General features: G+C 71.2%; 54 protein-coding genes and 1 pseudogene (2 of these 55 cut by a window edge). 32 read left to right on the forward strand and 23 right to left on the reverse strand.

The genetic code is table 11. The annotated features are described in order from the left end of the window. Both KBX08_RS06690 and KBX08_RS06695 read left to right on the forward strand, forming a co-directional pair. Positions 1-636, forward strand: the 3' portion of a protein-coding gene (locus KBX08_RS06690) for a tRNA (adenine-N1)-methyltransferase (protein WP_372494722.1). It extends 366 nt beyond the left edge of the window; only the last 636 of its 1,002 coding nucleotides appear in the window; the start codon falls outside the window, past its left edge; the stop codon is at positions 634-636. A gap of 46 nt (positions 637-682) precedes the next feature. Continuing rightward, positions 683-1,255, forward strand: a complete 573-nt coding sequence (locus KBX08_RS06695; protein WP_091408625.1) for a hypothetical protein — start codon at positions 683-685, stop codon at positions 1,253-1,255. Positions 1,256-1,304: 49 nt separating this feature from the next. Here the strand turns inward: KBX08_RS06695 and KBX08_RS06700 are convergent, their stop codons facing one another. After that, a complete protein-coding gene (locus KBX08_RS06700; protein WP_210781763.1) occupies positions 1,305-1,598 on the reverse strand; it encodes a ferredoxin in 294 nt (97 codons plus the stop codon). 178 nt (positions 1,599-1,776) lie between these two features. On the opposite strand from KBX08_RS06700, the gene arc reads away from it, so the two are divergent. After that, complete coding sequence (gene arc / locus KBX08_RS06705; RefSeq protein ID WP_210781710.1) at positions 1,777-3,561, forward strand: proteasome ATPase; 1,785 nt, start codon at positions 1,777-1,779, stop codon at positions 3,559-3,561. Between the two features lie 65 nt (positions 3,562-3,626). Here the strand turns inward: arc and KBX08_RS34625 are convergent, their stop codons facing one another. Further along, positions 3,627-4,301 carry a GtrA family protein gene (locus KBX08_RS34625; protein WP_307850461.1) on the reverse strand — a complete coding sequence of 225 codons (675 nt, stop codon included), beginning with the start codon at positions 4,299-4,301 and terminating at the stop codon, positions 3,627-3,629. Between KBX08_RS34625 and KBX08_RS06715 the strand changes: the two genes are divergently transcribed. The 7 genes from KBX08_RS06715 to prcA all read left to right on the forward strand — a co-directional run bounded on the left by KBX08_RS06715 (position 4,191) and on the right by prcA (position 10,419). Continuing rightward, entirely contained in the window at positions 4,191-5,759 is a 1,569-nt protein-coding gene (locus KBX08_RS06715) for a DUF2142 domain-containing protein (protein WP_210781712.1), read from the forward strand. The genes KBX08_RS34625 and KBX08_RS06715 overlap by 111 nt on opposite strands. Positions 5,760-5,796: 37 nt before the next feature. After that, a complete protein-coding gene (dop, locus tag KBX08_RS06720) occupies positions 5,797-7,314 on the forward strand; it encodes a depupylase/deamidase Dop (RefSeq protein WP_357518515.1) in 1,518 nt (505 codons plus the stop codon). 226 nt (positions 7,315-7,540) lie between these two features. Beyond that, on the forward strand, positions 7,541-7,708 hold the full coding sequence (locus KBX08_RS06725; protein ID WP_210781713.1) for a hypothetical protein: 168 nt from the start codon (positions 7,541-7,543) through the stop codon (positions 7,706-7,708). 130 nt (positions 7,709-7,838) lie between these two features. Then, positions 7,839-8,054, forward strand: coding sequence for a ubiquitin-like protein Pup (locus KBX08_RS06730; RefSeq protein ID WP_088948111.1), 216 nt, complete (start codon positions 7,839-7,841; stop codon positions 8,052-8,054). A 7-nt stretch (positions 8,055-8,061) separates the two neighbouring features. Further along, entirely contained in the window at positions 8,062-8,763 is a 702-nt protein-coding gene (locus KBX08_RS06735) for an endonuclease VII domain-containing protein (RefSeq protein ID WP_247668978.1), read from the forward strand. Beyond that, positions 8,682-9,521, forward strand: a complete 840-nt coding sequence (prcB, locus tag KBX08_RS06740) for a proteasome subunit beta (RefSeq protein WP_210781714.1) — start codon at positions 8,682-8,684, stop codon at positions 9,519-9,521. Before KBX08_RS06735 ends, prcB begins: the two co-directional genes overlap by 82 nt. A gap of 58 nt (positions 9,522-9,579) precedes the next feature. Then, positions 9,580-10,419 carry a proteasome subunit alpha gene (gene prcA, locus KBX08_RS06745; protein ID WP_210781715.1) on the forward strand — a complete coding sequence of 280 codons (840 nt, stop codon included), beginning with the start codon at positions 9,580-9,582 and terminating at the stop codon, positions 10,417-10,419. A 48-nt stretch (positions 10,420-10,467) separates the two neighbouring features. Here the strand turns inward: prcA and KBX08_RS06750 are convergent, their stop codons facing one another. From KBX08_RS06750 to rfbB, 6 genes are read right to left on the reverse strand one after another with little or no spacing between them, the layout of a single operon-like run. Next, entirely contained in the window at positions 10,468-11,496 is a 1,029-nt protein-coding gene (locus tag KBX08_RS06750; protein ID WP_210781716.1) for a glycosyltransferase family 2 protein, read from the reverse strand. Beyond that, positions 11,493-12,803: a lipopolysaccharide biosynthesis protein gene (locus tag KBX08_RS06755; protein ID WP_210781717.1), complete on the reverse strand. Its 1,311-nt coding sequence runs from the start codon at positions 12,801-12,803 to the stop codon at positions 11,493-11,495. Before KBX08_RS06755 ends, KBX08_RS06750 begins: the two co-directional genes overlap by 4 nt. Continuing rightward, positions 12,800-13,501 carry a glycosyltransferase family 2 protein gene (locus tag KBX08_RS06760; protein WP_210781718.1) on the reverse strand — a complete coding sequence of 234 codons (702 nt, stop codon included), beginning with the start codon at positions 13,499-13,501 and terminating at the stop codon, positions 12,800-12,802. Before KBX08_RS06760 ends, KBX08_RS06755 begins: the two co-directional genes overlap by 4 nt. Further along, the gene (locus tag KBX08_RS06765) at positions 13,494-13,865 is read right to left on the reverse strand and encodes a DUF2304 domain-containing protein (protein ID WP_112587313.1); all 372 of its coding nucleotides are present in this window, start codon (positions 13,863-13,865) and stop codon (positions 13,494-13,496) included. The genes KBX08_RS06760 and KBX08_RS06765 overlap by 8 nt, the downstream gene beginning before the upstream one ends. Continuing rightward, complete coding sequence (gene rfbD, locus KBX08_RS06770) at positions 13,862-14,749, reverse strand: dTDP-4-dehydrorhamnose reductase (RefSeq protein WP_210781719.1); 888 nt, start codon at positions 14,747-14,749, stop codon at positions 13,862-13,864. Before rfbD ends, KBX08_RS06765 begins: the two co-directional genes overlap by 4 nt. Next, the gene (gene rfbB, locus KBX08_RS06775) at positions 14,746-15,747 is read right to left on the reverse strand and encodes a dTDP-glucose 4,6-dehydratase (protein ID WP_210781720.1); all 1,002 of its coding nucleotides are present in this window, start codon (positions 15,745-15,747) and stop codon (positions 14,746-14,748) included. Before rfbB ends, rfbD begins: the two co-directional genes overlap by 4 nt. Before the next feature lie 85 nt (positions 15,748-15,832). On the opposite strand from rfbB, the gene rfbA reads away from it, so the two are divergent. From rfbA to KBX08_RS06795, 4 genes are all read left to right on the forward strand, one after another. Then, the gene (gene rfbA / locus KBX08_RS06780; protein ID WP_210781721.1) at positions 15,833-16,723 is read left to right on the forward strand and encodes a glucose-1-phosphate thymidylyltransferase RfbA; all 891 of its coding nucleotides are present in this window, start codon (positions 15,833-15,835) and stop codon (positions 16,721-16,723) included. Continuing rightward, positions 16,720-17,343 carry a dTDP-4-dehydrorhamnose 3,5-epimerase gene (gene rfbC / locus KBX08_RS06785; RefSeq protein ID WP_210781722.1) on the forward strand — a complete coding sequence of 208 codons (624 nt, stop codon included), beginning with the start codon at positions 16,720-16,722 and terminating at the stop codon, positions 17,341-17,343. Before rfbA ends, rfbC begins: the two co-directional genes overlap by 4 nt. A 68-nt stretch (positions 17,344-17,411) precedes the next feature. Further along, a complete protein-coding gene (pafA, locus tag KBX08_RS06790; RefSeq protein WP_210781723.1) occupies positions 17,412-18,770 on the forward strand; it encodes a Pup--protein ligase in 1,359 nt (452 codons plus the stop codon). A gap of 78 nt (positions 18,771-18,848) precedes the next feature. Further along, positions 18,849-19,052, forward strand: coding sequence for a hypothetical protein (locus KBX08_RS06795; RefSeq protein ID WP_210781724.1), 204 nt, complete (start codon positions 18,849-18,851; stop codon positions 19,050-19,052). 130 nt (positions 19,053-19,182) lie between these two features. Here the strand turns inward: KBX08_RS06795 and KBX08_RS06800 are convergent, their stop codons facing one another. Together KBX08_RS06800 and KBX08_RS06805 are read right to left on the reverse strand one after the other, a co-directional pair. After that, positions 19,183-20,268 carry a DUF3866 family protein gene (locus tag KBX08_RS06800; RefSeq protein ID WP_210781725.1) on the reverse strand — a complete coding sequence of 362 codons (1,086 nt, stop codon included), beginning with the start codon at positions 20,266-20,268 and terminating at the stop codon, positions 19,183-19,185. A gap of 48 nt (positions 20,269-20,316) precedes the next feature. Further along, a complete protein-coding gene (locus KBX08_RS06805; protein WP_210781726.1) occupies positions 20,317-21,321 on the reverse strand; it encodes a cation diffusion facilitator family transporter in 1,005 nt (334 codons plus the stop codon). 117 nt (positions 21,322-21,438) lie between these two features. On the opposite strand from KBX08_RS06805, the gene KBX08_RS06810 reads away from it, so the two are divergent. The 6 genes from KBX08_RS06810 to KBX08_RS06835 all read left to right on the forward strand — a co-directional run bounded on the left by KBX08_RS06810 (position 21,439) and on the right by KBX08_RS06835 (position 26,252). Then, a complete protein-coding gene (locus KBX08_RS06810) occupies positions 21,439-22,437 on the forward strand; it encodes a YafY family protein (protein ID WP_210781727.1) in 999 nt (332 codons plus the stop codon). Beyond that, the gene (locus KBX08_RS06815) at positions 22,434-23,489 is read left to right on the forward strand and encodes a YafY family protein (RefSeq protein WP_210781728.1); all 1,056 of its coding nucleotides are present in this window, start codon (positions 22,434-22,436) and stop codon (positions 23,487-23,489) included. Before KBX08_RS06810 ends, KBX08_RS06815 begins: the two co-directional genes overlap by 4 nt. A gap of 10 nt (positions 23,490-23,499) precedes the next feature. Beyond that, the gene (locus KBX08_RS06820; protein ID WP_210781729.1) at positions 23,500-23,745 is read left to right on the forward strand and encodes a hypothetical protein; all 246 of its coding nucleotides are present in this window, start codon (positions 23,500-23,502) and stop codon (positions 23,743-23,745) included. Positions 23,746-23,904: 159 nt separating this feature from the next. After that, positions 23,905-24,219 carry a Sec-independent protein translocase subunit TatA gene (gene tatA / locus KBX08_RS06825; RefSeq protein ID WP_210781730.1) on the forward strand — a complete coding sequence of 105 codons (315 nt, stop codon included), beginning with the start codon at positions 23,905-23,907 and terminating at the stop codon, positions 24,217-24,219. 18 nt (positions 24,220-24,237) lie between these two features. Beyond that, positions 24,238-25,191, forward strand: coding sequence for a twin-arginine translocase subunit TatC (gene tatC / locus KBX08_RS06830; protein WP_210781731.1), 954 nt, complete (start codon positions 24,238-24,240; stop codon positions 25,189-25,191). Between the two features lie 137 nt (positions 25,192-25,328). Continuing rightward, complete coding sequence (locus tag KBX08_RS06835; RefSeq protein WP_210781732.1) at positions 25,329-26,252, forward strand: diacylglycerol kinase; 924 nt, start codon at positions 25,329-25,331, stop codon at positions 26,250-26,252. Here the strand turns inward: KBX08_RS06835 and KBX08_RS06840 are convergent. Together KBX08_RS06840 and KBX08_RS06845 are read right to left on the reverse strand one after the other, a co-directional pair. Then, complete coding sequence (locus KBX08_RS06840; protein ID WP_238688848.1) at positions 26,215-27,132, reverse strand: DMT family transporter; 918 nt, start codon at positions 27,130-27,132, stop codon at positions 26,215-26,217. The two genes, KBX08_RS06835 and KBX08_RS06840, sit on opposite strands and share 38 nt — an antisense overlap. Before the next feature lie 67 nt (positions 27,133-27,199). Beyond that, positions 27,200-27,970, reverse strand: coding sequence for an HAD family hydrolase (locus KBX08_RS06845; protein ID WP_210781733.1), 771 nt, complete (start codon positions 27,968-27,970; stop codon positions 27,200-27,202). An 86-nt stretch (positions 27,971-28,056) separates the two neighbouring features. Between KBX08_RS06845 and KBX08_RS06850 the strand changes: the two genes are divergently transcribed. Further along, entirely contained in the window at positions 28,057-30,858 is a 2,802-nt protein-coding gene (locus tag KBX08_RS06850; protein WP_210781734.1) for an RNA helicase, read from the forward strand. 166 nt (positions 30,859-31,024) lie between these two features. Beyond that, complete coding sequence (locus tag KBX08_RS06855) at positions 31,025-31,909, forward strand: MHYT domain-containing protein (protein WP_210781735.1); 885 nt, start codon at positions 31,025-31,027, stop codon at positions 31,907-31,909. Between the two features lie 77 nt (positions 31,910-31,986). Here KBX08_RS06855 and KBX08_RS06860 read toward each other — a convergent pair whose 3' ends face one another. The 3 genes from KBX08_RS06860 to KBX08_RS06870 all read right to left on the reverse strand — a co-directional run bounded on the left by KBX08_RS06860 (position 31,987) and on the right by KBX08_RS06870 (position 36,422). Continuing rightward, positions 31,987-32,856, reverse strand: a complete 870-nt coding sequence (locus KBX08_RS06860; protein ID WP_307850463.1) for an endonuclease/exonuclease/phosphatase family protein — start codon at positions 32,854-32,856, stop codon at positions 31,987-31,989. Positions 32,857-32,990: 134 nt separating this feature from the next. Next, on the reverse strand, positions 32,991-33,929 hold the full coding sequence (locus KBX08_RS06865; protein WP_210781737.1) for a superoxide dismutase: 939 nt from the start codon (positions 33,927-33,929) through the stop codon (positions 32,991-32,993). Between the two features lie 159 nt (positions 33,930-34,088). After that, positions 34,089-36,422: a beta-L-arabinofuranosidase domain-containing protein gene (locus KBX08_RS06870; protein WP_210781738.1), complete on the reverse strand. Its 2,334-nt coding sequence runs from the start codon at positions 36,420-36,422 to the stop codon at positions 34,089-34,091. A 691-nt stretch (positions 36,423-37,113) separates the two neighbouring features. Here KBX08_RS06870 and KBX08_RS06875 point away from each other — a divergent pair. After that, positions 37,114-38,889 (forward strand): family 43 glycosylhydrolase, encoded by a 1,776-nt coding sequence (locus KBX08_RS06875; RefSeq protein WP_210781739.1) that lies wholly within the window; start codon positions 37,114-37,116, stop codon positions 38,887-38,889. Positions 38,890-39,228: 339 nt separating this feature from the next. Continuing rightward, a complete protein-coding gene (locus KBX08_RS06880) occupies positions 39,229-40,596 on the forward strand; it encodes an endo-1,4-beta-xylanase (protein WP_210781740.1) in 1,368 nt (455 codons plus the stop codon). 44 nt (positions 40,597-40,640) lie between these two features. Here KBX08_RS06880 and KBX08_RS06885 read toward each other — a convergent pair whose 3' ends face one another. The 3 genes from KBX08_RS06885 to KBX08_RS06895 form a co-directional block, all read right to left on the reverse strand. Further along, on the reverse strand, positions 40,641-43,508 hold the full coding sequence (locus KBX08_RS06885) for a glycosyl hydrolase (RefSeq protein ID WP_210781741.1): 2,868 nt from the start codon (positions 43,506-43,508) through the stop codon (positions 40,641-40,643). A 157-nt stretch (positions 43,509-43,665) separates the two neighbouring features. Beyond that, a complete protein-coding gene (locus tag KBX08_RS06890) occupies positions 43,666-44,082 on the reverse strand; it encodes an MmcQ/YjbR family DNA-binding protein (protein WP_210781742.1) in 417 nt (138 codons plus the stop codon). A 41-nt stretch (positions 44,083-44,123) separates the two neighbouring features. Then, the gene (locus tag KBX08_RS06895; protein WP_210781743.1) at positions 44,124-44,819 is read right to left on the reverse strand and encodes a thioredoxin family protein; all 696 of its coding nucleotides are present in this window, start codon (positions 44,817-44,819) and stop codon (positions 44,124-44,126) included. Positions 44,820-44,977: 158 nt separating this feature from the next. Here KBX08_RS06895 and KBX08_RS06900 point away from each other — a divergent pair, with 158 nt between their 5' ends. Next, complete coding sequence (locus tag KBX08_RS06900) at positions 44,978-45,280, forward strand: GNAT family N-acetyltransferase (RefSeq protein ID WP_210781744.1); 303 nt, start codon at positions 44,978-44,980, stop codon at positions 45,278-45,280. 26 nt (positions 45,281-45,306) lie between these two features. Here the strand turns inward: KBX08_RS06900 and KBX08_RS06905 are convergent, their stop codons facing one another. Beyond that, positions 45,307-45,897, reverse strand: coding sequence for a TetR/AcrR family transcriptional regulator (locus tag KBX08_RS06905; protein ID WP_210781745.1), 591 nt, complete (start codon positions 45,895-45,897; stop codon positions 45,307-45,309). A 183-nt stretch (positions 45,898-46,080) separates the two neighbouring features. On the opposite strand from KBX08_RS06905, the gene KBX08_RS06910 reads away from it, so the two are divergent. After that, positions 46,081-46,797 (forward strand): isocitrate lyase/phosphoenolpyruvate mutase family protein, encoded by a 717-nt coding sequence (locus tag KBX08_RS06910; protein WP_210781746.1) that lies wholly within the window; start codon positions 46,081-46,083, stop codon positions 46,795-46,797. 154 nt (positions 46,798-46,951) lie between these two features. Here the strand turns inward: KBX08_RS06910 and KBX08_RS06915 are convergent, their stop codons facing one another. The 4 genes and pseudogenes from KBX08_RS06915 to KBX08_RS06930 form a co-directional block, all read right to left on the reverse strand. Next, entirely contained in the window at positions 46,952-47,953 is a 1,002-nt protein-coding gene (locus KBX08_RS06915) for a hypothetical protein (RefSeq protein ID WP_210781747.1), read from the reverse strand. Between the two features lie 294 nt (positions 47,954-48,247). Continuing rightward, complete coding sequence (locus KBX08_RS06920) at positions 48,248-49,597, reverse strand: NAD(P)/FAD-dependent oxidoreductase (RefSeq protein WP_210781748.1); 1,350 nt, start codon at positions 49,595-49,597, stop codon at positions 48,248-48,250. A 94-nt stretch (positions 49,598-49,691) separates the two neighbouring features. Then, a pseudogene (locus KBX08_RS06925) lies at positions 49,692-50,039 on the reverse strand (TcmI family type II polyketide cyclase); the annotation flags it as partial. A gap of 129 nt (positions 50,040-50,168) precedes the next feature. After that, entirely contained in the window at positions 50,169-50,966 is a 798-nt protein-coding gene (locus tag KBX08_RS06930; RefSeq protein WP_210781749.1) for a BTAD domain-containing putative transcriptional regulator, read from the reverse strand. Positions 50,967-51,390: 424 nt separating this feature from the next. Between KBX08_RS06930 and KBX08_RS06935 the strand changes: the two genes are divergently transcribed. The 6 genes in view from KBX08_RS06935 to KBX08_RS06960 are tightly spaced (at most 19 nt apart) and all read left to right on the forward strand, a layout consistent with a single transcriptional unit that may run on beyond the window. Further along, positions 51,391-51,729, forward strand: a complete 339-nt coding sequence (locus tag KBX08_RS06935; RefSeq protein ID WP_091408771.1) for a TcmI family type II polyketide cyclase — start codon at positions 51,391-51,393, stop codon at positions 51,727-51,729. Then, complete coding sequence (locus tag KBX08_RS06940; protein ID WP_210781750.1) at positions 51,726-53,474, forward strand: acetyl-CoA carboxylase carboxyltransferase subunit alpha; 1,749 nt, start codon at positions 51,726-51,728, stop codon at positions 53,472-53,474. The genes KBX08_RS06935 and KBX08_RS06940 overlap by 4 nt, the downstream gene beginning before the upstream one ends. Continuing rightward, positions 53,471-53,989, forward strand: a complete 519-nt coding sequence (locus KBX08_RS06945; protein WP_210781751.1) for a biotin/lipoyl-containing protein — start codon at positions 53,471-53,473, stop codon at positions 53,987-53,989. Before KBX08_RS06940 ends, KBX08_RS06945 begins: the two co-directional genes overlap by 4 nt. A gap of 19 nt (positions 53,990-54,008) precedes the next feature. After that, the gene (locus KBX08_RS06950; protein ID WP_210781752.1) at positions 54,009-55,445 is read left to right on the forward strand and encodes an acetyl/propionyl/methylcrotonyl-CoA carboxylase subunit alpha; all 1,437 of its coding nucleotides are present in this window, start codon (positions 54,009-54,011) and stop codon (positions 55,443-55,445) included. Further along, a complete protein-coding gene (locus KBX08_RS06955) occupies positions 55,442-56,197 on the forward strand; it encodes an SRPBCC family protein (RefSeq protein WP_210781753.1) in 756 nt (251 codons plus the stop codon). Before KBX08_RS06950 ends, KBX08_RS06955 begins: the two co-directional genes overlap by 4 nt. Further along, on the forward strand, positions 56,190-56,439 hold the 5' portion of the coding sequence (locus KBX08_RS06960) for a cupin domain-containing protein (protein WP_112587250.1). It continues 155 nt past the right edge of the window; the window shows 250 of its 405 coding nt (coding positions 1-250); the start codon lies at positions 56,190-56,192; its stop codon lies off the right edge, out of view. Before KBX08_RS06955 ends, KBX08_RS06960 begins: the two co-directional genes overlap by 8 nt.

The following is a 56,439-nucleotide window of genomic DNA, read 5'->3' on the forward strand; positions in this document are numbered from 1 at the left end:
CTCGAGGCCGGCGCCGGCTCCGGCGCGTTGAGCTGCTCCCTGCTGCGCGCCGTCGGCACCGAGGGCGAGCTGCACTCGTTCGAACTGCGCGACGACTTCGCCCAGATCGCCAAGCGCAACGTCGAGGCGTTCTTCAACGGGCCGCACCCCTCGTGGAACCTGCACGTCGGCGACGTCGCGCAGTGCCGGGAGACCGGCTTCGACCGGATCATCCTGGACATGCTGACCCCCTGGGAGACCCTCGACATGGTCGAGCGGGCGCTGGTGCCCGGTGGAGTGTTCATCGGCTACGTCGCCACCACACCGCAGCTCTCCGAGCTGGTGGAGGCGCTGCGCGAGCGCGGCGGCTGGACCGAGCCACGGGCCTGGGAGTCCCTGGTGCGCGACTGGCACGCCGAGGGCCTCGCCGTCCGTCCGGACCACCGGATGATCGCGCACACCGCCTTCCTGGTGTCCGCGCGCAAGCTGGCCCCGGGGGTTACCGCGCCGCCGCGCCGGCGCAAGCCCAGCAAGGGCACCGAGGCGTACGCCCAGCGCCGCCAGGACCTGCGCGAGGCGGAGGCGGCCCGACAGGCCGCCGCCGCGCAGGCCGCGGGCGCGCAACCCAACGGTGCGGGGGAGATGGACAGGCCGTGACCATCGAGCTGGGTGTCGGCAGCGCCGAGCAGGGGGAGACGCTGGCATGAGCCGACCGGGCTACGGCGGTGGGGACCTCCCCGCGGTCTTTCCCGACTGGTCGCCCTACCAGGATCTGGAGTCGGCGGCGCGGGCCTACCTGCGCGACCCGGACGTCGCCCTGGAGGCGCTCGGCGGCGTGCTGCGCGGCGCGTCGGTGCTCGGCTTCACCCTGGAACGCTTCGTCAACGAGGTCAACGGGGTGTGGCAGGAGGTAGTGGTCTGCGACGGCAGCCGGCTCATCCTCTGGCACGGCGAGGACGTACCGCCGGAGGAGGGCCCGCCGGGCTCGATGACCTCGTCGCTGCGGGTGGTGCCGGTCTCCACCGTCACCGAGGTGGGCTGCCGGCGGCGGCTCAACCGTGCCGAGAGCGGCGAGATCCGGGTCGACAGCATCGACGTCTACCTGCTGCTCACCTCGTTGGACGAGGCGCCGCCGAGCGAGGAGATGGCCGGCACCCCTCGGCACGACGCGTTGCGCTTCGGCAAGACCCTCGACGACGGCGGGGCCGGGCAGATCGCCCGGTTGGAGGAGTTCGCACGGTTGGTCGCCTCGGTGGTCGGCCGTCCGATGCTCTGAGGCGTACCCCGAACTGGCCCGGCCGGGCCGTCGCGGCCCGGGCCGTGGGTCAGTCTTCCTCGGCGTCCGGGCCGGCGACCTCGATGCCGTCGCCGCGCACCACGTGGATGCAGTCGCCCGGGCACTCCTTCGCGGAGTCGATCACCTCGAGTCGCAGGTGCGCGGGGACGTCGACCCGGCTGCCCGGTGCCATCCGCAGCTCACCGTCGACGCCCTTGACGTAGGCCAGACCGTCGATGTCGAACTCGAACACCTCCGGCGCGTACTGCACGCAGAGCCCGTCGCCCGTGCAGAGGTCCTGGTCGACCCAGACCTGCAGTTCGTCGGTCGCGACCTCGGCCACCTGTGCACCCCCCATGTTCTCCCGTGCCACGCTCCGACGGTACCCGAACGCCGGTAACGGCCCGTCAGGCCACCCTTGGCGATCAAGGTTCGGTGACGAGGGTGTTGCGTGGGACCGAATCGGCCTCATAGCGGCTAGTGTTAGGGCAGAACGTTCAAGCCCCCCGGGGAGGTGGGACGTGGCAGCACGTAGCGACGACGCGGACTCGCGCGCCGCACGGTGGGAGAAGGAAGCCCACGATCTCTCCACGCAGGTCGCGTTCCTGCAAGAGGAACTCGCCCTGGTGCGGCGCAAGTTGACCGAAAGCCCCCGACACGTCCGGCAGCTCGAAGAGCGGCTGGCGGCCACCCAGGCACAGTTGGCGCGGCTGACCGAGAACAACGACCGGCTGGTGAGCACCCTCAAGGAAGCTCGCACGCAGATCGTGACGCTCAAGGAGGAGATCGACCGGCTCGCGCAACCGCCGAGCGGTTACGGAGTCTTCCTGGCCAAGCACGAGGACGGCACGGTGGACGTCTTCACCGGTGGCCGCAAACTGCGGGTCGCGGTCTCGCCCTCGCTCGACGTGGGTGACCTGCGGCGCGGCCAGGAGGTCCTGCTCAACGACGCGCTCAACATCGTCGACGCGTTCGGTTACGAGCGGGTTGGCGAAGTGGTGATGCTCAAGGAGATCCTGGAGGGGCCGAACGGCGGGCCGGGCGACCGGGCGCTGGTGGTCTCCCACTCCGACGAGGAGCGCATCGTGCATCTCGCCGAGACGCTCATCGGCTCGGCGATCCGGGCCGGCGACTCGCTCATGATCGAGCCCCGCTCGGCGTACGCGTACGAGCGGATCCCGAAGAGCGAGGTCGAGGAGCTGGTCCTGGAGGAGGTGCCCGACGTCGACTACGGCGACATCGGTGGCCTCCAGTCGCAGATCGAGCAGATCCGCGACGCGGTGGAGTTGCCGTTCCTGCACGCGGACCTGTTCCGTGAGCACCAGCTCCGCCCGCCCAAGGGCATCCTGCTCTACGGCCCGCCCGGCTGTGGCAAGACGCTCATCGCCAAGGCGGTGGCCAACTCGCTGGCCAAGAAGATCGCCGAGCGGCAGGGCAAGGAGAAGCACACCAGCTTCTTCCTCAACATCAAGGGCCCGGAGCTGCTCAACAAGTACGTCGGTGAGACCGAGCGGCACATCCGGCTGATCTTCCAGCGCGCCCGGGAGAAGGCCGGCGAGGGCACGCCGGTGATCGTGTTCTTCGACGAGATGGACTCGATCTTCCGGACCCGCGGCTCCGGTGTCTCCTCCGACGTGGAGAACACCATCGTCCCGCAGCTGCTCAGCGAGATCGACGGCGTGGAGGGGCTGGAGAACGTCATCGTCATCGGCGCCTCCAACCGGGAAGACATGATCGACCCGGCGATCCTGCGCCCCGGTCGCCTCGACGTGAAGATCAAGATCGAGCGACCGGACGCCGAGGCGGCCAAGGACATCTTCTCCAAGTACATCCTCTCCGGGCTGCCCCTGCACCCGGACGACCTGGCCGAACACGGCAGCGACCCCCAGGCCACCGTCGCGGCGATGATCGACGCCGTGGTGCTGCGGATGTACTCGGAAACCGAGGAGAACCGATTCCTCGAGGTCACCTACGCCAACGGTGACAAGGAAGTGCTCTACTTCAAGGACTTCAACTCCGGCGCGATGATCCAGAACATCGTCGACCGGAGCAAGAAGATGGCCATCAAGGAGTTCCTCACCTCGGGTCGCAAGGGGCTGCGCCTGCAGCACCTGCTCGACGCCTGCGTCGACGAGTTCCGCGAGAACGAAGATCTCCCCAACACCACCAACCCCGACGACTGGGCGCGCATCTCCGGCAAGAAGGGTGAGCGGATCGTCTACATCCGCACGCTCGTCTCCGGCGGCAAGGGCGCCGAGGCCGGCCGGTCCATCGAGACCGCCAGCAACACCGGCCAGTACCTCTGACCCCAACAGCGAGGGTGCCCACCATTCCGGTGGGCACCCTCGCTGCGGGTATGTCAGGGCGTCGGTCAGGCAGCGAAGATCCACCGCTTCGACACCACGTAGTTCGCCGCCGACAGCGACGCCGTCACCAGCAGCTTCGCCAGCAGGTACGGCGTGCCCGCCCAGGTCAACGCGGACACCAGCACCACGTTGGCGGTCAGGTTCGCGAGGACCAGCGCGAAGTAGCGCCCCACCTGCGGCACCATCTGCGCGGACGAGCCGAACGACCACGCCCGGTTCAGTCCGAAGTTGACCCAGAACGAGGTCAGGAACGACATGCCGGCCGCAACCGGCAGGACAATCCGGAGAACTCCGTGGTACACGAAGAGTGACCCCGTGTCCACGGCAACGCTCAGACCCCCGACGACCAAGAACCGCACAGCACTGTGTCGGGACAGGTGGCGGACGGAATCGGCAACAGGTGACAGCAAAGAGTTCTCCAAGGGGGGACCCGGAGCGGTGAGGACGACGAGGGAGTCTATCGTCTGTCCATCCACCCAGCGGGGCCTGCCCGCGCGAGCCGCGAGGTTGACGTGCCTGATCCCGGAAGAGTGACGCCGCCGGCCACCGGCGGAAGCCCGGCGGCCACCATGAGCACAGGCCGACGGCACTGGGCCCTCGCCTTCGCCGCATTCTTCCTGATCATCTTCGCCTGGTCGATGGCCGCCCCCTACGACGGCACCCCGGACGAGCGGGAGCACATCGTCCGAGCGGCCGGCGTCGCCGCCGGGCAGATCGCGCCCCCGCCCGCCGAGGCGAAGAAGGGCACCGGCGCCTTCCAGACCGTCCCCGGCGGGCTCGTCCGCGAGCAGTGCTGGCAGTTCAAGAAGGAAGTCTCGGCGGCCTGCGCCCAGCCCCCCGGCAGCGACGACACACCGACCCGCGCCGGCACCGGGGCCGGTCGTTACTTCCCCGCCTACTACGCCCTCGTCGGCGCACCCACAGTGCTCTGGCCCGGCTGGTCCGGCGTCCTGCTCGCCCGCATGATCAGCGCCCTGTGCTGCGCCGCGCTGCTCGCCTGCGCGTACGTCGTGATCCGCAACCGATCCCGCCGCGGCCTCATGATGGGTGCCCTGCTCGTCGTCACCACCCCGATGGCCGTGCACATGGCCAGCGCGGTCAACCCGAACGGCCTGGAAATCGCCGCCGGCATCGCCTTCTTCAGCGCCGTCATCCCCCTGCTACTCGGCCCACCCGGCCCACGGCGCGGCCTCATCGTCCTCGTCGGGATCAGCGCGTTGCTCCTCGCGGTCCTGCGCCAGACCGGCCCGCTCTGGCTGGCGACCGCCTTCCTCGCGTTCGCCTTCCCGCTGCGCCGCAGCAACCTCCTCGGCCTGCTGCGCGACCGGGCCGCCCAGCTCTGGGCAGGTGGCATCGTCCTGTCCACCCTCGCCGTGCTCGCCTGGTCCGTCCGCCAACAGACCTCCGACCTCGGCAACTACTCCGCCGACCGGCTCACCTACGGGCAGGCGGCCCTACGCGAGGCCGACCGGTGGCGGGGATACCTCGACCAGATCGTCGGGGTCACCTCCTGGCTGGACACCCGGATGCCCGCCCCGCCGTACCTGATCTGGCAGCTTGTCGCCGGAGCGCTGCTGCTCATCGGGGTCGTCTGGGGCAGCACGCTCGACCGGTGGCGCCTGCTCGTGCTGCTCGGCGGCGGCGTCGCCGTCCCCTCCGTCATGCAGATCGCCCTGGTCAACGAGAGCGGCTTCGTCACCCAGGGCCGCTACATGCTGCCCATGCTGGTCGGCGTCCTGCTCTACGCCGCGTGGATCGCCGAACAACGCGGCTTCGAGGTCGCCCGGGCCCGCTCGTTCACCCGACTCGCCGTGCTGCTCCTCCTGCCGATCCAGCTCTTCTGCCTGGCGTACACGATGGTCCGCTGGCAGAACGGCCTGCCCGCCAACATCGGGCTGAGCAGCCTCAACCCCCTCGCCGGCGACTGGCACCCGGTGGTCGGCTCGGTGATCCCGCTGCTGAGCGCCAGCGTCGGCCTGGTGCTGTTCGGGTGGCTCGTCTGGACCACCCGCTCCGCCGCGACCGACGACCCGACGCCGCCCGCCGAGTATTCCGACACCGAATCCAGCGAACTGTTCCGGCCCGCCGGCACTCACCTACAGAGTGCAGGTGCTCAGGGCGGACTACGCTCGACCTGACGGGGGACCGGGTCGGGCGAGCGAAGCGGGTAGGTCGATGAGCGTAAGACGGATCATGGGCACCGAGGTCGAATACGGCATCTCCGTGCCCGGGCAGGCCGGAGCCAACCCGATGGTCACCTCATCGCAGGTGGTCAATGCCTACGGGGCACGTCCGGAACTCAACCGGGGCGGCCGGGCCCGGTGGGACTACGAGGAAGAGTCGCCGCTGCGCGACGCCCGGGGCTTCACCTACTCCGGTGCCGCGTACGATCCCGCCGAGGCCCTCGCGGACGAAGACCTCGGCCTGGCCAACGTGATACTCACCAACGGCGCACGGCTCTACGTGGACCACGCTCACCCCGAATACTCCACCCCCGAGGTCACCACCCCCAGGGACATCGTGCGCTGGGACAAGGCCGGGGAGAGGGTGATGGCCGAGGCGTCCCGCCGGGCCGCCACCATCCCGGGCACTCAGCCGATCCACCTCTACAAGAACAACACCGACAACAAGGGCGCCAGCTACGGCGCCCACGAGAACTACCTGATGCGCCGGCAGACGCCGTTCGCCGACATCGTGGCGTACCTGACGCCGTTCTTCGTCACCCGGCAGATCGTCTGCGGCGCCGGCCGGGTCGGCATCGGCCAGGACGGCGGCCAGAGCGGCTTCCAGATCTCCCAGCGCGCCGACTTCTTCGAGGTCGAGGTTGGCCTCGAGACCACCCTCAAGCGGCCGATCATCAACACCCGGGACGAGCCGCACGCCGACGCCGACAAGTACCGCCGGCTGCACGTCATCATCGGCGACGCCAACCTCTCCGAGATCTCCACCTACCTCAAGGTCGGCACCACCGCGCTGATCCTCACCATGATCGAGGAGAAGGCCCTTGGCGCCGACCTCGGCATCGCCGACCCGGTCAGCGAGCTGCGCGCCGTCAGCCACGACCCCGCCCTGACGCACCGCATGCGACTGCGCGACGGCCGTCGGCTCACCGCCCTCGACCTGCAGTGGGCGTACCTGGAGCGGGTCCGGTCCTTTGTCGACGACCGGTACGGCACCGACGCCGACGAGCAGACCATCGACGTGCTCGACCGGTGGGAGAGCGTCCTGGACCGGCTCGGCCGGGATCCGATGCTCTGCGCCGACGAGCTGGACTGGGTGGCCAAGCTGCGGCTGCTGGAAGGCTACCGGGAGCGGGAGAAGCTCGGCTGGGGCTCGCACAAGCTCCAACTCGTCGACCTGCAATATTCCGACGTCCGGCCGGAGAAGGGCCTCTACCACCGGCTGGTCAGCCGGGGGGCGATGAAGACGCTGCTCACCGACGACGAGACGCGCACCGCGATGACCGAGCCGCCGGAGGACACCCGGGCCTACTTCCGCGGTCGCTGCCTCGCCCAGTACGCCTCCGAGGTGGTCGCCGCGAGCTGGGACTCGGTGATCTTCGATGTGGGTCGGGAGTCGTTGGTCCGGGTGCCGATGATGGAACCGGAGCGGGGCACCCGTGCACACGTCGGTGCGCTGTTCGACCGCTGCGCCAGCGCCAAGGACCTGTTGGAGACACTGACCGGGGGCTGAGGTCCGGTGCCTCCACCGGGAATCACTCTGGCATGCCAGGCCGTCCCCGAGCCGTGATCTGGTTCCTGCGGTTCCGCTTCATGTTCGTGGTGGGCGCTGTGGCGGACCTCTACGGTGACAAGCTGCCCATCAGCGACGTCCTCGGCGTGCTCGCTCGTCGTGACCTGCCGCAGACCCTGGAGGGTCCCTGTTCGGCCCGGGGGTGCTCGCCCACTTCGCTGTGGTCATGGTCTTCACCGTCGTCCTGGCGTTCCTGTCCCGGCAGCTGGTGGAGAAGCAGGTGTTGCGGTTCAGGGACTGGACGCCCCGCCTGCGGCGCGGGGCACCACTGGCGGAGACGTGGGAAAAGGGGGCAGCCCGAGCCCGAGCCGGTCCCGGCCCCGGCCCCGGCTGACGCGTCGGCTCCTCGGGGCTGACCGCTTCGGCGCAAACGAACGCCCCCGACCCGAACACGGCGGACGTGAGGGCTTTCTGTCGTCTGCGCGGGGTAGATTTCATCCCAGACGATCGTGGAGGAGACAGCCATGGCCACTCATGACAGCGGCGGCCAGTCGCAGTCCGGCAAGTCCCGTCAGGGCGAGGAAATCGAGGACGTCACCACCGAGGCCAACCCCGAGGTGGCCGAGCGGCACGCCGAGATCACCGAGGACGTCGACGACCTCCTGGACGAGATCGACTCCGTCCTGGAAGAAAACGCAGAGGAATTCGTGAGAGGCTATGTGCAAAAAGGGGGCGAGTAGGGTGTAAATGCCTAAAACGGACATGCCTCGTCCTCTGGATGATCGGGATGGCCACCGCCGCTGCCGCGACTGCGGCGAGTGGCTGCCCCTTGATCAATTTTGCGCCAACAGCAGACGACCGGACGGTCGCGGCAGCTACTGCAAGCCCTGCTTCAACATTCGGTCGAAGGCGAGCTACGCCAAGCGCCTGAAGGAGCAGCAGGGTAGGGACGTGCGTCAACTGCCGCTGGTGCCAGCGGGCCACCGGCGATGCCCCGACTGCGGTGCCACCAAGCCCCTCGATGACTTTCCGCGGAACCGCTCCGGCCGTGGAGGTTACGGCCGATACTGCAAGCCTTGCCACAACGCGAAGGGCAAGGAGAGCAAGCTTCGCCTGCATGGCGGAACTCGCGAGTACCACCTGCGGCGGCGGTACGGCGTGGGTGAGAAGGAGTTTCAGGAGCTCCTGGCCGAGCAGGGCGGGGTCTGCGCGATCTGTGGCGGCGCCGACCCGCAACATCTGGACCACGATCATCGCACCGGATGGGTGCGCGGGATACTCTGCTTCAACTGCAACGGTGGTCTTGGCCAGTTCCGTGACAGTCCCATGAGGCTGGCCAGGGCGATCACGTACCTGAGAGGAACCACGTGGCAGCGGGCTTTGATCCATCCGGGCGTCTTCCAGATGTGTTCACCAACGCGGGGACGTCCTCCTTCACGACGTTTCTGAGTCGGGTGGCCCCCGAGATGTTGCCCGGTCGGCGACCGCTGCCGCCGGGCATGGCCGCCGACCTGGCGCCGCACGCGACCACCATCGTGGCCATCGCGGCCGCCGAGGGTGTGGTGATGGCGGGCGACCGACGGGCCACCATGGGCAACCTGATCGCTCAGCGCGACATCGAGAAGGTGCACCCCGCCGACGCGTACTCGCTGGTCGGTATCGCGGGCACCGCCGGTATCGGCATCGAGTTGATGCGACTGTTCCAGGTGGAGCTGGAGCACTACGAGAAGATCGAGGGCGCGATGCTCTCGTTGGACGGTAAGGCCAACCGGTTGGCCTCGATGATCCGGGGCAATCTGGGGGCGGCCATGCAGGGGTTGGCAGTGGTGCCGCTCTTCGCCGGGTTCGACCTGGCCGCCGCCGATCCGGCGCGCGCCGGTCGGATCTTCAGCTTCGACGTGACCGGTGGCCCGTACGAGGAGACCGGCTACGACGCGATCGGGTCCGGGTCGCTGTTCGCGAAGTCCGCGTTGAAGAAGCGGTTCCGGGCCGGGTTGTCGGTGGACGACGCCACGCGGCTGGCGGTCGAGGCGCTCTACGACGCCGCCGACGACGACACCGCGACCGGTGGGCCGGATCTGACCCGCCGGATCTACCCCGTGGTGATGACCGCGACCGCCGAGGGCACCCGCCGGTTGACCGACACCGAGACGGCGGCGATCGCCGAGGGTGTGGTTGCCGGCCGGATGGAGAACCCGGGCGGTTGAGACCCGCACCTCATCAGTCAGCAGTCGTCAGCACAGCGCCGTAAGGAGAACCGCCGACGTGGCCATGCAGTTCTACGCCTCTCCCGAACAGATCATGCGCGACCGCTCCGAGTTGGCCCGCAAGGGCATCGCTCGGGGTCGCAGCGCGGTGGTCCTCAGCTACTCCGGCGGGGTCCTCTTCGTCGCGGAGAACCTTTCCAGCGCCCTGCACAAGGTCAGCGAGATCTACGACCGGATCGGATTCGCCGCGGTCGGCCGGTACAACGAGTTCGAGAACCTACGCCGCGCCGGTGTCCGGATGGCCGACCTGAACGGGCTCAGCTACGACCGGCGTGACGTCACTGGTCGCGCCCTGGCCAACGCGTTCGCGCAGACCCTGGGTGCCATCTTCACCGAGCAGTCGAAGCCGTTCGAGGTGGAGATCTGCGTGGCGGAGGTCGGTGCCACCCCGGAGGCGGACGAGCTGTACCGGCTGACCTATGACGGTTCGGTGAACGACGAGCCGGGACGGATGGCCATGGGTGGTCAGGCCGAGGCGATCACCGGCGTGTTGAAGTCGCAGCATCGGGCGGACATGTCCCTGGCCGAGGCGGTCAGGGTGGCGGTGCAGGCGTTGAGCACCGTCGGTGGTGAGGGCGGTGCCGCCCGGACGATCGCCGCGAACCAGCTCGAGGTGGCGGTCCTGGACCGTCAGCGGATCGGACGGACGTTCCGGCGGATCACCGGTGCCGCGCTGACGGCTCTGTTGGACGGGGATGCGGCGGCCGAGGGGCAGGCGGCGGATGCGGCGGGCGGTCCCGCCGAGCCGGTCGTGCCGACCACGGAGGGGCACAAGCCGACGAGCTCGGCCGGTTCCGCGGACCTGGAGGACCGGCCCGCGGAGGGCGGCGAGCGCTAGGGTTTCGCCCGCTGGTGCCGGGCCCGTGTTCGGGGCCGGCACCAGCGGTCATCCTCGGCGCAGCAGGGGCCGGGCCAGGGCCCAGTAGCCGCCGGCGACGGCGTTGAACGCGCCCAGGCCGGGGGTGGTCGGCACACCGGAGGGCGTGACCCGACCGGTCATCAGCTCCGCGATGACCCCGTCCGGCACCCGCCGTTCGGCCTGTAGCTGCCGTCGACGGCCGCGAACCCAGTCGCGGTTGCGCCACAACCAGCCCCAACCCCGCAGCTTCTGCCGGGACCAGCCGCCGACGACCGCGGCGGTGAGCATGGCGGCCTCGGTGAGTAGCAGCGCCGGGGCGAGCACCACGAGTGTCCGCGCCTCGTAGGCGGTGAGCAGGGTGACCAGTCGGTTCCGCTCGACCAGGTAGAGCTTCAGGGCGTTGCGGGAGAACTCGTAGTGGTGACGCACGACGGCGTCCGGCACGTACTCCAGTCGTAGCCCGCGCTGCCACAGTCGCAGGCTGAGTTCGGTGTCCTCGTGGTACGCGAAGTATTCGGCGGCGAAGCCGTCGAGTTCGCGCCAGAGCTGCCGGCTGATCACGAAGCAGCAGCCGCTGAGGGAGGGTACGGCCCGCCGCTCGGCGTGGTTGCTGGCCGGTTCGCCGTTGCCGCCGGCCCAGGAGAGGCCGGTGAAGTGCAGCGGGTTACCGCTGGTGTTGATCAGCTCGGGGGTGTCGGCCAGCCGGATGGAGGCCATGGCCGCGCCTACGCCCGCTTCGGCGGCTACGGCTGTGGTCTTGGCCAGGGCGTCGGGTGCGACGACGGCGTCGGAGTTGACGAACGCGAGCCAGTCACCGGTGGCCTCGGCCGCGCCGACGCGGCAGCCGCCGGAGTAGCCGGTGTTCTCCTCCGGTCGGATCACCCGTACCCCGGGGAGGCCCTTGACGATGTCGATGCCGTCCCCGGTGCAGCCGTTGTCGACGACGATGAGGTCGATCTCCACGTCGGTGCTGGCCAGCACCGCCTGGGCGGCGTCGACGAGGTAGGGCTCCGGGCCGTAGGCGAGCATGACGGCGCTCACCCGGGGTCGGGTCATCGGATGCCTCCGGATGCGGCAGGGGCGACGGCCTCGGCGAGCGGCCGGGCGGGGGTGGTGGGTCGGCGGAAGCCGCCGCGCAGCAGCATCGCCATGGTGGCGGCCACGATGACGGAGCCGATGGTGTAGGCCAGTTCGACTCGCAGGGTGACCGGAGCCGGGATCAGCGTCACGGCGATCAGGGCGGCGACGCCGGCGGTCCAGGCGAGGGCCTGGGCGCGGTGCCGGTCGAGGGCGAGGAGGGCCTGACCGAGCACCATCGCCCACAGGTAGGCGAGCGTGGCGGCCGCCAACCAGGCGAAGTCGCCGTGGCCGAGAACGCCGGGTGCGTCGAAGAGGGTGCCGACCAACCATGGGCCGAGCAGCACGGCGCCGAGGGCGCCGGTGAGGCCGAGCGCGGTGACGATGCCGAGCGCCCGGCGCAGCAGGCCGTGGAAGCCGGCCTGGTCGCCGGTGGTGGCGGTGGTGGCCAGGCCAGGCAGCAGTGACGCCTGGAGGGAACCGAAGACGAACAGGGGAATGCGGACCAGCACGAGGGCGGAGAGCAGTGCGCCGGCGGCTGCCGCGTCGGAGGGGGCGAGTAGCTGCACGTTGATCACGCCGATGTTCACCACGACCTGGGAGAGCAGGCTGGAGGCGGTGAGCAGGCCGAGGCCGCGTAGCAGGGTGGCCCAGGCCACCGGCGGGCCTCCGCCGATGGCGCGCAGCACCGGCGGCAGGGTGAGCAGGACGCTGACCAGTGGGGCGGCGACGAGCACGAGCCCGTACCAGACGGGCGACGTCACTCCGGCCAGCCCGAGCAGGGCGACCATGATGATCCGCAGGCCGCCGTCGATCCCGAGTTGAGCGCCGTACCAGGGGAACAGTTGCAGGCCGGAGAGGACGCCGCGGGTGGCGTAGGCGACGGCCATCGCGGTGAGTGCGCCGATCAGCACGGTGACCAGGTTGCCGTCGCCGGCGAAGAGCTTGTCGGCGAGCGGCTGACGGCCGATGGTGACGGCCAGCACCAGCACCGCGAGCATCACGGCGGCGACGGTGACGCCGCGGGCCAGTACCGGCCCGGGCGGCAGCCCCTGGCTGTGTCGGGCGGCGACGACCCGGGCGACCTCCTGCTCGATCGGCATGAACACGCCGATGCCGAGGGTGAACACGATCGACCAGAGCACCGACAGGGACGAGTAGTCGGCCTGGTCGAGGCTGTGGCCGGCGACGGCGAGGTGAACGTAGGAGGCGAGCCCGAGAAGGGCCAGCCCGGCACCGACAGCGACGGTGCCGGGCGGGACCAGGCTCAGTAGCCGTCGGATCACCGGCGGATGAGCGCCAGCGTGAGAACGGCGAACGCGCGGCCGAGGTAGACCATCGCCTTGGCGGGGGAGTGGCTGGGTGTGCCCGCCATCCGCTTGCGCATGGCGACCGGCACCTGGCGGATGCGGTAGCCGCGGCGGGCGGTGTGCACCAGGGTCTCCACCGTGTCGCCGAGGTACTCGGCCGGGTACCAGCCGGCGAACATCTCGATGACCCGCCGGTTGGCGGCCCGGAAGCCGGAGGTGGTGTCGGTGAGCTTGGTGCGGGCGACCCGGGACAGCACGGCGGAGAGCATCACCATCGCCCAGCGGCGGGGGCCGCGGACGTTGTAGTCGCCCTCACCGGCGAAACGGGCGCCGATGACGAGGTCGTTGTCCTCGAGCAGGTCGACGAGCTTCGGCACGTACCGGGGGTCGTGCTGGCCGTCGGCGTCGATCTGGATGGCGACCTCGTAGTCGTGGTCACGGGCGTAGCGGTAACCGAGGCGCATGGCCCCACCGACACCGAGGTTGTACGGCAGTTTGGCGACCAGGGCGCCGGCGGCCGCGGCGACGGCGGCGGTGCGATCGGTGGAGCCGTCGTCGACGACGAGCACGTCGACGCCGGGCAGTTCGCCACGGACCTCACCGACGACGTCGGCGATCGAGCCCGACTCGTTGAGAGCCGGAATGATGATCAATGTGCGCTTGCCGTTAACCATCGGTCGACACCAGTTCGTCTCGGGCTGCCCGGTCCGCGTCGATCTCAGCGCGGAGCAGGGCGAAGTCTTCGGCCAGGGTGCGGGTCTCTTCTTCCAGGGCGCTGACCTCCCAGCTGAGGTGTACGCACACCAGCAGCAGGAAGACGATGCCGAGGAAGAGCACCAGGCTGACACCGGAGGCGACGCCGAGGAGTTCGGCGACGTTGTCGAGCAGCCGGGGGAAAAGGGACAGCGGAATCACGATGATCAGTACGGCGAGCCAGAGCATGCCGTACTTCTCGCGCAGCTGACGGCGGCGCAACAGCTCGACGATGGTGCCGAGGAGCAGCAGGCCGGTCAGGCCGGTGACGAGGGTGAGCTTCATGCGACCTTCCACGGGGCGGGTGGAGCGGGGGAGTGGAACGCGTCAACCAGGGCGCTGTGCCAGTCTGGAAGCGGGGGTAGACCCACGGCTGCCCAGCGGCTGTGCCCTAGCACACTGTACGCAGGCCGGGGGGCGGGACGCGGATACCGGTCGCTGGTGGTGGGTCGGATCCGGTCCGGGTCCAGTCCGGCCAGGGTGAACGCGGCGCGGGCGAGCCCGTACCAGGTCGTCTGCCCGGCGCAGGTGCCGTGGTAGACGCCGGGTGTCGCGTGACCGGCCAGCGCCGCGTCGGCGAGCGCGACGAGCCGCTCGGCGAGCGCGTACGACCAGGTGGGTTGGCCGTGTTGGTCGTCGACCACGTCGAGGTGTTCGCGCTGGGTGGCGAGTCGGAGCATGGTGGCCACGAAGTTCGGGCCGTGTGCGCCGTAGAGCCAGGCGGTGCGCACGACGTACCCGGTGTCGGGCAGCAGCCGCGCGACGGCCTGTTCGCCGACCAGCTTGCCGCGGCCGTAGGCGTTGACCGGCGCGGTGGGCGCGTCCTCCGGGTACGGGGTGCCCGCGTTGCCGGCGAGGACGTAGTCGGTGGAGACCTGGATGAGCCGGGTTCCGCCGCTGGCGCACGCCGCGGCCAGGTTGGCCACGGCGTGGCCGTTGACGGCGGTCGCCGCGGCCTCGTCGGCCTCGGCGGCGTCGACGTTGGTCCACGCGGCCGCGTTGATCACCAGGTCGTGTCCGGCGACGGCGGCGTGGACCGCCGCCCGGTCGGTGACGTCCAGGTCGGCGCGGGTGGCGGCGGTCACCTTGAGGTCGGGCCGGGCGCCCAGCACGGTGACCAGGTCCCGGCCGAGCATCCCGCCCGCGCCGGTGACGAGGAGTCGGGTCATGCGGTCGGCGCGGACTTGAGGGGTTCCCACCAGTTGCGGTTGTCCCGGTACCAGCGGACGGTGTCAGCGAGGCCCTGGTCCAGGGCGATGCTGGGGTGGTAGCCGAGCTCTTCGCTGATCTTGGTGATGTCGAGGGAGTACCGGCGGTCGTGGCCCTTGCGGTCGGTGACCGGGACGACCCGGTCCCACCCGGCGCCGCAGGCGTCCAGGAGCAGGCCGGTGAGTTCCTTGTTGGTCAACTCGGTGCCGCCGCCGATGTTGTAGACCTCACCGGCGCGGCCCTTCTGCTGGACGAGGGCGATGCCCCGGCAGTGGTCGTGCACGTGCAGCCAGTCACGGATGTTGCCGCCGTCGCCGTAGAGGGGGACGGTGCCACCGTCGAGCAGGTTGCTGACGAACAGCGGGATGACCTTCTCGGGGAACTGGTACGGGCCGTAGTTGTTGGAGCAGCGGGTGACGACCACGTCCATGCCGTGCGTGCGGTGGTACGACAGCGCGAGCAGGTCGGAGCCGGCCTTGGATGCCGAGTACGGCGAGTTGGGGGCGAGCGGCCAGGCCTCGGTCCAGGAACCCTCGTCGATCGAGCCGTAGACCTCGTCGGTGGAGACGTGCACGAACCGGCCGGTGCCGTGGCGCAGCGCCGCGTCGAGCAGCGTCTGGGTGCCCAGCACGTTGGTGGTGACGAACGGCGCGGCGCCGGCGATCGAGCGGTCGACGTGTGACTCGGCGGCGAAGTGCACGATCACGTCGTGCTCGGCCACCACCTCGTCGACCACCACCGGGTCGCAGATGTCGCCCTGCACGAACCGCAGTCGCGGGTCGTCGCGGACGGGCTCGAGGTTGGCCAGGTTGCCCGAGTAGGTCAGCTTGTCCAGCACGGTCACGACGGCCGGCTCGAGCGGCGGCACGCCGTCCGCACTGCCGAGGGGCTTGCCCAGCAGTAGGCGAACGTACTCCGACCCGATGAATCCGGCTCCGCCGGTGACGAGGATCCTCACGGGTCCGGAAGTATACGCGACGGGCGGCGCGGCCCCTGGTACGCGACCCCCGCACACGTTGTCCGGGTGCGGTTAGGCTTCCCCGATGCGCGGAATCCTACTTGCCGGCGGCACCGGGTCCCGGCTCTGGCCGATCACCCGGGCGGTCTCGAAGCAGCTGATGCCGGTCTTCGACAAGCCGATGATCTATTACCCGCTCTCCACCCTGGTGATGTCCGGGGTCCGGGAGATCCTGGTGATCACGACTCCGGACGACCAGGACCAGTTCCGTCGGCTGCTCGGCGACGGCAGCCAGTTCGGGCTGCGGCTGGAGTACGTCAGTCAGGAGCGCCCGGAGGGCATCGCGCAGGCGTTCATCCTCGGCGCGGACTTCATCGGCACCGAGTCGGTGGCGTTGGTCCTCGGCGACAACATCTTCCACGGCGTGGGTCTGGGTCGGCAGCTCGCCGACCACGGTGACCCGGTCGGCGGGCGGGTCTTCGCCTATCAGGTGGCCAACCCGCAGGAGTACGGCGTCGTCGACTTCGACGCCGATGGCCGGGTGCTCTCGATCGAGGAGAAGCCGGCCCGGCCGAAGTCCCGCTACGCGGTGCCCGGCCTCTACTTCTACGACAACCGGGTGGTGGACATCGCCCGCAAGCTCACCCCGAGCGCGCGCGGCGAGCTGGAGATCACGGCGGTCAACGAGGTGTACCGGGAGACCGGAGAGCTGGCGGTCACGGTGCTGGATCGGGGCACCGCCTGGCTGGACACCGGCACGTTCACCTCGATGATGCAGGCCGCCGAGTTCGTCCGGGTGGTCGAGGAGCGGCAGGGTCTCAAGATCGGTTGCGTCGAGGAGGTCGCCTGGCGGGCTGGCCTGATCGACGACGCGCAACTGCGCGCGCTCGCCGAGCCGCTGACCAAGAGCGGTTACGGCAACTACCTGCTCGGTCTGCTCAGCGACAAGGCCGGCGACGATCGGGGTTCCTGGTGAAGATCCGGGAGCTGAGCATCGAGGGCGCCTGGGAGATCACCCCCCAGCAGCACGGCGACCCGCGCGGCATGTTCATGGAGTGGTACCGCTTCGACACGCTCGCCGAGGTGGTGGGGCATCCGCTGCGACTGGCCCAGGCCAACCTGTCGGTGTCCGCGCGTGGCGTGGTGCGCGGCGTCCACTTCGCCGACGTCCCGCCCGGGCAGGCCAAGTACGTCACCTGTGTGCGGGGCGCGGTCCTCGACGTGATCGTGGACCTGCGGGTGGGCTCGCCGACCTTCGGTCGTTGGGAGGGCGTCCGGCTGGACGACACCGACCGTCGGGCGGTCTACCTCAGCGAGGGGCTGGGGCACGGGTTCTGCGCGTTGACCGACGACGCGACGTTGAGCTATCTCTGCTCAGCCACCTACAACCCGACCGGCGAGCACGCGGTGCACCCGCTGGACGAGGAGTTGGGCATCGAGTGGCCCGCCGACGTTCCATTGCTGTCCGCGCGCGACGACGCGGCGCCGACTCTGGCGCAGGCCCGCGAGCGGGGCCTGCTTCCGGAGTACGACAGCTGCCGGCGGTTCGTGGCGAGTCTCGGTCCGGACGGAATGTCGCACTCAACCGGTATGTGACCGCGCTCGGGGCACGACCTGTGGTCTGACAGTGACGAACCGGGCCTCCGGGCGGCTAATGTCACACCATGGAGCGGCGAATCTTCGGCCTCGAGACCGAGTACGGCGTCACCTGCACCTATCGCGGGCAGCGGCGGCTGTCCCCGGACGAGGTAGCGCGGTATCTGTTCCGTCGCGTGGTGTCCTGGGGCCGGTCGAGCAATGTCTTCCTGCGCAATGGGGCCCGGCTCTACCTGGACGTCGGGTCGCATCCGGAGTACGCGACACCGGAGTGCGACTCGGTGACCGATCTCGTCGCCCACGACCGGGCCGGCGAGCGGATCCTGGAGGGGCTGCTCGTCGACGCGGAGAAGCGGCTGCACGACGAGGGCATCGCGGGTGAGATCTACCTGTTCAAGAACAACACCGATTCGGCCGGCAACTCGTACGGCTGCCACGAGAACTACCTGGTCTCCCGGCACGGCGAGTTCGGCCGGCTCGCCGACGTGCTCATCCCGTTCCTGGTCACCCGGCAGTTGATCTGCGGGGCCGGCAAGGTTCTGCAAACCCCACGCGGCGCGGTCTACTGCCTCTCGCAGCGGGCCGAGCACATCTGGGAGGGCGTCTCCTCGGCGACCACCCGCAGCCGCCCGATCATCAACACCCGCGACGAGCCGCACGCTGACGCCGAGCGCTACCGGCGGCTGCACGTGATCGTCGGCGACTCCAACATGAACGAGGTCACCACGCTGCTCAAGGTCGGCACCGCCGACATCGTGCTGCGGATGATCGAGGCCGGGGTGGTGATGCGCGACCTGTCCCTGGAGAACCCGATCCGGGCCATCCGGGAGGTGTCGCACGACATCACCGGCCGGCGCAAGGTGCGGCTGGCCAACGGCAAGGAGGTCAGCGCCCTGGACATCCAGCAGGAGTACCTCGCCAAGGCCACCGAGTTCGTCGAGCGACGCGGCGGCGACCAGGCCGCCAAGCGGGTCGTCGAGCTGTGGGGCCGGGTGCTCAACGCGGTGGAGAGCGGCGATCTGGAGCCGGTCTCCCGGGAGATCGACTGGGTCAGCAAGCTGCGGCTGATCGAGCGCTACCAGCGCAAGCACGACCTGCCGCTGTCGCACCCCCGGGTGGCGCAGATGGATCTGGCCTACCACGACGTGCGCCGCGGCCGGGGCCTCTACGGGCTCCTGGAGCGCCGCGGCGACGTCGACCGGGTGGCCACCGATCCGGAGATCTTCGAGGCCAAGGAGACCCCGCCGCAGACCACCCGGGCCCGGCTGCGGGGCGAGTTCATCAGGCACGCCCAGGAGAAGCGCCGCGACTTCACAGTCGACTGGGTGCACCTGAAGCTCAACGACCAGGCGCAGCGCACAGTGCTCTGCAAGGACCCGTTCCGGGCGTACGACGAGCGGGTGGAGCGACTGATCGCCAGCATGTGACCGGTTCCGGCCCCGTCGGTGCGCTGCGCCGACGGGGCCGGTCAGCCCGGCGCACCGAGCGGTTAAGCTGAGCGCGCCATGACGACTTCTGGACCATCCGACCGCTCCGAGCGCTCCGAGCGCGGCACCGAGCGGCAGAACTGGATCGAACGCCGGCGGGAGAAGATCCGCGCCGAGATCGACCGTAACCGGCGCGGTGAATACACGGTGCCGACGTGGGTGCTGGCCCTGGCGCTGGTGCTCATCGTGGGCGGCTGGCTAGCCCTGATCTTCCTGGCCTAACCCACCCCAGCACCCCCACCCCACCCCAGCTCGCGTTGATCATGAAGTTATTGCCATGACACGCCGAGGCGGCGGGCAATAACTTCATGATCAACCGGGTGAGGGCCCGGCCCGAGGGCTGGGTCGGGGGTTAGGGGAGGAGGGTTACCGCGTGGCGGCCGGCGGCGGCTGCCGCCAGGAAGTACGCGTGGTCGGCGTCGAGGCCACGGCCCATGGTGGACAGGGGTACGGCGCTGGCCCGCAACGCGGCGTCCAGACCGCCGGTGGGCACCCGGACGATCCGGTGCCGGGTCGCCAGGGGCACCAGCGCCGCGTGCACCTCGGCCGCGAGGGGCGGCGCCAGGTCCTCGGGCACCACCAGCTCCGCCGGGGCGAGCGCCACCCGGCCGTACGCGGTGAGGCTGTGGTGTGACACGCCCCGGTGTCGGGGGCGGGGGTCGGCCTCGGAGATGCGCAACGAGCCGACCGGCTTCCCGCCCAGCGTGGCGATCGCGTTGACGGCCTCGCCGACGGCGACGCCGGAGAAGCCCCATCGGGTTCCGGTGCCCAGGTTGCCCGGTCCCTGAGCCACGATCGCCACGTCCGCGCGGAGCACGTACCGGGCGGCGAGCAGACCACCGTGCAGGGTGGTGGCCTCCAGGTCGCCACCGAACGCCTGCCCGACGGTGACCGTGCCGGCCAGTTCGGCCCGCAGCCCGTCGAGGGTGCGGGAGAACCAGGCGGGCAGCGCCCCGCAGGCGCGGGTGGCGTACCTGCTCACCGACGGCGGGGCGTCGGCCCGGATGCCGGCCAGGATCGCCGGGAGCGCCGAGTGCAGGTCGGCGGTGACCACCGGCAGGCCGCCCAGGTCGTCCGCGTCGGCCAGCACGTCGCGGTGCGGAGAGGCCTCCTCGTCGACGCCGAGGAGGATCGGCTGCAACGGCGTGTAGCGGGCCTTGACGAGGTGCCCGGCGTCGCGGGTGTCGGCGACGTCCGGCGGGTCCGGCGGCAGCCGGTCCGGCAGGGCGACCACCAGGGCGTACCCGCCGGTGCCCAACCCCATCAGCAGCGCGCCGGCGTTGAGCAGCACCCGGTCGCCGGGCTCGGGCGTGCCGACCAGCTCCGGGTAGGCCAGCGCCCGCATCCGCGTGCCGTCGGGCAGGTCGACGTCCAGCTCCACCGCCCCGGTCCACTGCCGTCGCAGCGTCGCCACCGTCCCCGTACGCCATCGCACCATGACGGGCACGCTAGCCGCGCGGGCGTGGCGGCCCGCGCCCGGGTGTGGTCAGGTCGGCTCGGGGCCACCGGCGTCCGGGCTCGGCCCGGCCTGGGTGTGCCGGGCGGTGCCGGTGGCGCCCGGCATCGAACGGGTCGGGTCGAGGAAGACGAAGCGGATCTCCGGGTACCGGTCGGTGAGCCGCCGCTCGGCCTCGTCGGCGCTGGCCTCGATCTGCGCGCCGGTGGCCTCGTCGCGGAAGTCGACCTTCGCGGCGACCAGGATGTCCTGTGGGCCGAGCTGCATGGTCAACAGGGTGTCGATGCGCTCCACCTCGGGCAGCCCGGCCAGATCCCGCTCGATCTCGTGGCGCAGCCGCTCCGGGACGGCCCGGCCGACCAGCAGCGACAGGTTGTTGCCGGCGAGGACCCCGGCGACGGTCAGCAGCAGGAGCCCGATCAGGATCGACGCGACGCCGTCCCACACCTCGTCGCCGGTGGCGTGCGACAGGCCGACGCCGAGCCCGGCCAGCACCAGGCCGATCAGGGCCGCGCTGTCCTCCAGGAAGACCGCCTTGACCGTGGTGTCGGCGGTCAGCCGCAGGAACCGCCGGGGCGTGGTCCGCCAGCGTCGCGACTCGCGGCGGACCTGCCGCACCGCCCGGGACAGTGAGATCGACTCGATGACGAACGACACCCCGAGCACGATGTACGAGATGAGGTAGTCGCCGCTGTGCTCGTGCACCAGGATCGTGGTGACGCCGTGGGTGACGGCGAAACCGGCGCCGGCGACGAACGTGAACATGGCGGCGAAGAACGCCCAGACGTAGCTTTCCTTGCCGTACCCGAAGGGGTGTCGCTGGTCGGCCGGGCGGGCGCCGCGGCCCAGCGCCTGGAAGAGCAGCACCTCGGTGGTCGTGTCGGCGATCGAGTGCGCCGCCTCGGAGAGCATCGCGGCTGATCCGGAGATCAGCCCGGCGATCAGCTTGGCGACCGCGATGGCGAGGTTGGCGGCGCCGGCGACGACGACCGTGCCGACGCTCTCACTCTCGGGCCTGGCCTCCGCCTGCGACATGAGGATCACCCTATGACCGCCGACGGCGACGCGCCGGAGGAGGCCCGATCCGAACAAGTGTGCGGCACGCCCGCGTGGGTGCACGGTGTGGGCGGGTCGGCTGCTAGCGTCTACCGCGTGTCGCGGACCCGCACCGAACGCCTGGTCAACCTGGTGATCTGCCTCCTGTCCACGCGACGGTTCCTGACCGCCGCGCAGATCGCCGCGACCGTGCCCGGTTACGAGCACGATCCGGACGACGCGCGCGACCACGAGGCGTTCCAGCGCAAGTTCGAGCGGGACAAGGCCGAGCTGCGTGAGCTGGGTGTGCCACTGGAGACCGGCACGGCGAGCGCCTTCGACGCCGAGCCCGGCTACCGGATCGCCCACCGCGAGTACGCGCTGCCCGACATCCTCCTCGAACCGGACGAGGCAGCAGCGGTCGGCATCGCCGCCCGGCTGTGGCAGCACGCCGGGTTGGCCGCCGCCGCGTCGTCCGGGCTGGCCAAGCTGCGTGCCGCCGGGGTGGACGTGGACCCGCAGGCGACCCTCGGCCTGGAGCCGATGGTCACTGTCGACCCGGCGTTCGCGCCGCTGACCGCCGCCGCCCGGGACCGCCGCGAGGTGGGGTTCGACTACCGGGTGCCCGACCGCGACGCGCCCAGCCGGCGGCGGCTGCAACCGTGGGGCGTGGTCTGCTGGCGCGGACGGTGGTATGTGGTCGGCCACGACCAGGACCGGGAGGCGACCCGCTGCTTCCGGTTGTCCCGGGTCGTCGGCGCGGTCCGGGTGACCGGCGCCCCCGGCGCGTACGAGCCGCCGGCCAACGTCGACCTGATCAGCCACGTGGCCCGCTGGTCGGGTCCGGTGGAGCGCACCGGTCGGGCCACAGTGCTGGCCGCGCCCGGGCGGGCCGCCGGGCTGCGCCGCTGGGCGGTGGAGGTGACCGCCGGGCCGGACGGCGACCGCCTGGTCCTGCCGTACGCCGACCCGGACGGGCTGGCCGGTCATCTCGTCGGCTACGGCCCGGACGTGCGGGTCCTCGACCCACCGGAGGTCCGCGAGGCGGTCATCCAACGACTCAAGGAGATCGCCGTGCGCCACGACGAGCTGGCCGTCAGCGAGGGTGCCCGGTGACCCGCCCGGCCGCCCGCAACGGTTCCCGCGCGTCCGCCGACCGGCTGGCCCGACTGCTCAACCTGGTGCCCTACCTGCTGGCCCGGCCCGGCATCGAGATCGCCGAGGCGGCCGGTGACCTGGGCGTCACCGAGCGCCAGCTCCGGGAGGACCTGGAGCTGCTCTGGGTGTGCGGGCTGCCCGGGTACGGCCCCGGTGACCTGATCGACATGGCGTTCGACGGTGACCGGGTGACCATCACCTACGACGCCGGCATCGACCGGCCGTTGCGGCTGACCCCCGACGAGGCCCTCGCGCTGGTGGTGGCGCTGCGGATGTTGGCCGAGACGCCCGGGGTGGCCAACCGGGAGGCCGTCGAGCGGGCCCTCGCCAAGATCGAGGCCGCGGGCGACCTGGTGGGCGCGCCGGTGGCGGTCCGGTTGCCCGGGGACACCCGGCGGGTCGAGGCGCTGCGCGCCGCCGTGGAGGGCGGCAAGGCCCTGCGGATCACCTACTACACCGCCGCCCGGGACGAGACCACCGAACGCGTCATCGACCCGCTGCGGATGCTCATGGTCGGCGGCCGGGCGTACGTGGAGGCGTGGTGTCGGCGTGCGGAGGCCGTCCGGCTGTTCCGCGCCGACCGCATCGACGCGGTCACCGAGCTGGACGAGCCGGCCACGGTGCCGCCGCAGGCCGTCCCGCACGACCTCACCGAGGGCGTGTTCCGCCCCTCGGCCGACCTGCCGTTGATCACCCTGCGCATCGGCCGGGGCGAGCGGTGGATCACCGAGTACTACCCGTGCGAGCGGGTGGAGGCCGGCGACGGCGACCAGTGGCTCGTCTCCCTGCGGGTCACCGACCTGGGGTGGGCCCGCCGGTTCGTGCTGGGCCTCGGCCCGGAGGTGACTGTGGTCGCCCCGGTCGAGTTGGCCGAGCAGGTGCGGGCGACGGCGGCCGCCGCGCTGGACGCGTACGCCGTGCCCGCGCCCACGGCCGTGCCCCGGCCGCCCGCGGTCGACCCGGCGCGCGCGCCGTCGGGTGACCCGGCGGTGGCCGGCCGCACCCAGTAGGCTGACCGCCGTGCTGATCTGGATCGTGCTCGCGGTGGTGCTGCTACCCCTCGTGGCGCTCGCGTTGGCCGTGCGCCCGGTGCTCGCCCGGCTGCCCCGACTGCGCCGCGCCGCCGTGGCGTTGCAGCGGCGGGCCGTCGAGGCCGAGGCGCTGCGGGACACCGCCGAGGCGCTGCAACAGCGTGCCGAGGAAGTCCAACGTCGGCTCGACACCACCTCCCGGCGACTCGCGGTGATCAAGGCCAAGCGCGGCTGATCGGGCACGCAGCCGGCGGCGGTTGACGGATCATCGCGGGTTGGTCAAGACTTCACCCTCCCGCCCAGACCACCACCACCCAGTGGGTGGCGGGCAGCCGATCCGCACGTACGATGGGCTGCGTACCACCCCCCGGACACAGAGCGACTGGAGCTTCTCATGGGTGCCCTCAAGCCGTGGCACATCGCTGTTCTCGTGGTTGTGCTGATCCTGCTCTTCGGTGCGAAGCGGCTCCCCGACGCGGCCCGTTCGCTGGGTCGGTCGCTGCGGATCATCAAGGCCGAGACCAAGAGCCTGCAGGACGACGACCGCGACCTCGCCGAGAAGGCCGACGCGCAGGCCGGCTACCAGCCGCTGCCGCCGCACGCCGGGCAGCAGGCGCCGCACGCTGGCCAGCCGCAGCAGGCCCCGTACCAGCAGGCGCCGCCGCAGCAGCCGGTCGTCGACCCGGTGCACCGCGTCCGCGACAACTGACCGAAGGGCCCCACTCCCGTGGCCTTCGCACTGCGTAAACGCGGCTCGAGCACCTTCGAGCGGGCCGCCGACGGCTCGATGACGCTCATCGAGCACGTTCGCGAACTGCGCAACCGGCTCTTCCGCGCGTCGCTCGCGATCATGATCGGCTTCGGCTTCGGCATCTGGTTGGCCGAGCCGGTCCGGATCCTGCTGTCGAAGCCGTACTGCGACCTGCCGGGGTCGGTCGACCCGGAGACCAACAAGTGCCTCTTCGTTCAGCTCGGCCCGGCCGACCTGTTCCTGCTGAACCTGAAGATCGGCCTGTGGGTGGGCCTGATCATCGCGGCGCCGATCTGGCTCTATCAACTCTGGGCGTTCATCGCGCCTGGTCTGCACCGGCACGAGCGGCGCTACGCCTACGCCTTCACCGCCTTGGCGGCGCCGCTCTTCGCAGCCGGCGCGGTGCTGGCGTTCTTCGTCACCGCCAAGGGCCTCGAGTTCCTGATGAACGTGTCCGGCGACGACATCTCGACCACCCTGGAAGTCACCCGGTACATCTCCTTCGTCACCAACCTGATCCTGTTGTTCGGGGTGGCCTTCGAGTTCCCGTTGATCGTGCTGATGCTCAACTTCGTGGGCATCGCCAGCGCGAAACGGTTGCTCAGCTGGTGGCGGGTGGCGATCTTCGTGTTCTTCGCCTTCGCCGCCGTGGTCACTCCCACCCCTGATCCGTTCGGGATGACCGCTCTGGCGCTCTGCCTGTCCGCGCTCTACTTCGCCGCGGTCGGTGTCGCGTTCCTCAACGATCGGCGGCGTGGGCGGGGCAAGGAGGTCTACGCCGGCATCGACGACGACGAGGTGTCGCCGTTGGAGTTCGACGCGGACCCGGTCGTGGCGGGGCAGCGGGTCGACTCGGCAGCGCCGATCGGCGTACCCGAACCGGTCGCCCCACCGGCGCCGATCGAACGCCGCTACGACGACATGACCTGACGGCCCCGCGCCGACCGGTCCACCGACGCCGTCCCCGTTCACCGGGGGCGGCGTCGTCGCGTCACCTGGCGCGTCGGCGGCGCAACTGATGGTGACGGCACCCGCCCCTGGTGAACGGCGGGTGTCCGACCGGTACGGTGCTGCCCGTGACCGCAGACGATCACCTGCCCGGCCCGGTCGCCGTGCTCGCCAACCCGACCGCCGGCCGTGGACGGCACCGCGCGTTGCTGCCCCGGTTGCTGGACGGCTTGGCCGCCGCCGGGCGGCCGATCCGGTTGCTGCCGGCGTCGAGCCCCGCCGAGGCGGAGGCGGCGTGCCGGACCGCCGTCGCCGACGGTGCTGGCGCGCTCGTGGCGGTCGGTGGGGACGGCACCGTGCACCGGGCGTTGCAGGCGGTCGCCGGGACCGCCGTGCCGTTCGGCCCGATCCCGGCCGGCACCGGCAACGACTTCGCCCTGGACACCGGCTTCCCGGCCGACCCTCTCGCCGCGGCGGCGGTGATCGCCGAGGCGGTGCGTGACGGTCGCAGTCAACCGGTCGACCTGGCCCGGATGGTCGGGGTCGACGGCGTCGAGCGCTGGTACGGGGCGGTCCTCGCGGCCGGGTTCGACGCGATCGTCAACGAGCGGGCCAACCGGATGCGCTGGCCCCGTGGCCCGCGCCGATACGACCTGGCGATCCTGGTCGAGCTGGCCCGGCTGCGCCCACGCCGCTACACGCTGCGCCTCGACGGGGTGTCACACGACCTGGACGCGGTGCTCGTGGCGGTGGGCAACTGTCCCACGTACGGCGGTGGGATGCGGATCTGCCCCGACGCGGACCCGACCGACGGACTGCTCGACGTGGTGGTGGCGGGTCGGGTCAACCGGCGGACCCTGGTCCGGGTGAAGCCGCGCATCTACCAGGGCACCCACGTCAGCCACCCGCTGGTGCGCAGTTTCCGGGCCCGCACCGTGGAGTTGGCCGCCGAGGGCATCACCTCGTACGCCGACGGGGAACGCTCCCTGAGGCTGCCGGTGACGATCAGCGCGGTTCCGGGTGCCCTGCGGCTGCTGCGTTGACCCGTACCGCGCCGATGCTGGCGGCGATGACCAGCACGATGGCGGCGCATTCCAGCACTGTCAGCGCCTGCCGCAGCACCAGCCACCCGGCGAGCGTGGCGACGGCCGGGCCGAGGCTCATCAGCACCGCGAAGGTGGCGGTGGGCATCCGCCGTAGCGCCAGCAGTTCCAGGGTGTAGGGCAGCCCGGAGGCGAGCACCGCGAGGGCGGCGCCGAGCGCCAGCACCGGCGGGTCGAGCAGTACCGCGCCGCCGTCGACGATGCCCAGCGGCAGGGTGACCAGCGCGGCGACGGCCAGCGCCAGGGCCAGCCCGTCCGCGCCGGGGAAGCGGCCGCCGACCCGGGCGCTCAGCACGATGTACGCGGCCCACATGGCGCCCGCGCCGAACGCGAAGGCCACTCCGACCGGGTCCAGCCGGTCGAAGCCGCCCTGCCCGAGCAGCGCCACCCCGGCCAGTGCGAGACCCGCCCAGCCCCAGCTGGCCAGTCGGCGGGCGGAGAACACCGACAGGGCGAGGGGGCCGAGCACCTCGAGCGTCACCGCCGGGCCCAACGGGATGCGTTCGATGGCCTGGTAGAACAGCGAGTTCATGCCGGCCAGCGCGAGCCCGAACGCGCCGGCCGCGAGCCAGGCCGACCGGTCGTGTCCGCGCAGTCGGGGCCGGCACACGACGAGTAACAGCACCGCCGAGATGGTCAGCCGCAGGGTCACCGCGCCGGCCACCCCGGTACGCGGGAAGAGCAACGCGGCCACGGCGGAGCCGAACTGCACCGACAGGGCCCCGCCGAGCACCAGCCCCACGGCGGTGACGCCACCGCGTCGGGCGGGTGGCGTGTCGGCCGGCGCCGTGGTGGGCAGCAGGATCTCGGTCACGGGCACGACGGTAGGGCGTCCGCCCTGGCCAACCTGCGGCGGTGTCCACCGGCGTGGCCGAGGCAACCGCCGGTCAGCCTGGCAGGGCGAGGTCGAGCACAGCGCCCAGCCCGTTCTCCCGGCCCGGCTCGGCCGCCGGGAGCACCAGCACCGAGCAGCCGGCGGCCACCGCGCCCGCGTCCGCCGGGGAGTCACCGACCATCAGGGTCTGCTCCGGGTCGACGCCCAGCATGCCGCAGGCACGCCAGAAGATCGCCGGGTCGGGTTTGCAGCGCCCCACCTCGTAGGAGAGCACGAACGCGCCGACCAGGTCGGTCAGCCCCCAGGTGTCGAAGTGCGGCCGCAGGTCGAAGCCGATGTTGCTGACCACCGCCACCGGCACCCCGGCGTCGCGCAGCGCGGTCAGCGTGGGCGCGGTGTCGGCGTACGGCAGCCAACCCTCCGTGGTCAGCAGCCGCTCGTAGAGCGCGTCGGCGAAGCCGTCGATGCCGGCGTCGACGGTCTCGGCCAGCCCGGTGTACGCGCCCCGGTGGGCGTGTTGGTAGAGGTCCCGGTCGGCCCACAGTTCGGCGAGTCGGGGCGGCACCCGTGCCGGCAGTGGCCCGCCGGCGCGGCCGGCGGTCAGCAGGCGGTCGGCCAGCGAGGTGGCGCGGACCCGGTCCAGGGTGACGCCGCAGGCCGCCGCGGCCTCCAGCACCCACCGCTGGGGGTCCTCCACCTGGGCGAGGGTGCCGTGGAAGTCGAAGAGCACCGCCTTGACAGGGCGTCGGGACGCCCGGCGGGCGGCGGGCGCCTCAGCGGTGCCCGGCGGACTGGTCTGGGGCGGTTCGGCATGGTCCGGCACGCCGTGCACCCTACCGACCGCCCCCGACCGTGCCTCCGGACGGCCTTGTGGGGTGACATGACTCGGCACGCACTAATCTTGGTGCCATGTCGAGCCCCGCCGAGCGGTACGCAGCGGCGCGCCGCAAGGCCGCACAAGCCGCACAGTTTCCGGCGTTGGACGAGTTCGCCCTCGAGTTGGGGTTCGACCTCGACGACTTCCAGCGGGAGGCGTGCCAGTCGTTGGAGCGGGGCAGCGGTGTGCTGGTCTGCGCTCCCACCGGCGCCGGTAAGACGGTGGTGGGGGAGTTCGCCGTCCACCTGGCGTTGCGGGGGCGGCCCGACGACCCGGTGCCCGACGTCGACGCGACGACCCCACCGGCGCGGCGCAAGTGCTTCTACACCACGCCGATCAAGGCGCTGTCCAACCAGAAGTACCACGATCTGGTCGCCCGGTACGGCGCCGAGCAGGTCGGCCTGCTGACCGGCGACAACGCGATCAACGGCGACGCGCCGGTGGTGGTGATGACCACCGAGGTGCTGCGCAACATGCTCTACGCGGGCTCGAGCACGCTGCAGGGCCTCGCGTACGTGGTGATGGACGAGGTGCACTACCTGGCCGACCGGTTCCGCGGTGGGGTCTGGGAAGAGGTGATCATTCACCTGCCCGCCTCTGTCACCCTGGTCTCGTTGTCGGCGACCGTCTCCAACGCCGAGGAGTTCGCCGACTGGCTGGTCACCGTGCGCGGCGAGACCGCCGTGGTGGTCAGCGAGCACCGGCCGGTGCCGTTGTGGCAGCACATGCTGGTCGGCAAGCGGATGTTCGACCTGTTCCACGACGCCGACGCCGCCCGTAAGCACGACGTGCACCCGGAGTTGCTGCGCTACACCCGGGAGACCGCGCGGCGGCTGGAGTTGGGTGAGGGGCGCAGCGCGGGGCCCGGTGCCGGCCGGCGTGGCCCGCGCTGGCGTGGCCCGTTGCGCCCGGACATCGTCGACCGGCTGGACCGGGAGGGTCTGCTACCGGCGATCCTGTTCATCTTCAGCCGGGCCGGTTGCGCCGCCGCGGTGCAGCAGTGTCTCGCCGCCGGGCTGCGGCTCACCTCGGCGGAGGAGCGGGCCGAGATCCGACGGGTCGTCGAGTCGCGGGTCACCGCCATTCCCGGCGAGGACCTGTCGGTCCTGGGCTACTGGGAGTGGCTGGACGGCCTGGAACGCGGCCTGGCCGCCCACCACGCCGGCATGCTGCCCGTGTTCAAGGAGATCGTCGAGGAGTTGTTCGTCCGCGGCCTGGTCAAGGCGGTCTTCGCCACCGAGACGCTGGCGTTGGGCATCAACATGCCGGCCCGCTGCGTGGTGCTGGAACGGCTGGTCAAGTACAACGGCGAGGCGCACGTCGACCTGACCCCGGGGGAGTACACCCAGCTCACCGGGCGTGCCGGCCGCCGAGGCATCGATGTGGAGGGGCACGCCGTCGTGGTGTGGTCCCCGGAGACCGACCCACGGCAGGTGGCCGGGCTGGCGTCCACCCGCACCTATCCGCTGCGCTCCAGTTTCCGGCCGTCGTACAACATGGCGGTGAACCTGGTCGGCACCGTCGGCGCGGAGCCGGCTCGGGCGCTGCTGGAGTCCTCGTTCGCCCAGTTCCAGGCGGACCGGTCGGTGGTCGGCCTGGCCCGGCAGGTGCAGCGCAACACCGAGACCATCGAGGCGTACGGCGCGGAGGCCGCCTGCCATCACGGCGACTTCGACGAGTACTTCGCGCTGCGGGTGGCGATCGCCGACCGGGAGAAGGCGATCGCCCGGCAGGGGCAGACCCAGCGCAAGGCCGCGGCGGTGGCGTCGTTGGAGCGGCTGCGGGTCGGCGACGTGATCCGGGTGCCGTCGGGCCGGCGGGCCGGGCTGGCCGTGGTGCTGGACCCGGCGACCGGTGGGTTCGGTGAGCCCCGGCCGCTGGTGCTCACCCAGGACCGGTGGGCCGGGCGGGTCAGCCCCGGTGACTTCACCACCCCGGCCGAGGTGTTGGCCCGGATCCGGGTGCCCAAGCACTTCAACCACCGGTCTCCGGGTGCCCGGCGGGATCTCGCCGCCGAGGTCAGCGGCACCGGTCTGGATCGGCACGGTGGCCGACGCGGGGGCCGTTCCCGGCAGGTGACCGGCGAGGACCACCAGATCACCCAGCTCCGCACCGAGCTGCGTCACCACCCCTGCCACGCCTGCCCGGAGCGGGAGGAGCACGCCCGCTGGGCGGAGCGGCGTCGGCGGCTGGAGCGCGACACCGAGGAGCTGCGCGAGCGCGTCAGTGGTCGTACGGGTTCCCTCGCGCGAACGTTCGACCGGATCGTGGCGCTGCTGACCGAGCGTGGCTACCTCGCCCGCGACGGCGCGGTCACCGACGCCGGTCGGATGCTGGGCCGGATCTGGACCGAGGCGGATCTGCTGGTCGCCGAGTGCCTGCGCCGGGGGGTGTGGAACGGGTTGTCCCCGGCCGAGTTGGCCGCCGCGGTGTCAGTGGTGGTGTTCGAGGCGCGCCGCGATGTCGACGAGCGGGCGTCGCTGCCGCGCGGGCCGGTGGCCGACGCGGTGGACGAGACGTTGAAGCTGTGGGGGGAGATCGAGGCCGACGAGGCGGCGCGGGGGCTGACGGCGACCCGGGAGCCGGATCTCGGTTTCGCCTGGCCCGTCTACCGGTGGGCCAGGGGCGAGGCGCTGGCCAAGGTGCTCGGCAGCGGTCACGAGATCGATGGTGAGATGCCCGCCGGTGACTTCGTCCGGTGGGCCCGACAGGTCGTCGACCTGCTCGGTCAGATTGCCGACTCTGGCGGTGCCACAACGGAGCTGCGGTCGACGGCCCGACAGGCTATAGCGGCAGTCAATCGAGGTGTTCTCGCGTACCACACGTCAGCCTGACAACTACGCTCAGTCATTTTCGGCGGCCGAATCGACGCAGCGGACGGTCACCGCCGCGGCACCCCGCGATTAGCCCGGGGGGCACTGTTGCGCCTGATCACAGCACCCCTGATCATTGCCGAGGCGTCTTGTTGACGCGTCGGTAACGAATGGGGAGAAAGCCGCCGTGGCGGAGATCAATCACTTTGAGTACGGGTGGATCACGCCCGCGCTGAGCTACGCGCTGTCCGTGCTCGGTTCGATCCTCGGTCTGGTCTGCGCCGGGCGCATCCGCACGGCCCGCACGAACGGCCAGCGGGCGTGGTGGGGTCTGCTGTCGGCCTGGGCGCTGGGCGGCACCGCCATCTGGGCGATGCACTTCATGGCCATGCTCGGCTTCGCCGTGGAGAACACCCGGATCCGTTACGACGTGCCGCTGACCGCGGCCAGCACGGCCATCGCCGTGGTGGCGGTCGGTATCGGCCTGGCCATCGTGGGCACCGGCCGGCTGAATCCGGTACGCCTGATCGCCGCAGGTATCTTCACCGGCGCCGGCGTGGCCTCCATGCACTACACCGGCATGGCCGCCATGCGCCTCAACGGCAGCCTCGGCTACGACACGGGCCGGGTCGTGCTCTCGGTGGTCATCGCCGTGGTGGCGTCCACCGTCGCGCTGTGGCTCGCGATGACCGTCCGGCGGGGGTTGGCGATCTTCGCCTCCGCGCTGGTCATGGGGATCGCCGTGAACGGGATGCACTTCACCGGCATGAGCGCCCTGTCGGTGCACCGCCACGAACGGACGGGTGAGGTGACCGGCGCCGGGGTGAGCACCCTGCTGGTGCCGATCGTGCTGGCGGTGGTCTTCGGGGTCGTCGGTCTGCTCTACGCGCTGCTCGCCGCTCCGACCGATGACGACCGGGCCGCCACCGCGTACCTGGACGAGCGGCGGCTCTCGGAGCCGGCGGCCCCGGCGCCCACCGCTGCTCCCGACCCGGTCGGGTTACGCGCCCGCTCCACCCTCGGCCAGCCCGGCACTCCGTTCCCGTCCCGCCGGGACACGCCGCCGCGCTGACGCCGTGCGGTCGGCCCGCGCCGCGTTGCTGGTGGCCTCGTAGATCCGGCCGCCTCCGCGCCCGCTGAGGAGGCGGATCAGGCCGGCGGCCGGCCGGGTCGGCTCCTGTCGATCGCGAGGGTGACCAGCAGCCCGGGGTGGTCGGTCGTCCCGTGCATGGGCACCAGGCTGCGGCAGCAGAGCGTGATGTCGGTGGTCGCCGTGACGTGTTGCAGTCGGCCGTCGTCGACCCGCTGATGGCCCGCCGGGGTGCAGGACCGCACGTCGGGGTCATGGCCGGCGCGCAGGTTGAGGTCGCCACCCAGCACCGTGGGCTCGTATCCGGCGTCGCGGCCGATCGTCGGCAGGATGGTGTCGAGCAGGTGCGCGCACTGGGTGAGCGCGACGCGGTAGCCGGTGGCCGACAGGTGCGTGGTGCAGGCGAGCAGGGCGCCGTCGACGTCGACGCAGAGCCAGGCTCGTTCCTCGGGGTCCGCGAGGTCCTGCGTCGGGTGGGTTCCGGCGTACACGGTGTTCGGGGTGGCCGGCGTCCGCAGGTGGGTCAGCAGCCCGATTCCGAACCGTTGGCCGTTGCGACAGCGGGTGTCGTCGCCGCTCGGGCGGTCGCCGGCGGCCTGGAACGCGGCCACGACGGTCCGCCCAGGGTGGACGGTTTGAAAGACGCCGTGCAGGGCGGACAGGTCACCCGCGCAGATCTCGTTGAGGGTTACCAGGTCGGGTGCCTCGATGCTGATCACCTCTTCGGCCCTGGTCATCGCTCGGCCGGTGTAGCAGCCGGCGCGGCCACTGTTGCAGAGGTTCAGCTGGAGCATCCGTAGGACCGTCGGCTGCGTGGCGTCCGCGGCGACCGGCGATGCGGCCGGCCGGTTGGCCGGCAGTGCGGCGGCGACGAGCAGGCAGACCACGGCCAGGGTTCGGCGCAGGAACCGGTACGGACGGGTGGCCACACGGACTCCGGGGTGCATGAGGCGACAGTCATCGCCGGGGTGCCAGTGATCCTAGTGCCGGCCGAATCGGCGATTCAGATCCAGAGCGGTGGGCCGAGGGGGCACCCGCGCGGCGCGTACCCCCCTCGGGTCGCTCAGTGGGCGCGGACCGCGACGGCCGTGTAGGGCGTGGTGGGGGTCGGCGGTGTGGTGAACCGGGCGTTGGGCAGGTAGAGCCGACCCAGCGCCTTGGCCACTGTGGTGGGCACGTCGAAGTTCGGATCGGTGATGATGCTGGTGAGCGCTCCGGCGGTGCCGGCGTGGTTCAGCCGGACCACCGCGATCTGGTTGAGGCGGTTCTGCACGACGTAGAGGGTGCGGCCGAGCAGGAGGAGGCCATCGCCGTTGGTGAAGGTGTGGCCCGGCACGTCCACGACGGTGCTCGCCCCGGTCGCCGGGTCGACCCGGTACAGCGTGCCGGTGGTGGACTGGACGACGATCAGCGCCCGGCCGTCCGGTGTGGTGGCGATGCCGTTGAGATTCACCCCCGTGCCGACCTGCTCGTACGCGCCGGTCAACGTGATCGTGGTGAAGGCGTCGGCGGGCGGCAGCGCCCCACGGCGACCGAGCGGCAGCCGGTAGAGCACCGGCCGGTTCGAGTCGGTGAAGTACGCCGCGTCGCGGGTCAGCACGACGTCGTTGACGAACGTCGGGGCGGTGGCGAACTGGTAGCGGGCCAGCACCTCGCCGGTGCGGGTGTCGAGCACCCGAGCGTCGCCAGCCGTGCCACCGGAGACGAAGAGCCGGCCACGTGGGTCGACCTTGAGGCCGAGCGACGGCGTGCCGGTGGCCGCGCCGATCGTCGTGCCCCGGCCGGTGACCAGGTCGACGCGCTGGATGGCACCGGTTGCGCGGGAGCCGAAGTAGGCGTACCGGCCGGCGGTGGCGATGCCCTCGGGCTGGAACCCGTCGGGGAGGGCGAGGACGGCCGGCGGCCGGTTCGCGGAGTGCGCCTGCGCCGGCGCGACGGCGACGGTGGCCAGCATGACGGCGGTCAACGCGCCGCCGAGCGTGGTGCGGAGGGGGCGGTTCACTGTGCTCCTTCCGGGCGGAAGCGGCACGAGCCGACACGTCCGCCACGTTCACTGGGGCCAGGACCCTCCCCACTGTACGACCGCTGGCGGGCGCCCGCCCGGCGTCACCGGCGCGGCCTTCGGGTGACCGCGCCGGTGAGCCCGTCGAGCGGGGCGGAATCAGGCGTTGCGGACCAGCCTCCACCGGTTGTCCGCGCTGCCGTTGTCCGGATCCTGTACGGCCTGCGCTCCCCAGGCGGTCGACCCGTTCAGGATCCCGAGCAGTTTGTTGCTGTTGACGTTGCGGATCTTGTAGGTGCCGTCGCCGTTGTCCACCAGGATCCAGCGGTGATCGGCGGTGCCGTTGTCGGCCCACTGCAGGACCCGGGCGTTGTCGGCGGTGGACATGTTCTCCACACCCAGGACCTTGCCGCTGTGGACGTTGCGGAACCGGACCGCGTTGCCGTCGGTGATGACCACCCAGTTGTGGTCCGCGGTGCCGCTGTCGCCCCACTGCACGGCCAGACCACCGTCGGCGGTGGACATGTTCTGGACACCGAGGACCAGCCCGGTGCCGACGTTGACCAGGCGGTAGCTGCCGGTGGGGCCGCCGCTGCCGGTGGTGTTCCAGTAGACCGTGTAGTTGTAGCCGTGGGCGTCGTAGAAGGGGGCGAGGTTCACGGTGGACCCGTTGGCGCTGGCGGTGAATGCGAGCGAGCTGGTGCTGGTCCGGGTGACCGAGGAGGCGGTGAGGGTGGGCAGGGTGCTCAGGGCCGTGTTGCCGTAGTTGCCGGCCAGCACCGTCGGGCCGTACGTGACCGCGCCGACGTTGGCGTTGTCGTTGGCGGCATTGACGGCGACCTGCATCGGCAGCCGCACGGTGATGGTGTCGCCCGCGGCCCAGGTGCGCGTGACAGTGGCGTAGCTGCCCGGTGTGGTGGCGACGTTCTCCACAGTGCCGTTGACGGCGATCGTCGCGCCGCTGGTCCAGGACGGGATCCGCACCCGGATGCTCCACGACCCGCTCATCGAGCCGGACAGGGTCAGCGTTGTGGTGTCACTGACCGGGAAGCTGGTGGCCTGGGTGACAGTGATGCCGCGCTGCGTCCAGTTCAGCACCGACGGCGTGAACAGGTTCACGCTCAGTGTGGTGCCGTTGTAGAAGTAGATGGAGTCCATCAACCTCGTGTTGATCTCCAGGCCGGTGCCCTGGCAGCACCAGAACGAGTTGTAGTCGGTGCTCCAGGTGCCGCCACCCCACGCCGGGCCCACACCACGGCGTCCGCCCGGCCGCAGCGGGGTGAAGTAGGTGATGTGACCGTGGCTGTCGGCCGGGTTCTGCCCGCCGATCAGGTGGTTGATCAGCGCGCGCTCGTAGAAGTCGAAGTAGTCCGCCCGGTTCGGGTCGAGCAGCCACAGCTCGCGCGTCAGCTTGAGCATGTTGAACGTGTTGCACTGCTCGCAGGTGTCGTTGCTGAGGTAGCCGGCGATGGCGTTCGGCGGCCGGAAGTGCTCGGCCTGACTGTTGCCGCCGATGACGTAGGTGTGCGCGCCGACGGTGATGTTCCACGCGTTGCTGGCGATGTTCCGGTAACGGGTGGTCCCGGTGGCCTTGAACTCCCGGGCCGCGCCGATCCACTTGGGCACCTGCGTGTTGGCGTGCCGGCCGTTGAGCTGGTCCTGGTTGTTGGCCAGCGGGTCGAACACGGCGGCGTGGTCGAACCGCTGGGCGGCGGTGAGCCAGCGGGAGTCACCGGTCTGCTGGTAGATGTCGGTGAGCACGTCGTTCATGCCCCCGAACTCGGTGCCCAGCATCGACTGCATCTGGCTGGAGCTCAGCCGGCTCGTCCGGGTGTCGACCCAGCCGGCGAGGGACAGCAGCACCGTACGGGCCTGGGTGTTTCCGGTGTAGCGCCAGACGTCGAGCAGGCCGGCGAGGGTCTTGTGGATGCAGTAGTAGGGCACGTTGCCGTTGGAGAGCGTCCGTGCCTCGAGCGCTGTGAAGTCGGACTCCGGGAAACCGGAGAGGTAACCCGCGCCGAACCCGGCGGCGGAGTTGTTGGCCTGGCACTTGGCCAACTCGGCCACCATGTAGTTGGCCTTGTCCCGGCAGGTGGTGTCGCCCAGCACCGCGTACGCGTACGCCCACGCGCTCAGGAAGTGGCCCTGCATGTGGGTCCGGAACGGGAAGTTCGGCGCGTCCCAGCCCCCGTTGGTGGCGGCGCCGTTGGTGGACAGCCGGTGGTTGGCGCGGAAGTTGTAGAGCATCCGGTCGACGTCGACGAACCGCAGGTAGTTCAGCGTCCGGGTCTGGTTGTCCATCCAACGGCCGGAGCTGAGTCGTACCTGACCCGGGTCGAATGCGTACGCCGAGACGCCGATGTCGGACCGGGCGGGGGGCACGACGGCCGCGGAGGCGCTCCCGGGGGCGACGGCGACGCCGGTCGCGGAGACCACCACGGTGGCTCCGGCGGCCTGAAGCAGGTGGCGGCGGCTGAGGGGCAGGGGTGGCATGGGGAACCTCCAGGTGGCCGGGTACGTCGGGGCCGCCATCGACGGCGGTGGGTCGTCGGCGCAAGGGGGCCGACGCCGGGTGCGGTGTGGTGGGTGGGACGTGGTCGCCGTGGACGCCGGGTGCCCACCCCTGCGCTTATCGCGGCACATCGATGTGATCGCTAACATAGTTCGTCGTTAACATGCCCGCAACCCCCGGGGCATCTCGCCGACCCGTCCCCGCGACGAGCTGGCCCGGGCCCACCGGGTCCGGTGGCGGCCGTGGTCCGACCTGGACATCACCGGGCTCGCCATCACCGAGCCATTACCGTGCGTGACGGTTGGCGGCAACTTCCCCTCCGTTGACGCCCCTCCGGTCGCTCAGTACCGTGCATCGTAAATCTTCGATGTCCTAGTCGATACCTCAATGCTGCGACGGGGTTACGACTGTCATCCCGCGCCTCACAAAATTCCAGGTCAGAAGGGGGGAGGGGGCATTCACGGAAAGCTGTTAGCGCTAACACGGCCGCTGGACGTGCTGCCCGCGAGCGAACGACAAAGCCCGTTCGAGTGGCCGCCAGGACGGCGGTGGCACGCCCAGTCAAACATCGCGCACGGCGCACTCTCTGTGGGAGTAATCGTGAACGTGAAGGATCGGACCACAACCCGGGCCGCTCGCCGGACCAGGCGCGCCATCGCCTGGCTGGCAAGCATGGCCTGTCTATTCGCACTGATCCCGGGTACGGCCAAGGCCGACAACCCCATCGTCCAGAACATCTACACCGCCGACCCGGCGCCGATGGTGCACAACGGCAGGGTCTACCTCTACACCGGACATGACGAGGACGGTTCCACCTATTTCACAATGCGCGAGTGGCGGGTCTACTCGTCCGCCGACATGGTGAACTGGACCGATCACGGATCGCCGATGAATCTGGCGACGTTCGCGTGGGCGGACGCCAACGCGTGGGCCGGGCACGTCGTTCCGCGTAACGGGAAGTTCTACTGGTACGTGCCGGTGCGCCAGCGCTCCAACGGGCAGATGGTCATCGGCGTCGGGGTGGCCGACAGCCCGACCGGACCGTTCCGCGACGCGCTCGGTCGACCATTGGTCGGCAACAACGAAATCGACCCGCACGCGTTCATCGACGACGACGGACAGGCGTATCTGTACTGGGGTAACCCGGGTCTGTGGTACGTGAAGTTGAACCCGGACATGATTTCGTTCTCCGGCAGCGCGACACGCATTCCACTCACGACGGCGGGGTTCGGTACCCGTAACGGTAATGCGAGTCGGCCGACCCTGTATGAGGAGGGGCCGTGGGTTTTCAAGCGCAACGGGTTGTACTACAACGTGTTCGCGGCGGAGTGCTGCTCGGAGTTCATCGCGTACTCCACGGCCACCGGGCCGACGGGGCCGTGGACATATCGGGGAACGATCATGCCGCGGCAGGGTGCCAGCTTCACCAATCACGCGGGTGTGATCGATTTCCAAGGTGGTTCGTATTTCTTCTACCACAACGGAGCATTGCCGGGTGGTAGTGGTTACACCCGCTCGGTCGCGGTGGAGAAGTTCAGTTACACCAGCAATGGCCTGTTCCCGACGATCACGATGACGAACGCCGGTGCCCCACAGGTGGGCACGCTGAACCCGTACGTGCGACAGGAGGCCGAGACGATCGCGTGGGGCTCGGGGATCGAGACCGAGGCGTCCAGCGAGGGCGGGATGAACGTCGGTTGGATCGAGAACGGCGACTACATCAAGGTCAAGGGCGTCGCCTTCGGCGCGGGTGCGACCTCGTTCAGCGCCCGGGTCGCGTCGGCCACCAGCGGCGGCCGGATCGAGGTACGCCTCGACAGCGCCAACGGCCCCACCGTGGGCACCTGCACGGTGGGTGGCACCGGCGGCTGGCAGACCTGGACCACCAGCACCTGCGCGGTCAGCGGAGCGACCGGCACCCATGATCTCTACCTGCGGTTCGCCGGCGGCAGCGGCAACCTGCTCAACATCAACTGGTGGCAGTTCGGCGGCACCGGCGGCGGCAGCGCCAACCTGATCACCAACGGCGACGTGGAGAACGGCACGACGGGCTGGGGTGTGCACGGCAGCGGAACGCTCGCCAGGAACACCGCGGTCGCGCACGGTGGCAGCGGATCGCTGTCGATCACCGGCCGGACCGGTGCCTGGAACGGCCCCAGTCAGGACGTGACCAGCAAACTCACCAATGGCAAGAGCTACACCACAAACGTCTGGGTACGAGCGCAGAGCGGCACCCCGTCGGCGAAGGCGACGCTGTCGCTGACCGCGAACGGCACGACGAACTACCTCCAGCTGACCCCGGCGGTGGGGGTGAACGTCAACGGCTGGACAGTGCTCACCGGCACCACGACCGTTTCGTGGAGCGGCACCCTGACCAGCGCCGCCTTCTACGTGGAGACGGCTGAGGGCACCGACAGCCTCCTCGTCGACGACGCCTCGTTCCAGTGACGGTTGCTGCCGGAGCCGTGCTCGGCGCGGCTCCGGCAGCACGGCGACGTGCCCCACCACTGCGACGGAGCGACAGGTTGCCCGGCGCGGTTGGTTACGACTTGACGAACGGCATGTTATCGCTCACAGTCGATGGTTGAGGGCAGCCGCACCTGTGGTTCACCGGGCGAACCTGCTGTGGCACCTCGACCCGCGACGTCCGCCCAGGGCATGCCGGACGTCGGGTCAGGACTCCCCGCATCGCTGCCGCGACGGCGACCGTTGCTGACGTCCCCATGTCGCAGGAGCGGATTCGGGCGTGCGTCTCCATCGCTGCACCACCACAGAGAAGGAATCCGCATGAATCACAGAAGAGCCCTGCGAGCGGCGGTGACCGTCGCCGTTACCGGCGCCCTCGCCGCCGCTATGACGATGACCCTGACCTCCACGGCCAGCGCCGGCACGACCCTGCGGGCATCGGCGGCCGAGAAGGGCCGTTACTTCGGCGCGGCCGTGGCAACCGGAAAGCTCTCCACCAGCGTGTACGCGACGATTCTGAACCGTGAGTTCAACAGTGTCGTGGCCGAGAACGAGATGAAGTGGGACGCCACCGAGCCGCAGCAGGGTCGGTTCAGCTACACCGGTGGTGATCGTCTGGTCAGCCACGCGCAGGCCAACGGTATGAGCGTGCGGGGCCATGCGTTGTTGTGGCATCAGCAGCAGCCGGGCTGGGCGCAGGGCATGTCGGGCAGCGCGTTGCGCAACGCGGCGATCAACCACGTCACCCAGGTGGCGACGCATTTCCGGGGGAAGATCCACTCGTGGGATGTGGTGAACGAGGCGTTCGCCGACGGTGGTAGCGGTGGGCGTCGTGACTCGAACCTGCAGCGCACCGGCAACGACTGGATCGAGGCGGCGTTCCGGGCGGCGCGGGCTGCGGATCCGGGCGCGAAGTTGTGTTACAACGACTACAACACCGACGGGATCAACGCGAAGTCGACGGGCATCTACAACATGGTGCGGGACTTCAGGTCCCGTGGCGTGCCGATCGACTGCGTGGGCTTCCAGTCGCACCTGGGCACCTCGCTGGCCGGTGACTACCAGGCCAACCTGCAGCGGTTCGCCGATCTCGGCGTGGATGTCCAGATCACCGAGCTGGACGTGATGACCGGCGGCAACCAGGCCAACATCTACGGCGCCGTCACCCGCGCCTGCATGAACGTCTCGCGCTGCACCGGCATCACGGTGTGGGGTGTACGGGACTGCGACTCGTGGCGTGGTTCCGACAACGCTCTGCTGTTCGACTGCAACGGCAACAAGAAGGCCGCGTACACGAATGTTCTGAACGCCCTCAACGCCGGCCCCGCCATCCCCACCGACCCGCCGACGGATCCGCCGACCGATCCGCCGACGGATCCGCCGACGGACCCGCCGACGGTTGGTTGTTCGGCATCGGTGTCACTGAACTCGTGGACCGGTGGATTCGTGGCCACCGTGAAGGTGACCGCCGGCTCCGCCGGCACGAGCGGGTGGAACGTCGGCTTCACGCTCCCGAGTGGTGCCAGCGTCACAAACACCTGGAGCGCGACGGCCAGTGGCTCCACCGGCACTGTGCGGTTCACCAACGTGAACTACAACGGCCGCCTCGGCGCGGGCCAGGTCACCGAGTTCGGATTCCAGGGCACCGGCAGCGCCTCCGGCGTCATGCCGACCTGCACCGCCTCGTGATCATCCGATGACCGGCCGACGTCATGTCGTGCCGTGCCTGTCGATCAGGAGTACGGAAGCCGCAGCACCGACTGGTTGCCGATGCCCAGCGTGGTCGGGTTGTTGCCGATCGCCGACCAGACCTCCACCCGGACCGTGCCGTTGCTCAGCGCGCCCAACGTGCCGGTGGCCGAGGAGAGGCCGGCGCTCTGCGTGTAGTGCTCGTAGCCGGTGACCGGGTCGGTGGCGAAGTAGCGCAGTGTCTCCACCCGTTCCCAACTGCCGTTGCCGGTGAGGTCGTAGGAGATCCGCACCTGTACGCCGTTGCCAACCGCCGTCCCGGCGTCCACGAACAGGTCGAACGCCGTCTGCCCGCCGGCGTAGGCGAGGTTGAGGCCGGTCGCCGTGAAGACCCGGGCGTTGGTGGGCGTACCGTCGTGGTTGCCGTTCGCCGCCGCGACAGTCGTCGTGGCCGCGCTACCGGCGGCGCCCAACCCACCCCCGGGCAGCAGGTACCGCGTCGGGGTGCCCGGGGTCGTCGGCGGGTCGGTCGTCGGCGGGGGGTCCGTCGGCGTCGTCGGGGGGACGCCGCCGGCCGCGTTGCCACCACTCCAGGTGTACGCCCCGGTGGTGGCCGTCTTGCCGGCGCCCACGGTGAGCGTGGTGCCGTTGGAGAACGTCACGGTGATCGGCGTCGCCGTCGGGTTCGACGCCACGTAGGTGCGGGCCCCGTTGCGGGAGAAGACCGCGGACAGCGGATGGTTGCCGGTCACCGTCGTGTCGACATTGCCGAGGGCGGCGAGGTTGCGGATCCAATGGAACGTGTGCGCCCGACTCTCTCCCTCCTCCGGGGTGTAGCCCGGGTTCGCGCGGAGGTTCGCCAGCGCCGCGTCGGGGTCGCCGAGGGCCTGGAACTGCCAGAGGATGTCCTGCCACACCGTCGGTTGCCCGCCGTTGTTGCGGACCAGTTCGGCGTAGTTCGTCCGCACGTACGCCGGGTTGTTGCCGAGATAGAGGTGTCCACCGGTGATCGGCAGCAGGTTGATGCCCTGGATCATCTCCGGCTCGCCACTGAACCAGGTGGCGTACGCGCCGCCGTCACCCCAGACCATGCCGACCGTCGAGTGCCCGAAGGCGGCGGGGAAGTTCTGGTCGCTGACGTCGAACCAGTACTCCTGGATGGCGGCGGCCTGGGTGGTGTAGAGGAAGACGCCGGCGTCGCGGACGGCGGTGTTACCCGTCGTCTGCCCCCACTGGATGAGGGCGCTCGCGAAGTTCATCCCCTCCGACGAGGACTCCTGGTTGTTGCCGGAGCCGAACGAGCCGTGCCCGGACGCCCAGTCGTGCCCGGCGTAGATGTCGAAGTCGCGCAGGTAAGGGAACTGGGTGTCGCCGCGGCGGTAGTTGTTGGCGTCGCGGATCAGCAGGTCGACCATGCCGCCGTAGCGGCTGGTGGCCGCCCAGGCCGGGTCGAACTTCGCCAGCGTCGCGGCGGCGGCGATGTAGTAGCCGTAGTGGAAGTGGTGGTCGTTGAGCTCCTGGTCCGACCCGTACGACGCCGGGTAGCCGATCAGGGTGCCCCAGTTGTTGTCGTAGTAGAAAACCCGGCTGGTCTTGCCGCTGGACGCGGTGAACCAGTCGGTGAGCGTGCTGCGGATCGCGTTCAGCGCGCTGTCGCGCGTCGCGGTGTCGTTGACCTGATCGGCGATCTCGGCGATCCGCGCGGCGCGGCCGAGCCCCTTGCCGGTCCAGTAGGTGTCGTTGCCGCGTTGGTCCATCGGGTTGGCGCGGGCGGCGGCCAGGTGCCCGGTGAGCGTCGACAGGTCACCACCGCTGCCGTCGCCGACGGCCGGCAGTTCCGGCAGGATGCCCTGGAACTTCATGGCGGTGCGGAACTGGTTGACGCCGGCGAGCACCTTCATCCGGCCACGCGCCGACGGGTAGGTCGGCGTGATGGCGGTGGAACCGCTCAGCGACTTCCACTGGTGCGGGTAGAGGCTGACCACGGTCTGCGTGGCGGTGCCCTCCCGGGCGGTCGTGGTGAACGCGTACGTGGTGGTCAGGCCGCTGGTCGCCGGGTTGTACGCGTACGACACCTGGGTGCCGGTCACGTGCGCGTGCGCGTACTGACCGTAGGTCGCGGCCAGCGCGGCGCGCTCGGTCGCGCTGGACGTCGGCGGCAGCAGCGCGACGGAGAAGTAACCCCGACCGGCCAGGGTGGAGGAGATCCGGCCGGACGCGACGGTCCAGCTGGCGCCGCCGGGCGCGTACCCGACGTAGTCGTGGCCGTTGACCCGGAAGCCGATGGTCGCGCCGCTGTTGGACCAGACGTCGGGGGTGCCGGCGGTGCTGATCTGCGCGTTCCCGCCGGTGGTCTGGAAGTACGCGAAGGGCAGACCGTGGCCGATGGTCGCGCGCATGGTGCGCGTGCCGTCGCTCCAGTGCGGGCTGACCGTCCAGTCGGTCCAGCCGTCGACCTTCACCAGTGGTGCGGCGAGCCCGGCCACACCGACCCGGATGTCCTGCACGTACGGGTAGTGGAACTCACCGACGCCGGTGGCGGTGCCGCTGATGGCGGGCGTGGAGTTGGCGGAGAAGCCGAGCCCGTCGCCGAAGGTGTCGTACGAGATCGGGTGGGCGTGCAGCGGCTCACTGAACGAGCAGTCGGTGCGCTTCCACAGCAGCGACGACCACCAGTCGTTGGTGGGGATCGGCCCGGCGGGCGCGTTGGCGGTGGCGAACTGCCGGGGGTTGCTGGACATCGCGCCGCAGCCGCTGGGAAGCGGGCCGACCGGGGTGGTGGTGTAGCTGCCGGCGCCGACGGGTGCGGCCACGGCCGCGGGGGTGACGGGGATGGCGAGGCCGCCGACGACCAGGGCCAGCGCGGTGGCGGCGGCCAGGGCCCATCGGCGGTGGGGGACGGGAGGTTTCATCGTGCCTCCATCGCGCGCGCCGGGTGCGGCCCTTGCCGGGTCCAGCGCTTTGCGTCTGAATTGGGGGGAAGGTCGGGTGAGAGAGCGCTCTCTCGGCCACCGTAATGGAGTACCGAGATCCCCGTCAATGTGTCCAACCCGTTGCGTGCTGATGTCGCTATTTGCCGGCGCCCGCACGGTCGCCCAGCGCTTCGCCCGCACGGTCGCCCGGTGGCTCGCCTTCGTTCAACAGCGCGTGCGGCACGCGCATCCGCCACGCGTCGGTCACCAGCTCGGTCAACCGGTCCAGGTCGACCGCCGCCAGGCGCAGCAGCACCAGGGGCAGGCCTTGGTAGCCGGGCGTGGTGAAGAAGATCTCGGGCTCCCCGAGCAGGAGAGCCTGCTTCTCGGCCTCGTCGCCCACGAACAGCACCGCGACGTCGAGCCGGATCACCCGAGGCTTGCCCGGTGTCCGCTCCGGATAGGACCAGACGAAGCCCTTGTCGGCCACCCGGAAGTCGAAGCCGTCACTGGCGATCTCCACCGCGTGCGGCAGGGCCAACGCCACCCGGCGTACGTCGTCCGCGTCAGCCACCGAATTCCCTCGCACCCCGCACCATCCGCATGGGGCTGAGATTACGCGGTGGACAGCTCGACGGCCGTGGCACCGACGATCGCCCGTTCGCCGTTCTCCTGGACATAGCCGACCACGCTGGCGCGTCGCGGGTCGAGACCCGGTGGTGTCGCCAGCTCCACCTGCCCCCGCTCGGCGTCCAGGCCCACCGACCTGAAGGCGCGTACGACGTTGTCCTGCCGCAGCGTCCGCCCGGCGTTCTCCCCCCGGGCGATGTCGCTGGTCAGCTCCCGTTCCACGACCGCCACGTGCAACACCGCGCGCTGCGGCGGCTGTTCGGTCCGGTAGTCCACCATCACGCGGTCATTGCCCAGGTTGGCGATGGAGAGCGCCAGTGGTGTGGCGGGGGTCGAGGCCATGGCGGACATGATCGCGGCGGCCGCCCGGCGGCGATCGGAACCGACGAACTCGACGGTGCCGTTGACGACCATCTGCGGGGTGTACAGACCTCGGGTGCCGAACGCGCGGGCGTACGACTCCTGCCGCGCGGTGTACGCCGCGTCCGCGAACTGGTCGGGCCAGCCGAGGTCGTCCCAGTAGTCGACGTGGAATCCGAGGGCGAAGACGTTCTGTCCCCGCTCCCGGGCGTCGCGCTCGATCTCGCTCAGCAACTCCTCCGCGGGAGGGCAACTGTTGCAGCCCTGGGACGTGAACATCTCCACGACGGCGAAGCCGCCGTCCGTCGATGGGTTCGTCATGGTGGCGTGTCTCCTCCCACGGTGTGCCCGGCGGCGTCGCGTACTCCCGCTGCCCGGCGGCGTTGCGTTTCCCGTTTCGGCCGAGACAATGCGCGTGGGGTCACGTCCCCGGCCGGCCTCGCAGCGAGCGCTGCCGGGCCGGGTGGTTGGATGGTCGGGTGCAGTTCACCGTGACAGACGCGCCGACGCGGGAGCGTTTCGAGGCGCGCGACGAGGCGGGCGGCGTCGTCGGGTTCGTCACCTACCAGCTGACCGGGCCGATCATCGCCTACACCCACACCGAGGTCGATCCGGCGTACGAGGGCAAGGGTGTCGGGTCGACGCTGGCGCGGGCCGTGCTGGACGACGCGCGGAGCCGCGGCCGGACCGTCGTGCCGATCTGCCCGTTCATCGCCGACTGGGTGGTCAAGCACCCCGAGTACGAGAGCATCGTGGTCCGGTCCACCCGCAAGATCAAATAACCGTGCCCCGGTCGGTGGTGTTGGTGTCAGGCGTCCGGTAGGAGCTTGGCGGCGAGGGTGCCGGCCGTGGCGGTCAGGGTGTCGATGTCCAGCCCCGTCCGCCCCATGAACACCAGGCCCTGCTGCGCGGCGAGCAGGGCGCGCGCCGTCCCGACCGGGTCGACGTCGCGCGGCAGGTCGCCCTCGTCCTGGGCCCGCCCGACGCTCTCGGCGACCAGGGCGGTCGTCGCCTCGTAGGTGCGCCGCGCCTCGGCGAGGACGTCGGGGTCGCTGGTGGCGAGTTCGTAGGTGCTGTTGGCCATGAGGCAGCCGCGCCGGGCGGCGGCACCACCCGGGTCGTTCACCGGCGCCATGACGAACGCGCGCAGCGCGTCCAGGGCGCGGGGAGCGGAGGTGAGCATCTCGCGCAGGTAGCCGCCGCTGGTGTCGGTGTATTCCCGCAGCGCCCGCAGGAACAGCCGGTGTTTGTCGCCGAAGGCGCCGTAGAGGCTGCCCTTGCCCAGCCCGCTGACGCGCACCAGGTCCTCCAGTGAGGTCGCCGCGTAGCCGGCGTCCCAGAACTGGTCCCGGACGGCGCGGATCACCTGCTCCTCGTCGAACTGCCGTGGTCTGGCCATCTGACCAGCGTAGCAATTTTTGACCGTTCGGTCCACCAAACGCATGGTGGACCGAACGATCCATAATCAGACCAGCGGGGGACAAGCCCGCGGCCTCGTACATCACCGGCGTCGTGCTTGACTCCGACGGCGGGTACACCGCCCGAGCCCTGCCCTCCGCAGCCCCGTCGGGAGACCACAACGATGACAGCCTCCACCTTCCGTGCCCTGCACCACGACCGCGCCGCCGGTGACCCGCTCGTCCTGCCAGGCCCCTGGGACGCGGCCAGCGCCCGGGTGCTCGCCGACGCCGGTTACCCGGCGCTCGCGACCCCGAGCGCGGGTGTCGCCGCCTCGCTCGGCTACGAGGACGGCGAGACCCCGCCGGACGAGATGTTCGCGGCGGTCGCGCGCATCGTCCGCGCCGTGTCCGTTCCGGTGTCCGCCGACGTCGAGGGCGGTTACGGCCTCGCCCCCCGCGAGCTGGTCGGACGGCTGTTGGAGGCCGGCGCCATCGGCTGCAACCTGGAGGACTCGGAGGGGGACGCCACCCTCAAGGACCCCCGGCGGCACGCCGACTGGCTGGCCGAGGTGCGCGCGGAGGCGGGCGACGCTCTCTTCATCAACGCCCGCGTCGACACCTTCCTGTTCGGAACGGGTGACCCGGCCGACGCGGTGGAACGCGCCCGCCTGTACGTGGCCGCCGGCGCCGACTGCGTCTACCCGATCCTGGCGCCGCCGCAGGTGCTCCCGCAGCTGCGGGAGGGCATCTCCGGACCGATCAACATGGCCGCCGGACCGGACCGGGAGTCCGTGGCCGAGCTGGGCCGGCAGGGCGCCACACGCATCACCTTCGGTCCAGGAATGCAGCGGTACGCGATGGCGTCGATCGGCGACCTCGCGGCCAAGCTGCGCGCCTGAGCCTGGGCGCCGCCCCGGTGGCATCCGCCGCACCCGACACCAATGCCGAATCGATCACTCGGCGCGGTGGGCGTCGGAGGAGTTTCGGCAGCTACGGCCGAGCCCCCGGCGTGCCGTCGCGGTGGACGGCTGCCGGGGGCTCGTTTACAGGCGGTCAGGCCTGGTTGCCGCTCGGCAGCACCGCTGCCATCTCGCCGCCGGCGCCGGCGAGCACGCGTGCCTGCTGCGGCCAACTGGCCAGCCCAGGTGCGGCGCGCAGGCCGGCGGCCCGGATCAGGTCGCGCAGCGCCGGCTCGTCCAACTCGCCGAGCTGGCCGTACGTCCGCACGCCAGCGTCCTGCAACGCGGCCGCCATCTTCGGCCCGATCCCCTGGATCCGACGGAAGTCGTCGGCCGGGCCCGTCGGGTCGGCGTCGACGCTGCTGATCGCCGTGTCAGCGGCCGAACGGACCGGAGGGGTCGCGGCGGTGGTCGGACGGACCGGAGGCGCGGCCACCGTCGACCGCTCGGCGCCCGCAGGCTCGGCGTTCACGGAGTCGGCCTGCGCCGGCTCGGCATCGGACGGTCCTGCGCTCGCCACCGCCTCTGCCGGCGTGGTGTCGACCGGCGTGGTGTCGAGCGGCGTCGTGTCGAGCGGTGCCGCGCCGACCGGCGGGAGGTCGTCCGCGGGCTGGCGGGGAGCGACCACGGTCGCCGGGACGAGCTGGTCGTCGACAGTGACCGGCTCGGGGGCCGAGTCCAGGGCCGGCTCCTGCCGCAGCTCAGCGGCGCCGGACTGCTCGGTGGCCGGTACGGTCGGCGGGTCCTCGGTCAGCGCCATGTCCGCCGGGTCGACGCTGCTCGGAGCGTCCGCCGGCACGGGCACCGGGGTGGGACCGTCCGGTTCGGTCAGCGCGGCTGGCGCGCTGACCGTGTCGACCGGCACCGGCTCGTCGGCGACCGCGGTGGGTGCCGGGTCGACGGCGGCCGCAGGCCGGGCCTCGTCGGTGGTGGCAGCCGGCGTGGGCGTGGTGATCACGGCCAGACCGGCGACGGGGTCACCATCCACAATCGAATTGCCCGATACGCCCCGTCGGCCGCGCAGCAGCCACCCGGCGGCCAAGCCCAGCAACAGTGCCAGTACCACTATCAGCGAGTGTCCGAAAGACCACGCCACGGCGAACCTCCCTCTCAGGTCGTTGGAAAAGTCACGAGAAAAACTCGCCGCAGCTTCGCACACGCGCATTGCCGACGACAGGCAGGACCGGCCGTCAGCGTTACGGGTGGGACAGCCACCTCAGCCGGTGCCTGCCGGGTGACACAGCGTCGCCCGAAAACCCGAAACCGACCCGAGAAGACCGGTACCCAGATGACACCGGTACCCAGATGACACCGGTACCGGGTGAGGTCCGGACACGAAAAGACCCGGGCCCGGCGTGGAACGCCGAGCCCGGGTCGGACGATGCGGAGTTCAGTCCCGGTCGCCCTCGTAGGTGTGGAAGTCGTCGACGAACCGGCGACGGAGCCGTGGCACCCGGCTGGTCACTCCGAAGTAGCCGCGCGCGCCGAGCAACGCGAGCCGACCCACCACCGGCCGGTACATCCGGTCGTCACCGCTGGTGCCGCTGCGGTTCAGCGATTCGGCGACCCGGGCGAAGCCGTACGGCGCCATCACGGCCTCGTAGTCGGCGACTGCCTGGAGCAGCGTCTTGTCACCGGCGGTGGCGCGGCTGAGCTGTCCGCAGAGCAGACGGGCGTCACGCAGCGCGGTGTTCGCGCCCACGCCCCGACCCGGGGTCATGGTGTGGATGGCGTCGCCGAGCATGGTGACGGTGCTGCTCTTCCAGGGCGGCACCGGCTCGGACGTGGACACTTTGATCGGTAGGGCGCTGGCCGGGTCCGCGTGGGCGAGCAGTTCCCGTAGGTGCGGGTGCCAGTTCGCGGTGAGATCCAGGGCGACCTGCACCAGATCCTCACCGCGGCGTTCCATGATGTCGGTCGGGAACCGGTTGGCCGCGCTCCAGATGATCAGGTTGATGTTGTCGGTGGTGGTGTCGTGGGCCAGCCCGGGCCAGTCTCGGAGCAGGGCGGCGTCGGGCTCGCTGACGCCGGGCTTGATCGCGCGTTCGGCGTCCCACTTGAACTCCATGACGTGCAGCACGCCCATCATCCCGCCGACGCCGAAGATCAGCGAGATGCCCTGCTGGACCCGCTCCGAAACGAGACCGCGGGTGTGCGGGGTCAGCGGGATCCGGGTGGCGATGTTGATCGTCCCGGCGTCGCGGGTGACGGCGTGCGGCAGGTACTGGCGGCGTACGGCGGAATGGGTGCCGTCGGCCGCCACCAGCAGGTCGCCGGTGGCGCTGGTGCCGTCGGCGAAGTGCGCGGTGACTGTGCCGTCGTCGCGCTGCTCGTACCGGGTGAAGGTCTTGTCGAAGTGCACCACGTCCTCCAGGCCGGTCAGCAGCACCTGGCGCAGCACCATCCGGGCCACCGAGTGTTCGGTGCGTACCGGGTCGGCGCTCGGCCGCAGCGCGAACGACGCGGTCTGGCGGAGTCCCTGGGTGACGACGTTGAAGTAGTGCGGCGGCCGGGCGCAGGTGGCCAGGAAGGTGGCGAACAGCTCCGGAGGCAGACACTCCCGCAGCGCCCGGCTACCGGTGGGGCCGATGCCGACCCGGTAGCCGAGCAGCCCCTCGGCGCGGTCGCGGTGCCGTTCGTAGACGGCGACGCTGATCCCGGCGCGGCGCAGGCCGTGGGCCAGGCACAGCCCGCCCGTGCCCGCGCCGATGATCAGGACGTGCGGCGGCGCGGCGGACATGTCAGCCGGCCGGGTGCGCGGCGGGCGCCTCGGAAACGGCCGGGCGCGCAGCGGGCGCCTCGGTGCTGGCCGGGCGCGCCGCGGGCACGTCGGTGCCGGCCGGGCGTGGAGCGGGCGCGTCGGGCGCGTCCCAGCGGTAGAAGCAGCCGGCGATCGCGTCCCGGGGGGAACGCCAGGTCGGCAGGTACGGCGACGTGTGCGCGGAGAGCCGCTCGTTGACCTGTCGGAAGAGCGGGTGGTTGCGGGCCGCCGCGAGCGCGTCCGGGTCGACGTCGTCCGAGGTCTCCAGCAGGTGTACGCACAGGTCGTGCAGGCAGTAGAGGGATCGGTGCGTGACACCGGTCAGGCTGGGCAGTTCGGTGGCGTCGGATTCGGCGAAGATCTGCGCGACCCGCCCCTCCGCTCCCGGGATGATCCGGCTGACGATCAGTAGACGACTCATGGGACCCCTTCCGCCGGTGGCCTTCCGACCCCTCGGGGATCGGTGCCACGTGCTCCGTGCGCCCACCGTGCCGCAGCGCCTGTCACATCACCGTCACGTACGCCGACCGGGCGGTGACGGGCGCCGTCGTCAGGTACGCCGAGCGGCGGGTGACGGGCGGTCGGTGATGGCCTCGCGGCTGGCCTGGCGGATCGGGGCGAGGGTGTCGTCGAGCAGGGCGCTCATGGCAGGGCTCGGCTCCAGCCGCAGCTCCCGACGCAACAGGTCCCGGTAGACGTAGAAGGCGTGCACGGCTTCGAAGGCGTTGCCCTCGGCCAGGTGGATGCGGACCACCAGTCGGTGTGGTGTCTCCCGTAACGGCTCGGCGGCCATCGCCTCCAACGCGGCCTCGAGGGCCTCGCCGTGCCGTCCCGCGGCCAGGTGGTGCCCGGCCACCTGTTCCAGCATGTGTAGGCGGAGTTGGCGCAGGCGTTCCCGGTCCAGCAGCACCCAGTCGTCGTACCAGCCGGGCAGGAGGTCGTGCCGCCCGGCGGCGAGCGCACCGGCCGCGGTGCGTGGGTCGTCGCCGTCCCGGACCCGGGCCGCGGTGCCGACCAGGTCGTCCACGTCGAGCCGGACCGCCGGGCCGAGGCGTACGGTGTCGCTGGCCACTGTCATCGGGCAGCACGGGTCCTGTCGCAGCCGCCACAGGGCGGTACGCAGTGAGGACAGCGCCCGTTCCTCCGACGCGTCGGGCCAGAGCAGCCCGGCGAGCTGGCTGCGGGTGGCGCCGGGGCGGAGCCCGATCAGCGCGATCACCCGTTGCAGCCCGCGCGGCACCACGACCGGCACCGCCTCCCGGAGGAGTCGGAAGCCGCCGAGCAGATGCAGTGAGACGCCCTTCTCGGGCGGGTCTCCGGCGGTCGGCACGGACGGATCAGCGGCCACGGCGGCACCCCCTGCGGAACGCTCGTCCCGACTGTCTGCTGTGTCCCGGATCGGTTGCCTCGACGCCACTGTCGACCCCGCCGATCACGGCGTGGCCGGGCGCGGCCCCGCCCGCCGAGGCCGCCGAACTGACCACGCTGAAGATTATCAATAACGGTCACGTTGCGTCAATGTCAGCGTGGACCTTCTATTGCCGACAGTCAACCCGAGATCGGTTCTGAACTGCATAAACATTAGCGCGTGAAGTGGACCGGACGCATAGCTGATACACAGGTTGCGTCAACGCAGCGTCACCATCATCCGTCGCTGACCGACCCGGCGCGGTGACGCCGCCGTGACGAGGATCGGCGCATCGTGGCGGCAGTCGTCCAGCGCGTCCGGGGGCCACCCGTCGCCGGCCGGACGCTGTGGGGGGAGGCCCAGTATGGACCGATCGCTGATCGTCGCGAAGGTCGATCCGACCGCCGAGGAGCGGGTCGCCGAGATCTTCGCCGAGTCGGACGCGACGGAGCTGCCGCGCCTGGTCGGTGTCCGGCACCGCTCGCTGTACCGACTACACGACCTCTACGTGCACCTGCTCGAGACCGCGCAGCCGGCGGAGGGCGCGGTGGAGGCAGCTCGTGACCACCCCGAGTTCATCCGGGTCAGTGACCGCCTACGCCCGTACGTGTCGCCGTACCTGTCGACCTGGCGCTCGCCGCGCGACGCGATGGCGCGGTGCTTCTACCGGTTCGACGCCCCGGACACCGGGCGGCGGTCGTGACGGCCACCGCGCCGCGCGAGGAGCAGCTCTGGTCCCGCTGCGCCGGCTGCGCCAGCCTGCTCTACCGCAAACGGCTGCGCCGCAACCTCGACGTCTGCCCGGAATGCGGGGAGCATGCCCGACTCGGCGCGCCGGAACGCCTGCGCCAACTGGTCGACCCGGGTTCGCTGTGCCTGCTGCCCGACCGGTTGCCGGAGGCGGACCCGCTCGACTTCGTCGACGTGCTGCCGTACCCGCACCGGCTCACCGGCGCGCGGGCCAGCACCGGTCTTGCCGAGGGGGTCGTCTGCGCCACTGCCACCATCGGTGGGCACCCGGTGGTCCTGGCGGTGATGGACTTCCGCTTCCTCGGGGGCAGCCTGGGCTGCGCGGTGGGCGAGCTGATCACCCGGGCGGCCGAACGGGCACTGGACGACCGCACGCCGCTCGTCCTGATCACCGCCTCCGGCGGGGCGCGGATGCAGGAGGGCGCGCTGTCGTTGATGCAGATGGCGACCGTCAGTCAGGCCATCGCCGCGTTGCGCGAGGCGGGGCTGCTCACCGTGAGCGTCCTCACCGACCCGACGTACGGCGGGGTGGCCGCCTCGTTCGCCACCAACACCGACCTGGTGCTCGCCGAGAGTGGTGCGCGGATGGGCTTCGCCGGCCCTCGGGTGATCCGCCAGATCACCGGACGGGCCCTGCCGGAGGGCTTCCAGACCGCCGACTTCCTGCTCCGACACGGGCAGGTCGACATGGTGGTGCAGCGCCGGTCACTGCGCGGACGGCTGACGGCGCTGCTCGCCGCGACCCGCGTCGGCCGTCCGGCGCGTTCGCCCGTACCCCGGCAGGAGCCGGCGTCGCACCGCGAGCGCCTCGCCGACGACGGCGCGGCCCTGGCGCGGCCGACGGACCCGGCGGCCGAGGGGGACGCCGGCACCCCGGCGGTACGCGACGCGTGGGACACCGTCCGGATGGCGCGGCACCCCGGGCGGCCCACCACACTGGACTACCTGGACTCGGTCTTCGACGGGTTCGTGGAGCTGCACGGCGATCGGCTCGGCGCGGACTGCCCGGCCGTCGTGGGTGGGGTGGCGCGGTTGGCCGGTCGGCACGTGATGGTCATCGGTCACCAGAAGGGGCACACCACCGCCGAGCTGGTCGCCCGCAACTTCGGCATGGCCAGCCCCGCCGGGCACCGCAAGGCGCTGCGGCTCATGCGCCTCGCGGCCCGCCTCGGCCTGCCAGTGGTCACCCTGGTGGACACCCCCGGCGCCGACCCCGGGGTGAGCGCCGAGGAGCAGGGCCAGGCGGCGGCCATCGCCGAGAACATCCTCACCCTCACCGTGCTGCCCACCCCCGTGCTCGCGGTCATCACCGGCGAGGGCGGCAGCGGCGGCGCGCTGGCGCTGGCGGTGGCCGACCGGGTGCTGATGCTGGAGAACGCCGTCTACTCGGTGATAAGCCCCGAGGGGTGTGCGGCGATCCTCTGGCCGGACCGGTCCGCGGCCCCGCAGGCGGCTCGCGCGTTGCGGCTGACCGCGCCCGACCTGCGCCGGCTCGGGGTGGTCGACGAGGTCGTGTCGGAGCCGTCGAGTGCCGCGCACGACGACCCGGCGGAGACCGCCCACCGCCTGCGTGCGGCCCTGCTGGCCAACCTTCTGCCGCTGCTGGACGTGCCGCCGGCCATGCTGGTCCGCCTGCGTCGGCAACGCTTCCGACGGTTCGGCGCGAACCGCGTCGGCGCTCGCGCGGGCCTGCGATGACCGCCGGCGAAGGGGCGCTGTCGACAGTCGACGCGTCCGACGACGTCGGGGTGGACGGCGAGGAGGCGCTGGCCGGGCTGCGGCGGCAGGCGCAGCACCTGATCGCCGAGCTGGCCGGGCCGGTGCGGCGGATCCGGCTGCGCAGCGGGCCGGCGGTGCTGGAGGTCGAGTGGCACCCCGAGGACGCGACCCGACCGGACGTACCGCTACCGCGCGCCGAGGCGGCACCGGCGGCCGACGCCCCACCTGCGGTGCTCCGGCCGCCGGTGCCTGGGCGCGCCGCGGTGCGGGCACCGATCGTCGGCACCTTCTACCGGGCGCCGGAGCCCGGCGCGCGGCCGTTCGTCGCGGTGGGCGACCTGGTCCGCCCCGGCCAGCCGGTGGCCATCGTCGAGGCGATGAAGCTGATGAACGAGGTGACCGCCGACCGGGCCGGCCGGGTGGCCGCGATCCTCCTCGAGGACGGCCAGCCGGTCGAGTACGACCAGCCGCTCGTCGAACTGGACCCGGCGTGACGGCGCGGGGTGGTTGACCATGTTCGAGACCGTGCTGATCGCCAACCGGGGCGAGATCGCGCTGCGGGTGCTGCGCGCCTGCAAGGAGCTCGGCGTGCGAACGGCCGTGGTCTACTCCGCCGCCGACGCCGACTCGGCGGTGGTCCGCCTCGCCGACCAGGCCGTCCGAATCGGACCGGCGTCGAGTCGGCGCAGCTACCTCAACGCCGCGGCCATCGTGGAGGCGGCCCGGCAGGTGGGGGCGCAGGCCGTGCACCCCGGCTACGGCTTCCTCTCCGAGGACGCCGACTTCGCCGAGATCTGCGCCGACAACGGGCTGACGTTCATCGGCCCGCCACCGGCGGTGATGGCCGCGCTGGCCGACAAGTCCTCGGCCCGGGCACTGATGAGCCGTGCCGGCCTGCCGCTGTCGCCGGGCAGTGTCGCGCCGGTGCCGACCGCCGCCGCAGCGGCCGAGGTGGCCGACGCTGTCGGCTACCCGGTGATCGTGAAGGCCGCCGCCGGTGGCGGGGGCCGGGGGATGACAGTGGTGCACACCCCGGGCGAGCTGCGCCGCGCGTACACCCGGACCCGGGCCGCCGCGCAGGCCGCCTTCGGCGACGACCGGGTGTACGTCGAGCGGTACCTCACCGAGGCGCGCCATGTCGAGGTGCAGGTGCTCTGCGACGCCCACGGCAACGGGATCCACCTGGGCACCCGGGACTGCTCGGTGCAGCGCCGGCACCAGAAACTGGTCGAGGAGGCGCCCGCCCCGGCGCTGCCCGCCGCCGTTCTCGACACCATCGCCGAGACCGCCCTGCGGGGTGCGCTCCAGGTCGGTTTCGTCGGCGCCGGCACGCTGGAGTTCCTGGTCGACGCCGAGGAGAAGTTCCACTTCCTGGAGATCAACTGCCGGATCCAGGTGGAGCATCCGGTGACCGAGATGGTCACCGGCATCGACCTGGTGCACGAGCAACTTCACATCGCCGCCGGGGTGCCGCTGCGGTGGCGGCAGGAGGAGATCCGTCTGCACGGCGTCGCTGTGGAGTGCCGGGTCAACACCGAGGACCCCGCGCGCGGCTTCGCCCCCACCCCCGGCCGGTTGGAGCGGTTCACCCCACCCGGCGGCCCGTTCACCCGGGTGGACACCCACGCCAGCGCCGGTTACCTGGTCGGCCCCTGGTACGACTCGCTGCTCGCCAAGGTGATCGTCTGGGCGCCCGACCGGGAGTTGGCCCTCAACCGGCTGGAACGTGCCCTGGACGAGTTCGACATCGCCGGTCCGGGCGTGCGCACCACCATCCCGTTCGTCCGCCGGGTGCTCGACGACGCCGCATTCCGCAAGGGCCGCTACACCACCGGCCTGGTCGACCGCCTGCTCGCCGCGCCCGCGCCCGCGCCGGGGCCGACGGCCACTCCCGCACCGCGCACCGCGCCCGCCGCAGATCCCGACGCAACCCACAGGAGGACCCGATGACCGTCACCCATGGTCGCCCGATGACCGCCGAGATCACCGACATCCTGGTGGCGCACTGCGGGCTGGACGCCGACGCCGCGGCCCGGGCGCCCGCCGCGTCGCTGGAGGAGCTGGGCATGGACTCGCTCGCCCTGCTGGAACTGTCGGCTGTCGTCGCCGACCGCTGGCAGGTGGCCATCCCCGAGCAGGCCGGGCAGTTGAGCATCCCGGCGGTGGCCGACCTGGTCGCCCGCCGCGCCGACCCACCCGGGCACACCGAGAACAGCGTGGTCATCGACGCGCCGCTGGGGCTGGTCTGGGAGGTCACCAACGACGTGGCGAACTGGACCGAGCTGTTCACCGAGTACGCAGTGGTGGAGATCCTGCACCGCGAGGGGCACACGGTGCGGTTCCGCCTCACCATGTACCCCGACGAGAACGGGGTGTCCTGGAGCTGGGTCAGCGAGCGCACCGCCGACCCGGTGAGCAGGCAGGTCCGGGCGCACCGGGTGGAGACCGGGCCGTTCGAGCACATGCGCATCCACTGGCGCTACACCGAGGAGGCCGGTGGCACCCGGATGACCTGGACGCAGGACTTCGCGATGAAGCCGACCGCGCCGGTCGACAACGCCGCGATGACCGAGCGGATCAACACCAACAGCGTGATCCAACTCGCGGTGATCAAGGACCGGGTGGAGCGGATCGCCTGGCAGCGTGCCGACCAGGGCAGCCCGACCGCCAGCGACGCACCGACCGGAGCCGACGATGAGTGACCTGAGCACCCGCCCGATCGCCGCCCGGGACGTACCCGCCGACCGCCGGCGCGGCGGTGAGCTGCGGGTGCTGCTCGGCCCCCGCACCGTCGGCAGCACCTCGGGTTTCCTCGGGGTGGCAACGCTCGAGCCGGGGGAGCGGATCGCCGAGCACTACCACCCGTACAGCGAGGAGTTCCTGTACCTGGTGCGGGGCGCGATCACCGTCGACCTGGACGACCAGCCGACGCTGCTGGCCGCCG

It is taken from the genome of Micromonospora sp. H61 (assembly GCF_018070325.1).
GTDB lineage: Bacteria > Actinomycetota > Actinomycetes > Mycobacteriales > Micromonosporaceae > Micromonospora > Micromonospora salmantinae.

What these genes read in the sequence shown, in the direction of transcription:
- KBX08_RS06765 (WP_112587313.1), bottom strand. Translation starts at nt 13,865, where the DNA reads ATGAAGCTCACCCTCGTCACCGGCCTGACCGGCCTGCTGCTCCTCGGC.
- KBX08_RS06880 (WP_210781740.1), top strand. Translation starts at nt 39,229, where the DNA reads ATGAATCACAGAAGAGCCCTGCGAGCGGCGGTGACCGTCGCCGTTACC.
- KBX08_RS06935 (WP_091408771.1), top strand. Translation starts at nt 51,391, where the DNA reads ATGGACCGATCGCTGATCGTCGCGAAGGTCGATCCGACCGCCGAGGAG.
- KBX08_RS06760 (WP_210781718.1), bottom strand. Translation starts at nt 13,501, where the DNA reads ATGGTTAACGGCAAGCGCACATTGATCATCATTCCGGCTCTCAACGAG.
- KBX08_RS06750 (WP_210781716.1), bottom strand. Translation starts at nt 11,496, where the DNA reads ATGACCCGACCCCGGGTGAGCGCCGTCATGCTCGCCTACGGCCCGGAG.
- KBX08_RS06910 (WP_210781746.1), top strand. Translation starts at nt 46,081, where the DNA reads ATGACAGCCTCCACCTTCCGTGCCCTGCACCACGACCGCGCCGCCGGT.
- KBX08_RS06885 (WP_210781741.1), bottom strand. Translation starts at nt 43,508, where the DNA reads ATGAAACCTCCCGTCCCCCACCGCCGATGGGCCCTGGCCGCCGCCACC.
- KBX08_RS06725 (WP_210781713.1), top strand. Translation starts at nt 7,541, where the DNA reads ATGGTCTTCACCGTCGTCCTGGCGTTCCTGTCCCGGCAGCTGGTGGAG.
- rfbD (WP_210781719.1), bottom strand. Translation starts at nt 14,749, where the DNA reads ATGACCCGACTCCTCGTCACCGGCGCGGGCGGGATGCTCGGCCGGGAC.
- KBX08_RS06945 (WP_210781751.1), top strand. Translation starts at nt 53,471, where the DNA reads ATGACCGCCGGCGAAGGGGCGCTGTCGACAGTCGACGCGTCCGACGAC.
- KBX08_RS06715 (WP_210781712.1), top strand. Translation starts at nt 4,191, where the DNA reads ATGAGCACAGGCCGACGGCACTGGGCCCTCGCCTTCGCCGCATTCTTC.
- KBX08_RS06870 (WP_210781738.1), bottom strand. Translation starts at nt 36,422, where the DNA reads ATGCCACCCCTGCCCCTCAGCCGCCGCCACCTGCTTCAGGCCGCCGGA.
- KBX08_RS06875 (WP_210781739.1), top strand. Translation starts at nt 37,114, where the DNA reads ATGGCCTGTCTATTCGCACTGATCCCGGGTACGGCCAAGGCCGACAAC.
- KBX08_RS06695 (WP_091408625.1), top strand. Translation starts at nt 683, where the DNA reads ATGAGCCGACCGGGCTACGGCGGTGGGGACCTCCCCGCGGTCTTTCCC.
- KBX08_RS06800 (WP_210781725.1), bottom strand. Translation starts at nt 20,268, where the DNA reads ATGGTGCGATGGCGTACGGGGACGGTGGCGACGCTGCGACGGCAGTGG.
- KBX08_RS06735 (WP_247668978.1), top strand. Translation starts at nt 8,062, where the DNA reads ATGCCTAAAACGGACATGCCTCGTCCTCTGGATGATCGGGATGGCCAC.
- KBX08_RS06895 (WP_210781743.1), bottom strand. Translation starts at nt 44,819, where the DNA reads ATGACGAACCCATCGACGGACGGCGGCTTCGCCGTCGTGGAGATGTTC.
- dop (WP_357518515.1), top strand. Translation starts at nt 5,797, where the DNA reads ATGAGCGTAAGACGGATCATGGGCACCGAGGTCGAATACGGCATCTCC.
- KBX08_RS06950 (WP_210781752.1), top strand. Translation starts at nt 54,009, where the DNA reads ATGTTCGAGACCGTGCTGATCGCCAACCGGGGCGAGATCGCGCTGCGG.
- KBX08_RS06805 (WP_210781726.1), bottom strand. Translation starts at nt 21,321, where the DNA reads ATGTCGCAGGCGGAGGCCAGGCCCGAGAGTGAGAGCGTCGGCACGGTC.
- KBX08_RS06920 (WP_210781748.1), bottom strand. Translation starts at nt 49,597, where the DNA reads ATGTCCGCCGCGCCGCCGCACGTCCTGATCATCGGCGCGGGCACGGGC.
- KBX08_RS06905 (WP_210781745.1), bottom strand. Translation starts at nt 45,897, where the DNA reads ATGGCCAGACCACGGCAGTTCGACGAGGAGCAGGTGATCCGCGCCGTC.
- KBX08_RS06955 (WP_210781753.1), top strand. Translation starts at nt 55,442, where the DNA reads ATGACCGTCACCCATGGTCGCCCGATGACCGCCGAGATCACCGACATC.
- KBX08_RS06795 (WP_210781724.1), top strand. Translation starts at nt 18,849, where the DNA reads ATGACGACTTCTGGACCATCCGACCGCTCCGAGCGCTCCGAGCGCGGC.
- KBX08_RS06730 (WP_088948111.1), top strand. Translation starts at nt 7,839, where the DNA reads ATGGCCACTCATGACAGCGGCGGCCAGTCGCAGTCCGGCAAGTCCCGT.
- KBX08_RS06850 (WP_210781734.1), top strand. Translation starts at nt 28,057, where the DNA reads ATGTCGAGCCCCGCCGAGCGGTACGCAGCGGCGCGCCGCAAGGCCGCA.
- tatA (WP_210781730.1), top strand. Translation starts at nt 23,905, where the DNA reads ATGGGTGCCCTCAAGCCGTGGCACATCGCTGTTCTCGTGGTTGTGCTG.
- pafA (WP_210781723.1), top strand. Translation starts at nt 17,412, where the DNA reads ATGGAGCGGCGAATCTTCGGCCTCGAGACCGAGTACGGCGTCACCTGC.
- rfbA (WP_210781721.1), top strand. Translation starts at nt 15,833, where the DNA reads ATGCGCGGAATCCTACTTGCCGGCGGCACCGGGTCCCGGCTCTGGCCG.